The sequence below is a fragment of the Candidatus Chloroploca sp. Khr17 genome, assembly GCF_004138165.1.
Taxonomy (GTDB): Bacteria; Chloroflexota; Chloroflexia; order Chloroflexales; family Chloroflexaceae; genus Chloroploca.
In genome coordinates this window covers 288,358-346,028 of sequence record NZ_RYFF01000001.1, presented here as the reverse complement: position 1 = coordinate 346,028, position 57,671 = coordinate 288,358, and the positions used below count along the sequence as shown (strand labels likewise).

Genomic DNA, 57,671 nt, shown 5'->3' with positions numbered 1-57,671 from the left:
TTGTTCAAGCCCTGACTTGATCGATTCCCAGAAGGACAAGAAGTACATGCAACTTTATCTACGTCTATTGTTGTCCCCATGGTGGTAAGGAAAATCCAGAGCGCTCGTGTTTATCAAGGTTATACTAGAAGTGCTACGCTCAGTTTGCATGGGTATGCTGCCTCGACACGCCGCTGTCAAGGGCAGTCCTTTGGAGTGTGTCGAGCACCAATACTTTTCAAAGAAGGACGAGAAGCCACCTCACAGGTCTTGATGATGGCGTCCCAATGCCGACGAGCAAACCTGTGAGGTCTTATTTGAAAGGTATTGTGTCGAGCAACAGCAGATAAAGGTGAGCCAGTGTGAGTCGATTCTGCGTAATGGCCATAGACCAGGAGTGCAGCTGTGGATCGTTTTCGTAACCGCCATTTACTCCTAGCTGACCTGATTCTGATCCCTCTTGCGGTCTATACTGCATTTCTCTTACGTCTCGAACTCTTTGGGATCGGCGGGTATCGTCCGGGTTTTTTCTTTATGGTGGTGACCGCGATGGCGCTGGTACCATTGATGCTGGCTCAGGCCAGGATCTACCAGCAATACTGGCGTTATGTGTCGGTTGATGAGATCCTGGTTCTGATTCAGACGGTGACGCTGGCTGTGTTGTTCCTCGGGGCCATTGTGCTCACGATTGGAACCCTCGTTCCAGCCCTGCGTATTCCACGCTCGATTCCCCTGATCCTCTTGCCCTTACTCGTGGCGATGCTGGGTTCTCCGCGGCTTGCCCTGCGTGTCTGGTCAAATCAGCGCAAGCGACGCCAGATCCCCCATTGGGACGAAGAAGCCCGGACACCGGTGCTCGTGATGGGGGCCGGGGACGGTGGGGCGATGACGGTGCGTGAGTTGCAGAGCAAGCTCTTCTGGCGGATGCGGGTTGTCGGGTTTCTTGATGATGATCCGACGAAACGAGGGGTGAGCATCCACGGGGTGAGCGTGCTTGGCGATCGCTATGCTATCCCCGAACTCGTTAAGCAATATCGGGTGCGCCAGGTGATTATTGCGATGCCAACGGCCCCCGGTAAGGCGATCCGCGAGATTGTGCAGATCTGTCAGAGCGCTGGGGTGCAGACGTTGACGGTGCCTGGATTGTCAGAATTGCTTGACGGTAGCCTCAAGCTGAACCAGTTGCGTTCAGTCGAGATTACCGATCTTTTGCGGCGTGAGCCGGTGCAGACCGATATTGGTGCGGTGCGTGATTTGATTCGCGGTCGGCGTGTGCTGGTCACTGGTGGCGGTGGTTCGATTGGCAGTGAGTTGTGCCGTCAGATTATCCGCTTTGGCCCGGCAGAGTTGTTGATTCTCGGCCATGGCGAAAATAGTATCTTTGAGATCCATAGCGAGTTGCGGCGCACCATCGCTGCACAGAAAGATGTGTCACCGCCAATCCTCACGCCGTTGATCGCCGATATTCGTGATGCTGTCCGCCTCAACAACTTGCTACAACAACACCGACCACAAATTGTTTTCCACGCTGCGGCCCATAAGCACGTGCCCCTGATGGAAGCAAATCCGATCGAGGCGATTAGCAATAATGTCCTTGGAACCCGGAATTTGCTTGAAGCAGCCGAGGCCGCCGCCGTTGAACGCTTTGTGATGATTTCGTCTGATAAGGCCGTGAATCCAACGAGCGTGATGGGGGCTACCAAGCGTATGGCCGAGATGCTGGTGCATCAGATGGGGCAACGCAGTGGCCGCCCTTATGTTGCGGTGCGCTTTGGCAATGTGCTCGGCAGCCGGGGCAGTGTGGTCCTGACTTTCAAACAGCAGATCGCCGCAGGTGGCCCGGTGACGGTGACCCATCCCGAGATGCAACGCTACTTTATGACCATCCCTGAGGCTGTCCAGCTTGTGTTGCAGGCCTCGGTGCTCGGTACCCAGGGCGAAGTCTTTATGCTCGATATGGGTGAGCCGGTCAAAGTCGTTGATCTGGCCCGCGATATGATCCGCCTCTCGGGCCTTGAAGAGGGGCAGGATATTGATATTGTTTTCCAGGGGATGCGCCCCGGTGAGAAGCTCTTTGAGGAACTGTTTGCCGCCGGTGAAGAGTATCGTGCGACGACCCACGCGAAGATCTTTGTTGCAGGCACGGCGAGCAATTGGGTTCCCGTTGAACTTGCCGATTCACTCGCCGTGATCGAGGGCGCGATCCACGCCCACGACGAAGAGGTGTTGCTGCGGATGCTCCGTACCCTCGTGCCTGAATATCAGCCGCCCCACCATGTGCCTCCCTTGCCTGACTTTGCGCCAAGTGTGGCGAAGATCGGTGCCTCTCAGAATGGCTATCATCCTGGGCGTGAGCCCCTCGAGACGCTGACCCCTCGCTCGTAGAGGAAAGACCTATCGGGGCCAAGGCGATTGCATCATACGAAACCGGATACAACAAGACGCTCTATCAGGGCACCCGCAAGGAGTGCCCCTACAGGCCGGGGGCCGGGCCCGGTGTACGGGCACCCCTTGCGGGTGCCCTGGCGGGTGCATACACGCAAGATGCAATCGCCCTACCATCGGGGCCAGCAAAGCTGGCCCCGATAGGTCTTTCTACCTATTTCCGGGCTTCACGATAACGACGGATGAGGTTGTTGGTTGAACTGTCATGGTTGAGCACAGGTTCGCTGGAGGCGGTGAGTTCAGGTACGATCTGCCCCGCCAGGACTTTGCCGAGTTCAACGCCCCATTGGTCAAAGGCGTTGATGTCCCAGACAATGCTCTGGGTAAAGACGCTGTGTTCGTAGAGGGCAATGAGCGCCCCGAGCAGCGCCGGGGTGAGTCGATCAGCCAGAATGGTGCTGCTCGGGCGATTGCCCGGGAAGGTGCGGTGGGCGATAAGTCCGGGGGCAACACCTTCATCCGCCACGGCTTCGCTGGTCTTGCCAAAGGCTAACGCTTCGGCCTGCGCAAACATATTGGACATCAAGAGATCGTGATGGTTTTCAACGGGATTGAGACTATGGCAGAACCCGATGAAATCGCACGGTACCAATTTGGTGCCCTGGTGGATCAACTGGTAAAATGAGTGCTGTCCGTTGGTGCCTGGTTCACCCCAGTAGATGGCACCCGTCTGATAATCAACTGGTGTACCGTCGAAGCGTACCCGTTTGCCATTGCTCTCCATCGTCAATTGCTGCAGATACGCCGGAAACCGGCGCAGGTATTGATCGTAGGGGAGAACGGCCTGCGTTTCGGCCCCCAAGAAACTGGTGTACCAGAGACCAAGCATGCCCATGATCACCGGCATATTGCGTTCAAAAGGTACCGTGCGAAAGTGTTCGTCCATGGCCCGAAAGCCACCGAGCATTTCGTGGTACGCTTCGGGACCCAATGCGAGCATCGTTGAGAGCCCGATGGCCGAGGTCATCGAGTAGCGCCCACCAACCCAATCCCAGAACCCAAACATGTTGGCCGGATCAATGCCAAAGGCAGTCACTTCGCGGGCATTGGTCGAGACGGCCACGAAATGGCGGGCTACGGCAGCCTCGTCGCCGAGGTGTTCGACCAGCCAGGCCCGTGCGGTGCGCGCATTGCGCATGGTCTCAAGCGTCGTAAAGGTCTTGGAGGCGACAATGCAGAGCGTCTCGGCGGGATCGAGATCGCGGACGGTTTCGACAAAATCGGTGGCATCAACATTCGAGACAAAACGGCAGGCCAGTGAGCGCTGACTGTAATGACGCAACGCCTCATAGGCCATCAACGGGCCAAGATCCGAGCCGCCAATGCCAATATTGACAATGTTCTTGATCGGACGCCCCGTATAACCAAGCCACCCGCCACTGCGTACCTGGTTGGCAAAGGCTTCCATCCGATCGAGTACGGCATAGATGTCGGGGATCACATTCTGACCGTCAACATTGACAATCGCGCCACGAGGCATCCGTAGCGCAACATGCAAAACAGCACGCCCTTCGGTTGCATTGATCTTTTCACCGGCAAACATTGCATCAATGCGGCGAGGCAGACCAGCCGAACGCACGAGCGCCATCAGCAACGCGATAGTCTCTTCGCTGATGCGATGCTTGCTATAGTCAAGATAGAGACCGGCAGCTTCAGCGGTGAAACGGCGACCTCGTCCGGGATCTGCGGCAAACAATGCTCGCAAATGCACCTCTTGGAACGCCCGGGCGTGTGTCTGCAGAGCCTGCCACTCCGGGCGACTGGATGGATGGGTTGTCATTTCGCTCATTCATGCCTCCTGGCAATGGGCGGACTTTGATAGGGCTAGTATATTATAATAGAGAATACAAAGGTTAGAGGAGGAAGCAATGACTATTCGTTTTGGTACATTTGTACCGCAAGGATGGCGGCTGGACTTGATGGAGATCGCCGATCCCATCGAGAAGTACGAAGCAATGACGCAGGTCGCCCGTGTGGTTGATGGCATGCCCGCCTATGATTCAATCTGGATCTATGACCATTTTCACACGGTACCTCGGATTGAGCAAGAGGCGGTTTTTGAGGCATGGACAATCACCGCAGCACTGGCCCGTGATACGCAACGGGTCAAGGTCGGTCAGATGGTCACCTGTATTGGCTATCGCAACCCGGCCCTGGCCGCCAAAATCGCCTCGACCGTGGATGTCCTCAGCCACGGGCGGCTTTACTGTGGCATTGGCGCGGGTTGGTACGAGCACGAGTGGCGTGCGTATGGCTACGGTTTCCCCGAAACACGCGACCGCATGCGCGCCTTCCGTGAGGCCACGCAGATTATGGTCAAGATGTGGACGGAGGAGACACCAACCTTCGAGGGCGAGTATTTTCATATTCGCGGGGCGATCAACGAGCCTCGCGGGGTGCAGAAGCCCTATCCGTCCCTCTGGATCGGCGGTGGCGGCGAACAGGTGACGCTCAAACTGGTGGCGCAGTATGGCAATGCGTGCAATGTGATGGGCGACCCGGCCACGTTGCAACAGAAGTTTGCCATTTTGCGCGGCCATTGCGAGCAGGTTGGCCGCAACTATGACGACATTATTCGTTCATCGAACGCCAATATTGTCTTTGTACGCCCTGGTGATGATCTCGAACAGGCTACCGCCGCTGTGCGTGCGACCTATAACTGGAGCCTCGAAGATCTCATGCGCAATTCGATTGTCGGTACGCCCGCACAGGTTGCCGAGCGCCTGCAAGTGCTTGCCGATGCTGGCGTGAACTATTTCATCACCTACTTCCCCCGGATCGCGTATGATCACACGCCCCTACACATCTTTGCCGAAGAGGTGATTCCTCACTTGAGTTAAAGCTCGGCGTGGTGGGTGTGCAAAAAAGCCAGCATAGCTGGCTTTTTTGCACTAAGGCAAGGTTTCAGGTTACTTTACAGTTTGGTGGCCTCCATCGCGTCCTGATGCGCTCGACTCTTTCCTATTTTCTAACTCCTAAATCCTTGTCTAACGAGTTTCGCAACTTGACAAGACTCGGTGGGCTAGCTATAATCTAGTTAATCGGTTAAGTGACCGGTCAATGGTCAAGCGAAGGCGACGCACAGTGGCGACGATCAAGGATGTAGCTGAACGAGCAGGCGTTTCGACGGCAACGGTCTCGTATGTGCTCAATGGTACGGGATCGGTGACGGCGGCAACCCGGCAACGGGTGCTGCAGGTGGTCGCTGAACTTGAGTATCAGCCCAATCATGCTGCCCGTAGTATGCGTTCCCGCTCGCGCACCCTCGGCCTGATTTTACCCAACGGGGCTGCCGGGTTGAGTACACCAACCCTGGCAGAACTGGTCGCAGGCTTGACTGAGGCGGCCGCGAACCACGGCTATTACCTCTTGCTCGCCGGTGATCCTGTTCAGTCTGAACACCTTGTCGCCACCAGTTTAGCACGAACCGGGCGGGTCGATGGCTTTGTCTTGCTTGACCTGCAGGTTGATGACGAGCGCAGTGCTCACCTTACCGCTGCTGGCGTTCTGCATGTTGGCGTTGGTGCGCCTGCCTCGGGCAATGCCTGCCCAGGTCTGAGCTTCGATCTCACCGGGGGGGCGTTGATCGCAACGCGCTCGCTGCGTACCCTGGGGCACCGCCGCATTGCCTTGATCAATCTGCCTTCGGAGTTGACCGATAGCGACCTCTTGTACCAGGGCTTTGCCAAAGCTCTGACTGAAACTGGTGAGGAGGTGGCGCCTTCATTGATTGTCGAGGCGGGGACGAGTCAGGATGATGGCCTGGCTGCGATGCAAGAGCTCCTGGCGCAACCTGAAGGGCCAACCGCAGTGCTGGCCGCAAGCGATGAACTTGCGTTTGGGGCAATGCACGCGCTGCGTGATGCCGGGATCGAGGTGGGTCGCGACGTAGCCTTGATCGGGTGTGGTGATGTTCCGCTCGCCGCCCATACGCATCCACCCCTGACAACGCTCCGTGCCCCCCGCCGCGCCCTCGGTGCGGCGCTTGCCCATACGTTGATCGCGCTGGTAGAACAGCAACCCCTACCATCGTTTACGCCCCTGCCTCTCCAGTTGATTGTCCGTAAGACAACCTGTCCGTTGCCTGAGTGAGCGCTCGCTGATGCTCCTCACGATAGTCGCTGAGGAGCAGTTGTTTTCTTGCCTGAGGAGGATGTTACTATGGCCGGTATTAAGTTCGAGAAGGTCTGGAAGCGCTTTGGTGAAGTCTCGGTCCTCAAGGATCTCAATATTGATATTAATGACGGCGAGTTTCTGGTGCTCGTTGGGCCGTCAGGCTGTGGCAAATCAACCGCGTTGCGCTGCCTCGCCGGTCTCGAAGAGATTACCGATGGCAATATCTGGATTGGCGACCGCGTCGTCAATGATGTGCCCCCCAAAGATCGCGATATCGCGATGGTCTTCCAGAGCTATGCCCTCTATCCCCATATGAGCGTCTATGACAATATGGCCTTTGGCCTGAAGTTGCGCAAATTGCCCAAGACTGAAATTGATACGCGGGTCAAAGAGGCCGCCGAGATGCTCTCGATTGGGCACCTGCTCGACCGCAAGCCCAAGGCGCTCTCGGGTGGTCAGCGCCAGCGTGTCGCGCTCGGACGAGCAATTGTGCGTGACCCGTCGGTCTTCTTGATGGACGAGCCGCTCTCGAACCTCGACGCCAAGTTGCGGGTGCAGACCCGCGCCGAGATCAGCCGTCTCCATCAGCGCCTCAAGACAACCTTTATCTATGTGACCCACGATCAGACCGAGGCGTTGACGATGGGCACCCGCATTGCCGTGATGCGTGATGGCATTCTGCAGCAGCTCGATACCCCTCAGAAGCTCTATGATAGCCCGGCCAATATGTTTGTGGCAGGCTTCATTGGCAGCCCTTCGATGAACTTCTTTGAGGCTAAACTCGACCGGGTACAGGGTGGTCTTGCGGTCGTGGTCGGCAAGGAGTTTGTTGTCCCCGTGCCCTCGAGTTCAACCGAACAACTCGGGACACATGTTGGCAAGAATATCTATTTCGGCATTCGGCCCGAGGATATCCACGATGCGAACTATGTGCCGCGTGGCGTGGATGAGAGTGCGCGCCTGATGACGATGGTCAATGTCATTGAGCCGCTTGGTTCGGAAGTCTATGCCTATATCGAAAATAGCGGCAAAGAGTTTGTCGGTCGCCTCGATCCGCGTACCGGAGCCCGGACTGGTAAACCAGTCGAGATCGTCGTGGATATGAATAAGATGCACGTCTTTGACCGCGAAACCGAAAAGGCGCTGGTCTAAGGGCTTTCGCTTATCTGGGGACACCCACCTCGTGCCTCGTGGCAGCGGCATTGCCGCTGCCACGAGGCACGAGCGATTCATTTCAATCCGGCGGTCTCGTTAAACCCGAGCATCAAGTTCATGCATTGCACGGCCTGCCCAGACGCCCCTTTGAGCAGGTTGTCAAGCGCCGAGACGATAATCATCCGTCCCGCCTCGATCTCCACTGGCTGAAAGCCGATGACAAAATCCATTGTCTGTTGCACATGGCGCAATTCAGGGAAGCGTCCGGTGGGCAACACGGTGATGAATGGTTCGTCACGAAACACGCTGTAGGCTTCGTGAACCACTTCGGGCGTTGTGCCTGGCTTGAGATTGACGTAGATCGTCGAGAGAATGCCGCGATAGACTGGCAACAGGTGGGGCGAGAAGATAATGTGCAACCCGGTCTCTTGTTCCATCTCGCCGAGATGGCGATGCACCCGCCCAACGTTATAGGCACTGAAGGTCTCGTGCGTTTCACCAAAATGGGTCTTGAGTGACAACGACCGCCCCGCCCCCGAAATGCCCGATTTGCTGTCAACAATCACCACACGATCCGCAAAAAGATCCGCTTTGACTAGCGGCCACAGGGGCAAAATCGCCGTGAGTGGATAACAACCTGTGTTGGCGACGAGGCGTGCCTCGCGGATCGCCGTGCGGTGCAACTCGGGCAAGCCGTAGACGGCGGCACTAAGCAACTCGGGGGCCGGATGCGGCTTGCCACGGCGTCGCTCATAGTCATCGGCATCGTGGAGCCGAAAGGTATCAGAGAAATCAATCACCTGCTTGCCCGCCTCCAGTGCCTGTTGCACCAGAGGAATAAGATCGGGAGTATTATGCGGAAGACAGGTGAAGATCAGATCTACGTCCTGGAGATTGGCCTCTTCGACGGCAACCAACGGCGTTTCAATCAGGGTAGGGAAGATATCAGACAGACGTTTGCCCGCTGCCGAGCGTGCCGTAGCAAAGCCAATCTCAACCTGGGGATGGCGTACCAGCAGTTTGATCAATTCATACCCGGTGTACCCGGTTGCCCCGTAAATACCCACACGAGCCATAACTTTTTCCTCTGCTTTAGGGCTACCGCCCTCAAAACCCCGTGGCTGTGCCGCCCGTTTGCGCTAGCACCAGCCCGCTCTTACGCCACGCACGGGGCCATTATACCAAGAAGCCACCACTGATGTATCAATCTCAGGTATACTGAAAATGCGTCAAAGACCGGAAACCCCTAGCAAAAGTGTGGAGGAGCGTATGCCAACACGAGTGCTTATCCTTTCGGCAAGTGTTGGATCAGGTCATAAGGCAGCGGCGGCAGCGATTGAACAGGCTTTTCGGCGTTACCCTGAGTTTGAGGTGATCAATCAGGATGCGCTGCTCCATACCTCGCGCATCTATCAGGTGGCCGCGACTGATGCCTATTTTGCCCTGGTCAAAGAGAATCCCTGGTCGGTGGGGTGGCTCTATGATTATAATGACGAACCTTTCAAGAACGAACGCGGCCTCTCCCACGTGCTCAATATGCTCAATGGTCAGCCTCTGGTCAAACTGATCGAAGATTACCATCCCGAGATTATTATCTGCACCCACTTTATGCCCGCTGGCATTGCTGCCCAACTCTTGCTCGAAGAGCGGATCAATTCACGCCTCGGCATTGTCACGACCGATTATGATTTTCAGGGCATGTGGCTCAGTCGTAGCTTCAATCACTATTTTGTTGCCCTTGACGAGGCGCGGGCTTTGCTGGCATCGTTTGGCGTTGAGCACGAACGCATTACCGTCTCGGGGATTCCGGTGACGCCACTCTTATCAGAACCGTTTGATTGCGAGGGGGTCTATAAGCGCTACAATCTCCAGGTCGATCGTCCGACCTTGCTGGTTTCGGCAGGTGCCCTCGGTGGTGGGCCAGCCCTCGAAATTGTCGAGCAGATTATGGGTATGAAAACGCCTGTGCAGACGATTGTGGTGTGTGGGCGCAATCAGCCCTTGCGTCAGGCTGTGACGACGCTGACGGCAGCCAAGGCTGAACATTTTCGTGTGCTTGGCTTTACCAACGAAATGCCCGATCTGATGCGCGCCGCGACGCTCTTTGTGGGCAAGCCTGGCGGCTTGAGTACGGCAGAGTGTATGGCGGCAGGCTTGCCCATGGTTGTCATTGACCCGATCCCCGGGCAGGAAGAACGCAATAGCGATCATTTGCTCGAGAACGGGGCCGCCATCCGTTGTCGCGATCTACCAGTGTTAGGCTTTAAGATCGATCAGGTGCTGCAAGAGCCTGGTCGCCTCGAAGGTCTGCGGGCTGGAACCCAACGCCTGGCGCGTCCTGATGCCGCCCGAGTGGTGATTGAGACGCTGCTCAACGATACCACAAGCCCCTATGTCTTTGACCGTGAACAGCGCCGTCGCATTATTGCGGTGTCACGCGGCAAAACCGAGCCAGAACTGGTGGCGCCGCCGCCCCCTGATACCGTGATCCTTTATGATGACGAGACCGGGGTGCTGCTCGGCACGATTACGCCTACTCAGATGAAGTTTCTCGATACCTATCTCGTTGAAGAACATGCGGATGACGAGACCTACTATCTCGATGAGCCAACCCTCGATTATTTGATCGAGCAGCATCCCGATCCTGAACTGTTAACGGTCTTGCGCTCGATCCTGCGTACACGCACTCACGTTGAAATCCGCTTTGTCTTGCCATAACAAAGGAACTCTATGGAAACCTGGGTTGAGCAGCGCGAGGCCTTTCGTGGCCCGGTCTTTACCGTCGTGACCGGGGCGGCTATGCTCGATGATGGGCAACGGGCACGCCGTGATGTGGTGCGCCATCGGGGTGGGGTCGGCGTTGTGCCGGTGCTAGACGGTCAGGTGTTGCTCGTGCGTCAGTTTCGCATCGCCGTTGAGCGCGAAACTATCGAGATTCCCGCTGGTCTGCGCGAACCTGGTGAGACGTTGGCGGCGTGCGCTGCCCGCGAACTCGCCGAAGAGGTCGGGTACGCGGCCGAGCGGCTGATTCCACTCTTGAAGTACGCGACTTCCCCGGGCTTTACCGATGAAACCACGGCTATCTTTCTGGCGCTCGATCTGCATCCCGTCACGGCAACGCCCGATTGGGATGAACGCCTTCATCAGGTTGCGCTGCCCCTCGCAACGCTGCCCGAGGCGCTCACCAATGGTACCTTTGAGGATGGCAAGACCTTGATCGGGCTCTATGCTGCGCTGGCATGGCTTAGCGCTACGCCCGCTGAGGGGTGAATCCCCCCACTCCCAGGGTATGCTACAATGCCTGTCTATGTCAGTGCTAAGCAAAACTACCCCTATTCTCATTGTGACCTTCGTAGTGTTGGGTTTTGCGGCATGCACGCCTCAGTTGACGCCACTACGTCTGGCGAGTGAGCCAACCAGTGTGGTTGCCCCTTCGCCAACACTTGAAACGACGGCTCCTCCTGATGCGGTGGTGCCTCTGGCGACCGTCGCCCCGGTCTCCCCCGATCCTGACGTGCTCCTCAGCCTGTCTGCCCCGGTGTTGCAACGCTTGCATCAGTGGGGCAGTGGCGTGCCACTGGATCTGGCGCTGAGTCCCGATGGCACAACGCTCTTTGTGGCGACCGCGCTGCATCTGCAACAACACGACGCAGGTTTGCTCGGGAAGATAGGCTGGGAGTATGATCTCGCGGTACCGCCGAGTGGCCTTGTCGTTGCGCCTTCGGGGAAGCTGCTTGCCCTTGCCCTTGGCAGTGACGTTGAATTGCGCCGCCTGCACGATGGGACGGTGCTTGAGACCCTCGCGCACCGGGCCAGGGTGACTGATCTTGTGTTTGCCCCGGGTGGTGATCGCCTGGCCGTTGCACTTGCGACCGGCTCGCTTGTCATCTGGCAGGTAGAGCAATGGGTGCCCTTGTCCGAATTGCGCCCGTCAGAAGGCAATGATCTAGGTGCGCTAACGGCGAATTTCACCAGCGTGGCCTTCAATCACGACGGTACCTACGTAGCTGCCGGTGATGCCAATGGCACGGTGACGGTCTGGCAGTTGCCCGAATCTACGCCTGTCCAGCAGTTCTCCCTTGGCCTCCGCGAGGTCACCGATCTCGCCTTTACCCCCGATGGCACAACGCTGGCAGTGGCTTCAGCAGGGTCGCGCAGTGAACCAGGTTCAGTCCAGATCTGGGATGTGGTCAGTGGCTATGCCCGCGCCTATCTGACGATCATGAGCGAGACAGCACAGCTTGCACCGGTCACCCGGGTAGCCTTTGCTTCTGACGGTCGGTCAGTCTTCGCTGGCACAACCAGCGGCGAAGTCGTACGTTGGGCGTGGCCCTCTGGACAACGCGAACGGGTGATCCAGGCGCACCGTGGGGCGCTCAGTGCCCTGGTGATGGTTCACGGAGGCGGCTTCTTTACCGCAGGACGCGACGGTGCGCTCAAACGCTGGAATGCCGATGAGCTGCCTCTTGATACCCTGGAAGGGGTACCTGCCGTTACCGCCGTTGCGATGACAAGCAATCGTCAGGTCATGACTGGTGGCGAAGACGGTAGCCTTATGTTCTGGACCCAGGAAGGCCAGTTGCGTGAGACGATATGGGAACATCAAGGCAAAATCCACGCCCTGGCGGTCAGCCCTGACGAACGCATGCTGGCTTCAGCGGGTGCCGATGGGAGCGTCATCCTCTGGAGCCTGCCTGAAGGTACGCTGCTAACCCGCCTGACTGGACACGAAGGCCGCGTGCTTGGGCTTGCCTTTGCGCAGGATGGTACCTTGCTCGCCTCGGCGGGGTTGGATGGCACGGTTCGCCTCTGGCGCATCCCCGGGGGCGAAGCCGTACGTGAATTGACTGTCATCGAGGATGGCGGCTTGAATGCCACCGCCGTCCTCGGTGTTGCCTTTGCCCACCAGGGCGAAGTTGTCATTGGCACAGCCTACGATGGATCGGTACGCCTCTTCCAGACACATGATGGAGGCGCGCCAACTGTCTTGCGTACCGCCCATGGTGGCTGGTTGATCGCGCTTGCCAATGGGTCGCACGGCGAGCTTGCCGCCCTTGATGATACCGGACGCCTGTGGGTTTGGGATGAGGCTGGCACCTTGCTTGAACGGGGAGCACTCGCTGATGCAACGGCACTCGCCGCGACCGAAGCCGGCCACCTGTTGACCGTCGGCCCAACAGGAGGGCTCAGCTTGTGGCAGGTTGAGGCTGATGGGCCAACCGAGCTTGCGAGTAGCCCCTGCAATGGCGATAACCTTGCCGTCACTGCTGACGATACGCTCGTTGTTGTTGGCTCGCGCCGCGGATCTGTTGAGATCTGGGCCTTGCCGTAAGCGTAAACGCCTCTCGGTTTGGGCAAGAAAAGGTTGCTAGTGGCGAACGATGCTACCTTTGCTAGCATCGTTCGCCAGAAATAACCACCCCTATACGCTGCTGGGCTGTGCCGGGGTGATTGTCTGGCGTCGCCTGCTGGTGATGATGCCCTCGATCGAATAGATCGCTAGGGCAATCCAGACCAGCACAAAACCAAGCAAGCGCTGCGTGCTGAGATACTCACCATAGACAAAAACCCCGAGCAGAAATTGGAGCGTCGGGGCAATATACTGCAAGAGCCCGAGCGTGGTCAGGGTCACGAGGCGTGCCCCTGCGGCAAAGAGCAAGAGGGGCACCGCTGTCACCACACCCGATGAGATCAGCAGGGTTGTCGTAAAGAGATCCGCATGGCCGAGCGTACCACCCGTGGTGCGCTCAACAAAGCCCAGGAAAACCAGGGCTGGGAGCGCCATCACCAACGTTTCGAGGGTAAAGCCCTGGATCGAAGCGAGCGGAGCCGTTTTACGTAGCAGGCCGTAGAGTCCGAACGATCCAGCCAGACTAAGGGCAATCCAGGGTGGCGAACCATAGGTGAGCGTCAGATAGAGCACGCCGGCAAGCGCGAGCGCAATACCAAGGCCCTGCCCGATCCGCAAGCGCTCGCGTAGCACGACAACCCCGAGAAAGACATTGACCAGCGGATTGATAAAATAGCCCAGGCTGGTCTCAACGACATGATCGGCGTTGACCGCCCAGATATAGAGGCCCCAGTTAAAGGAGAGGAGGCTCGCTGACAGCACAAAAACAAGTAGCGTGCGTGGTTGGCGCAAAGCCTCGAAGAGCCATCCCCAGTTTGTGCGGAACGCAAAGAGCCCAACAATCAGCGCGGCCACCATCGCCCAGACAACCCGATTCGCCAGGATCTCAAGCGCTGGTACGTGATGCAAGGCTTTCCAGAAGATGGGCAGTAAGCCCCACGAAACATACGCCCCGATTGCGTAGAGTACACCTTTATTCACAAGTTGCCGCCTGTTGTGAGCACGGGAAACAGGCCTGTATCATACCACAAGATTGGTAACATTACTTGACTAGACAAATATCCCCACAGGTAGGGTCAGGGCGCCCCCCGAAAGATCCCGGCCCCTGGGAAGGCGAGCAACGCAATATGTGGAAACCAACCCGCCAGGAAGGACTCTGGTTTCACGGTGGCAACCTCCATCAGTCCCGTCACTACTCCCAATTTCTTGCTCTGCAACTCAAAGCACGCTTAGAAGGCCTTGCAACCCCTGTCTATGGCCTCGCCGACGTCTATCATACGGCGTGATCCAGGCCAAACTTGAAAAGCCTGCCACCCTAAACGGCATGGGCAGCGTTCTGGGGCTACGCTCCAGAACGCTGCCCATGCTCGATCAATCCCCCTAACGCTTGACGGTCAGCCAGCATCCACGTATAATCGCCTCGGTCTGATAGGAACCCCCTAGATGCATAGATGTCCTGGTTTGCGCCGCCCGACTGATCCCTTTCACCTCCAAGTTTCGCCTACCTGAATAGTCCTGGTCAGAACCACACACCGGTCTCCACTACTCTCAGCAACCAGTACCGATACAGACAGTGAAACCTAATTTTGCCATTCAGGACACCATCAGACAGATATCAGGCTTCTGTGCTACAATTGTTAGCAAAAGGTTCAGGCGCAAAGACCTTCGCTGACACAACATGAGGAGAAAATGCATGGCCAGACGGATCATCGTCGCCCTGGTGCTGGTCGCAATGATGGCTACCATGCTTGCATGGCCCCGCCCCAGCGTTGCCCAGCCAAGTGTTCCCAACACCTTCCCCCCCTTCCAGGCTCGCTATTTTAGCGAAACGGGCCAGGCCGCTGTCAATGGTTTCCTTGAGAAATGGAGGAATACGCCGAATGCCCTCTTCGTGCTTGGGTTCCCCATCTCGGCACCCTTTATCGAAGAGAGTTTCACCAACCCTGGCCAATATTATCGTGTGCAGTATTTCGAGCGCGCTGTGCTCGAAGAGCACCCCGAGAATTTTGGTCAGCAGGGCAACCGGTTTTATGTGCTTGGTCGCTTGATGGGCCAGCAGCTCGCTCGCGGTCGTGAGAATGAGGCCGCCTTCCAGCCTGTCGGCAACCCTGGTGATGGTACCTGGTTTGCCGAAACCAACCATACGCTGCGCAATAGCCCCGCCCCGTTTCGTGATTTCTGGCAGCGCAATGGTGGCCTAGAGGTCTTTGGCTATCCTCTCAGTGAGCAGTTCCAGGAGGTCAATCAGGCCGATGGACAAACCTACTGGGTGCAGTATTTTGAGCGTCAGCGGATGGAGTGGCACCCCAATCAGCCTGATCCTCGCTATCGTATTTTGCTCGGTCTGCTTGGCAACGAGTATCGTGACAAGTTCCATAGCAACAATCCTGCCTTTACGCCACGCAGCGCGGCCGATTCGCTGCCCCAGCCGTTTATCTACGGCTTCAATGCCCATCTCTATGGGCAGGGTACCGCATGGCAGGATCGCAACCGTGCGCTGACCCTTGCGAAGAATGCCAATATGCCCTGGATTCGCCAACAGGTCCGCTGGCGTGACTTGCATGATCGCTCCGGCGCGATCTACTGGGCCGAACTTGATGATATCGTGGCCGATGCGAGCAACCAGGGGGTCAAACTCTTGATCAGTGTGGTCTCAGCCCCTGATTGGGCAGGTGGCCCCGGGATGCCGCGGCGCGAGAATTTCGCCGATTTTGGCAGCTTTATGGGCCAGATGGCCGCTCGTTACCGCGGTCGCGTCCATGCCTATCAGATCTGGAATGAACAGAACCGCGCCTGTGAAAACGGTGGCGATTGTGCTAGTGCTGGTGGTACCGGCGGTCGCGTCGCAAGTGCGGACTATTATGTGGATATGCTCGCCGCTGTGTATGGCCCGATCAAGGCCGCTGACCCCAATGCGATTGTCGTCAGTGGTGCTCCAACCAGTACCGAGACCAATCGTGCCGATATCGCCATTAGCGATACCGAATTTGTTCGCCAGATGGCAATCAATCCGCGCTTCCGCGCAAACGTTGATGCCATTGGGCTCCATCCCGGTGGGCAGTACAACCCGCCTGATACGATGTGGCCTGACAATCCCGGCCCTGGCCCCAACTGGCGCAACAGCCGTGAGTTCTATTTCCGCCGTATTGAAGATACCCGCAATGTGCTCGTCGCCAACGGGATGGGCGATTACCAGATCTGGATCACCGAGTTCGGCTGGGCTACCACCAATAATACTCCTGGCTACGAGTATGGTAATCGAATCTCGTTCGAACAGCAGGCCGAATGGACCGTGCGCGCGCTCGAGATTGGTCGCTATAATTGGGCACCATGGGTCGGCGCAATGTTTGTTTGGAACCTGAACTTTGCGATCCCTTGGGCCTATCAGGGCAATCCGTTGCACGAACAGGCGGCCTTTGGGGTGCTTAATCCCGATTGGAGCCCACGCCCTGTCTATAATGCCCTCCAGTCGTTCCCGAAACGCTAACAGGGAGCCTGTGTCTCTGTCTGGTGGCTCAGGAAGCACTGTCTTCCTGAGCCATTTTCCAGTCTTAGACACAATACTTTTCAAATAAGGACGAGAAGAAACCTCACAGGTCTTGATGATGGCGTCCCAATGCGGACGAGCAGACCTGTGAGGTCTTATTTAAAAGGTATTGGACCTAGTTCCTGTTTTCTATCTCCTAAATCCTTGTCTTGGAAGGAGTTGTGTGATGTCTTATATGCAATCTAGGTTCAGCGCTCTGTTGATCCTGATGATGCTCGTGCCACTCATTGCGTCCTGTGGCAGCGCTCCAACAGCCGATCCAGGGCCGACCTCTGCCGTACCCGCGCCCACAACCGTTTCTGATCCCACTACACCTGCAGATACTCCGGCGGCACCGACGCCAACCGCCAATGACTCGTCGAATGCCCCAACCGCAGAACCGACCGCGATCTCGCTCAATCCCGACTATCTGCAATTCGGGGTTGTCGCCCACCTCTACTATACCGACCGCGAGCGCGTCCTCCAATTGACCCGCAATGCCGGGTTTGATTGGGTGCGCCAGCAGATCTACTGGCGCGATATCGAAGATCCGGTCAATGGGATCTGGGCCTGGGACGAGATTGATCCGATTGTCGCTACCGCTAATGCCTATGGGGTGCGCTTACTTGTCAATGTCGTGCGTTCACCTACCGCGTATAGCGCAACCAACGGTCTCCCTGATGACCCGGCCACCTTTGCCAATTTTATGGCTGTGCTCGCCGAACGCTATAAGGGCCGGATCCACGCCTACGAGATCTGGAATGAACCGAATCTTGCCCACGAGACTGGTGGCACGATTACGACGGCTGATGTTGGCCGCTATGTCGAAATGCTGAAACTGGCCTATGAACGCATCAAGGCCATTGATCCCGATGCCCTCGTGCTTGCCGCAGCCTCCTCGTCAAGTGCCGTCACCAATCCTTCGGTTGCACTCTCTGACCGAGAGTTCTATCAGGCCATGTACACCTACAACGGCGGCGAGGTGCGCAACTACTTCGATATTCAGGCCGTCCATCCCGGTGGCGCTGCCAACCCCCCTGATACGCTCTGGCCTGATAATCCTAGTTATATCGAGGGCTGCGAACCCGCCCCTGATCGCTGTTGGAACGATGATTCCACCCACTATTTCCGCCATATCGAAAAGGTGCGTGGCTGGATGGAAGAGTATGGCATGGCCGATAAGCGCGTCTGGATTACCGAGTATGGCTGGGCGACCCCCAATGTCACTCCGGGCTATGAATTCGGCAACTTTGTCTCCCTCGAACAACAGGCCGCATATATTACCGGGGCAATGCGCCGTACCTTCGAACTCTATCCCTTCGTCGGCAATATGTTTCTCTGGAATATGAATTTTGCCGTCACCAAAGCGGAAAATGGCCTCGATCCCAATCACGAACAAGGCTCGTTCGGTATCCTCAACCCCGATTGGAGCCCCCGGCCTTCATTCCTGGCCGTGCAAAGCACGATCGCCGAGCTCAAGGCCAACCAGGGACGCTAGCGTTGGGTTCAAAACATACTGGTGGTCTCACCGCTCTTGCCAGCGAAACTGGCAAGAGCGGTGAGACCACCAGTGGTTATCCCTCAACGTCAAGCTCAATCCCCAGCGTCCCCAGCAATACCTCGATCAAGCCCACGGCCTCAGGCCCAAAAGCGTAATCCTCGCCCATCTTGCCAATAATCAAGCGTCCAAGCATGGCACGATGGGCACTTGGCAACAAGAGATCTGGTATCTGGTACTGTCCATCCTGCCCTTGATAGGCAACCACGACCTGTGCCTGAATACGGGCTGCCATTACATACCCGTATCTCAGGGCCTCATCTTCATCAAGGGTAACCAGTTTACCCGTGCGTACATGGTAGTATTGACCGGGGCCGCGCCCTCTGCGCCGTCGGATAACCGACCCCTCAACCAGACGATATGCTCCCGGTGCATCGAGCGCCTCCGCAGCAGGTTGCCACCCGAGCACGCCGGCAAAATAACTCACCCGTTGCCCTTGTCCGGGTGTATAGAGAATTGGCTCACCCAATGCCGTCACGCGGGGCAAAAGAGGGAGCAGCCTAATCTGATCGGCGAGGGTCAGCACCACAAATGTTTTCCCGCGGACGCGTGCCAGAAAGCCCTCGCGTCGCCACGACGTCAAGACAAAACGATCACCCTCACGCTTGCCCTCGCCACGCAGGCTTGGACCAACCGCAGGGTTATGCACAATGAACCGATCGGGGTACACTTCTTCAAGATCCGCAGGTGCCCCCACACGTCGTTTTGACATTATTGCCAGTTTATGCCTCACCGAGGCGACGCAACATCGGATTACTATAGACATGACAAATAGCAATCGCAAGCGCATCAGCTGCATCATCGGGTTTGGGCACCAGGCTTAAACCAAGTGTCATCCGCACCATCTCTTGCATCTGCTTTTTATCTGCCCCGCCATACCCAGCTACAGCCTGCTTGACGACCGTAGGTTTGTACTCAAAGACAGGAATATGCGCCTGCACCAATGCGAGCAACGCAACCCCCCGGGCCTGCCCGACCGTCAGTGCAGTGTTGACATTTTTGCCAAAAAAGAGCTCTTCAATCGCAGCAGACTGTGGGCGATGTTCGGCGATTACCCTGCGCAGTTCATCGTACAGGGAGTGCAACCGTTCAGGAAGCGGCGTGCCCGCTGGTGTCGTCAGTGCGCCAACTGCTACTAGGCGTAACTGACCGCCTTGTTCCTCAACAATACCCCAACCCATTGTTGCTAGCCCGGGATCAATACCTAGCGTCCGCATGATACCAACTTACTCAAATTTGGCAGCCAGTTCCTCGGTAATGTCGAGATTCGAGTAGACCTTCTGTACATCGTCAAGATCTTCGAGTTTCTCGATCAAACGCATGGCGGCAAGCGCCTCTTTTTCATCGGGTTGCACCAGTGTCTTCGGGCGCATCGTCTTTTCTGCACCGGTCAGCGGGAGTTGGTGCTCAAGCAGCGTCTGGCGTACCGCATTGAGTTGTGTCCATTCACAATAGATCTCAAGTGCTTCACCATCAACCTCAACATCGTCAGCCCCGGCATCAATCACCATCAACTGCACTTCATCAATATCAAGGCTACTCCCAGTCAGATCGACCGTGAGCAAGCCCTTCTGCTCAAACATCCAGCTCACTGAACCTGGCTCACCAGGATTGCCCCCAGCCTTGTTGAGCGCTGACCGTACATCAGAATTCGTGCGGTTACGGTTATCGGTTGCCGTCTCAATTAGTATCGCGATTCCTCCAGGGGCATACCCTTCATAGAAAACCTCTTCGATTGCCGCCTCGTTGTTTTTTCCCAGGCCACGATCAATCGAACGCTGAATGCTGTCATTGGGCATATTATTCGCCTTCGCCTTGTCAATCGCAAGACGCAAGCGAAAATTCATATCAGGATCACCGCCCCCACCTTCACGTACGGCAAGCGTGACATCACGGGCGAGTTTGGTAAACAGTTGACCGCGACGCTGATCCGCAACGCCTTTGGATCGCCGAATTGTATGCCATTTCGAGTGGCCGGACATGCGCTCGTACCTCCGTCAATGCTTCTACGTGCTCATTTGCACGACTGCCTCTGCGCCCCAGATCACACGGACTCAACGCTCTGGTTGATCATCAACCGAAGGTGCAGCTATGGGCATATCTGAGGAACGATGTGCAATACGGGTGCCTTTCGGGATGTTCATAATCTCGGCGACCTCACCATCGTCACCATTATCATCGTGCTCATCATGGTGATGATGGCTAACCCCATATTCCGTTACCCGACTCGCCGCACGAATGCGGCGCTCGTATTCCCGATCAATTGCGGCTATTGCCCGCTGCCACCAGTGCTGTTGAGCCATCCTGACCTCGCTCTGGCACAGATGTGACGCTTTACACGAGCGCCACTGCTCTCAGCATTATAACGGATTCTTCGCGCACGGCAACAACGCAAGCTCAGGCTGCTTCGCGCACATATCCATTCCGCAACAGTTCGTAGACCAGTTCGTCTAGGGTGCTCTCGGCTTCATGATAGGTGCGGGCAAACCCAACGAGGTCTCCATCAAGGTACATCGCAAAGTCGCGGGTCTCGGGATCGTAGACTATCTCTTTCACGTACATGGGTGCCACCTTTCTAGCATCTACCTGAGTCAGGTCATAATACAATTATAGCATTTTTGTTCTACTTTGTCAAGAGCCGCATTATTAACGATTGAGGGCCATTGAATCTTAATCGATATGGCATTCCCTCGTACGATACGTTTGGCTGCGGGCTTGCCCGTAGTGACCCCGAGTAGTTCCCGCAGAGCTTTCTGCAGTGGATCCAGGCGATCCAAACGGCGCGTACCGATACCAAACCAATGTGTTGGCGCTCGCCACCATGCCGCTGCCCATCGGCCATCCCTCCGCCCGGAAGCGAAGGTCATCCGATCCACGCCCCGCGAGCAGGACGACCGGTTGCTCGTCTCGACCTCTGAACCATCGCGGGTCGGCTGTAGTGGCAGCACCTCGCCCACGGCCAGGGTGCGCACCTTGGCCCATTGGCCGTGGCCCAGCGGGATCATTGCCCCATCGACGCTCAACACGAGCGTGTCGGGCGCTGCGGGTGGGTCGGGATGCTCACGCAGGATGCGTGTCGCGCCTGCTCGTTGATCCGACGGCTTATGGTGGGAACTCCCCACTCGGCAGGGAGCGGTAGCTCCCCACATGCGACCACACGCTGCAAGACGTTACGTCACATCCTCGCCATCGACGCCATCGTCAGCCCCCCGGTGGCTTCAAGCCAGTCGGCGATCCGTTCCACCGCCGCTGGCACATCGTTATCAGAAATATCTACCGTCAAGGTCGGTAGCGTCGTCGCGGCAACCAGTTGCTGCATCAACTTCTGTTCGGTGACAAAGCCTTGCAGATCATCATACTGGGCCGGATTGCCCGATACTTTCAGCCGCTCGAGCCGTGCCGCCGCAAACGACTCGGGTGTACGCGTGCAGAAGACCAGACGAAACCCGAGGGGACGCATCCGGTCTTCCAGCCAACTGAAATCATAGTGTTTATCATGGCGTTGCAACTGGTACATTTGCGTAGAAAGATGAAAGCGATCAATGATCCACGAATAGTAACGCTGCAACTCAAAGAGGCGCACCCAGGTCTGGTAGGTCTCGATTGCCAGGGCTTCTTCTTGCGGCTCAAAATTGATCAAGCCCCGGCCCCACGGGAAATTAGTAAAAGCGCACCACTCAGCCGAAATGACCGGGGAATGGTAACGGTATTTGCGAGGGCCAACAATGCGCGGATGCTCATTCAGCGCAAAGGCCATCTCGGTCTTGAAGGTCAGACGCGTCCCTTCGAGGATGATCTTGGGGCAGAGTTTCGCCATAGGTACGCACCCCTATTTCGTAAAAACCTATTTGGAGAGCATTATATATGATGATTATGATCGGCTCTTGCAACTCTGTGATCCACTGGCCTTGCCCGAAGGTTTCTGCTTGCTGGAAAAGCGCTTCGTTGATGTCGCGTTACGTCACGGGGTGCATGAAACACTCCCGGATAGATGGCGTGCAACGATTCAGCTGCAAGCCCACTTTGAGGCACTGCTCGGTGGTGCGCTCTATACCTATTTACCTGGCGTCGTGCGCACAACATTTGGCGTAGAAGGGCTGCTATAAGGCACTCATGCACCCTTGAATGCAGATTCGAGGGTTTCAATGTCGATCTTGCTCATCTGCAACATTGCCTCCATTGCTCGATTGGCTGCTTGCCTGTCTGGCGAGCCCAAGAGCTTTGGCAAGATCTGCGGAACAATTTGCCAAGATACGCCAAAGCGGTCTTTCAGCCAGGCGCACTGGCCTTCTTCGCCGCCATCGGCTGTAAGTGCGCTCCAGAGATAATCGGTCTCTTGTTGATCTTTGGTGGTCACTGCGATAGAAGCAGCCTCGGTAGGTTTGAACTGCGGCCCACCGTTCAACGCTTGAAATGGCACTCCGTCAAGCGTGAACGTCACCATGACGGGCGAAACACTCAAGATCGCTGAATTTGGAAGCAACGACGTGTAGAACCGTGCCGCTTCTTCCGCGTTGCTATCGTACCAAAGGCACACTGCTACTGAGGATGACGTGGTCATAGAATGCTTGCCTTCAGGCGCGGAGACCCAGGCGCTTCAGCCCTGGGAGGAGCGCCCTGCTTCAGCCCGCTTCAGCGTGCGCTGGCACAGGCTGGGGCTGATACGTATAGCCATCGTTCCGCTGGATGGCGCGAACGAACCGATAGGAAAGACCCTGCACGGTGCGGTTCGCGGTGGTGATGTTGAAACTCCCGCTGGCCCGCACGGCGACGCGACCCGTGTAGGTACCGACCTTCTTCCCGGTCGTGACCACGGCCCTGACCATATCGCCGGTACGAAGCCCCTTGACGCGGCGGGCCTGTTTCGCGCCAGTACGCGGGAAGCCGAAGCGATCCATCCGGCACATCTGGCGTGACCCGTGGCCGGTGGCCCGGATCAGGAGCGGGCGTACCCCGCGCGTGTCGAGCGCCTCGGGGGTACTGGCTCCCACACATGCCGCATCCATCCAGTGGCCTTTGGGCAGTCCCAGGCGCGTGCGGTTGAACGTTGTGCGCCCGCCCGTCCCGGCTTCTACGGGTAGGCAGGTGGCGACGAGCCGCTGGGACAGCGCCCAACGGGTGCTGTTGACTGCGGCGGCATCCTTCAACGGGAGGCGAGCCTGGGCCTGAAGGTGCGGGTATCCGAACTCCGCCGCCGTCTGCGTCCCCTTGCGGGTGTTGCACGGTTCACACGCCAGGGTGAGGTTGCTGACCCGATCTGACCCGCCCCGTGAGCGCGGGGTCATGTGTTCGATCTGCAGCGGCACGTCCGTGGCATGACAGTATGCACAGCGGCGGTTCCACTTTTCCAAGAGGTACTGCCGGACTTCGTATCCGGCCAGCGTGCCCTGCTGGTAGGCTACGCCGCTGACTTCGGCGTTCTGCATCTGTTGGGTGTCGAACCTGACCAGTTCGACGCTTAGGGCCGCGATGGGAGCGTACCGGCGCAGCCGGTTCACCCAGGTCAGGGTCGTCTCGACGCGGTGCTGAAGGCTTGGAGCCAGCCAACCCTCGGGCCGACGCCGGTTCAGGAAGCGCGGTTGGCGATAGCGGGTCTTCCGCTGCCGCCGGGAACGGCGCACGGCCCGCCGCTGGGAGAGCCGGTCGCGGATCTGCTGACCGCGATGGGTCAGTTCCCCCGCCCACACCACGCGGCCCGTTCCCTCAGCCACCACAGCGATTCCCGTGGTCTTGGAGCCGGGATCGATCTTCACGCGATGCGGGTGGGTCACGCGCTCCGCTGCCGTGCGGTCGGTCAGGATGATCGTGAACGGGAATCTGCGGAAGATCGCCGCCTTCCCGCGCGTAAGCAACTGTCTGGCCCGCGCTGGATGGCACGGGTCAAGCGGCTGCCGGTCGCTACTCAGCACAAACACCAATGACATCGGATTACTCCTGCTCCCCTCGCGGGGGTAATGGGTGCCTCGACCATGCCCACCGGGCTTGTCCTGCCCGCCACCTGCGTCCCTTGCCCCAGGACGGCGTGATGACGAGCGACAGGGCTACGGACTGGCACACGCATCCGTAGGTGTCATGACCCGGCGGGCGTAGTCCCCCAAACGGGACTCGGTCTGGTCAGTACGGGCTTACGGATTGCTCCACAAGCCCACGCGCTTCAGCCGTGGGTTACTGACTTACCTTGATCTCCTACGGTTATGTTGCCGCTATAGCTTCGGTCACAATAACCAATTATAGGATATATGTTCTTAAAATACAAGCCCCAAAAGGCAACTACGGATTATCATAGACATAGAAAATATAGTCTTGTGACGTCGTCTTCACGCCTAGATCGTTGAGTAACCTGAGCATCTGGGCGCGATGATCCGTGCCATGATTGACTACATGGAGCAGCACTTGCCACACCAGAAGGTCTTTGTCTTCTTCCGGTTCGCTGATCGGTGTCTCAAACAACATCTCGTCCTGCAAGACGGTCAGATATGCGCGCATGCGCTGCTCAACCTGATCCCAATACGTGCGTATGATGGTTCGATCATCACCGTGCGCGGGTGGCAGCGGTTCGCAGGGTTCGATGTTGCATAGTTCGCTGAACCAGATATCATCTACGCTGATGAGATGCAGAATGTGCGCCCGCACAGATCCATGCGAGTAGTCTACCGCCTGGGTGAACTGCTCATAAGGAAGCGACGTGATGCAGTCATCCCATAGCTTGCGGTTTTCAGCGAAGTGATAGTTATAAAAATGACGAAAGGAGTTAGCATTCATGCGTCTGAGGCCCTATTTCAGCTTGCGCGGCAGACCTTCAACAAGCAACACGCGCATCATTCATCTCGAAGACAAGCGCTTCTAAGCGGGCTAAAACCGTGAAGATCGCCATGTGACTATTCCAAGCAATGGACTGCCTTCAGGATGCAGTCGGCAGTAGCATCAATGGACATGTCTGAGTTGTCGATATAGATCCAACCTTGCGTTCGTAGTGAGCCGATATTCTGGTTGAGGCTGCGATACACCATCTCAATTCCCCAGTCGATATAGCCAGTCACCGGGCTCACACCTGATCGTTGCCGATTTCGTGCCTTCGCGACATCCTGTCGCGGAAACAGAATCACCCTGTACACGTCTGGGTATGTTTCCAGACCATTGTATTCGCTCAACAAACTGTGCGGATCCCAGAAATCATCGACCAACACCGTATAACCGGCCTCGTAATACGCCAGCGCCATGTGTCGAGCTATCTTCCTCGCCAAGGTCAATTGCTCAACCAAGACCGGCCCCCAAGCAGCATCTGGTGCCACATAGCCCGAGACCACCATATCACGCAGGCTATCCACAGCAACGTGAATGCTCTTGCCAAACCGCTCCGCAAGCGCCTGTGCTACCGCTGTCTTGCCAACCGCAGGCGCCCCAACAATGAGGATGATTGGAACCATAGCATTAGTTTACCCTCGGGAGAGAAATCTATCTACCCTCCTAGCGTACCGTATGTTGTGTCGCACAGATTGTCCGGCATCCGCTTTTCGGGCCGAGAGCGGCCCAATGCTGGGCTTCGCTTGATCTGGCGCGGTGAACCAATGCCTTTGCCACTCAGCAAAACGCCAGCCGTCCGAGGCATCGCGCCAGTGTCAGGTGGAAGGCAAGTAGCGAATCAAGTTGCCACCCCGAAGAGCGCGCCAACCCCAGCCGTCAACGCCATTGCCAAGGCACCCCAAAAGGTAACGCGTAAGGCACCAACAATTACCGGAGCGCCACCTGCATAAGCAGACAGTGAACCCAACAGCGCAAGAAACAAGAGCGAACTGCCCGAGACAGCCCACACGAGCGCGGACGCCGGAAACAGTATTACGATGAGAAGCGGAAGAACGGCGCCCACCGAAAATGTGCCAGCGGAAGCAAACGCGGCCTGAATGGGACGTGCCGCTAAGACATCAGAGATACCCAGTTCATCACGCGCATGGGCACCAAGTGCATCGTGCTGCATTAGGCGGCTAGCCACGGTGGCCGCAAGTGCCGGATCTAGCCCGCGTTTGACATAGATCGCTGCAAGCTCCGCTTGCTCATCTTCGGGATAGGTGGCTAGTTCTTCACTTTCTCGGGCCAGATCGGCGCGCTCGGTATCGGCCTGTGAACTGACTGACACGTACTCGCCGGCAGCCATCGACATAGCTCCAGCGACGAGGCCAGCAACGCCCGCGACCAAGATGCCCTGAGTATCAGATCCCGCTGCAGCAACACCCAAGACAAGACTGGCAGTGGAGACAATTCCGTCATTTGCCCCAAGAACAGCGGCCCGAAGCCAGCCGATCCGTTGGGTTTTATGTTTTTCAGCATGCCTCATAGAGCATTCCTTTAACTGATAGGTGCCTTACCACGCCCAACGGTCGGCGCTTAACCACGCCACTGGCAGGCTTGGTAGATCGCGCCTCGGCGTTCGAGGAACACCGACACCAGCAAACTGCGCGCGCTTGCCCCTCAGGCAATGGAACGATAGAGAAGTGGCGCTTATGCATCCTGGTCGCCATACGAAGATCCAACGGTGGTTCTCCTTGAACGGTATCCTGTGTCTATTGTAGCACGCCGCACTACACGCAGCCGATAACCCGTGCCAGCCCAACTAGGGCTGTTGCAACGTCATCTTGATCGTCTGCAGATTACGCAGATGCGGAAGCTCTCATCAGGCGGCTTCGATAGGCGCACGGCTGGCGGTACGGGGCGACGTGTTGAAAAACGCACAAGGTTAGGGGCCGCGCCAGCGGCGTCGCCTGCGAGGCAGTGTTGGGCCGAGGCTTAGCTGGACGACCGGCGGTGGGGAGATTTACGAAGGCACAACAGATGTGGGTATACGATACTTCCGTTTCCCTTACACTCCATCTGTTGGGTTGTCAGCGTCCGTGGTGCGAGGCTCTTCTGCCTCTAGGGTACGCGCAAAGTCATCTAATGATCGACCGCCTTTGCGTGTTGCGCGTTCGGCTAAGAATAACATAAATGATTCGCTTTGCCCAAGTGTTGCGACTTCTTGCGCAAAGGCATCCTCAGGCTCCAAGACAAGTCGTTTTCCATCTCGCCGGATAAGAACGACATGCTACGCCGTCAATCCGCCGCTTAGCTCCAATGCCTTGCAAATAAGCTCACGCCAAACCGCCACGTCGCGAAGGGTTAGCGAACAGGGACGCATCTCATTGATTCCGCCTATCATACCTGCTATAGTATTTCCAGGACAAGATAGAGCAACCCTAACGGGTTTGTAAAAGCGGTTGTATGCTTGCTCGCGGCGTAGCCGCGAGCTACAACACCTTCACAAATAATTTTATGCAAACATATTCTACCTTTCCATCGACGCGAGCGTTGTGGCAACAAGCATAGCCTGATGACCTGTCTTTCGATGACGAAAGCGAGGTGCGTTGGTGCATCTGTCCATTCTGGCTTCCGATCTGGATGGCACCCTGGCTGAGCATGGTCACGTTGCCCCTGCAACCTGGCAGGCTCTCCGCAAGGCGAAGCAGGCTCAGAAGACGTTGATCCTTGTGACTGGGCGTTCGCTGGCGACGTTTGCCCCTGATGGCCCGTTTGCCGAGGTTTTTGACGCGATTGTGGCCGAAAATGGCGCGGTTATCTATTTGCCGCGCCAGGATAGTGTCATCTTGCCTTTTGGTCGTTTGCAACAGGGGTTGCTCGAACGCTTGCTCGGCTTGCCCATCCCCCTTGAGCACGGCATGGCCTTGGTTGCAACGCACGTTCCTCATGATCAGCCTATTATTGACGTGCTGCGTGAATATGGTGGCGGTGCCAGTATCGAGTATAACCTTGGATCGGTCATGGTTTTGCCCCAGGGGGCGACTAAAGGAACCGGGTTGGCGTTTGTCTTGCGCGAACTCGGCCTTTCCCTCCATAATGTGGTTGCATGTGGCGATGCGGAAAATGATCTGAGTCTGTTGCAGGCTAGTGAGTTGGCGGTTGCGGTTGCGAATGCCACCCCTGAATTAAAGGCTACCGCTGATCTGGTGCTCGATCAGCCCTCTGGTGCTGGGATGCGCCAGTTGCTTGGGCAGTTGATCGATGGCACGCTGCCTGCCCGCCCCATTCGTCCAGAGCGTCAGCTTGCCCTGGGGTATCAGCTTGGTCAGCAGCCATTTCACCTGGATCCCTGGCACCTGGTCGATCGGGTCTGGTCGATTGGTGGTGCAAGCGGCAGCGGCAAATCCTGGCTTGCTGGTCTACTTGCCGAGGAATTAATCGCTCAGGGCTATCAGGTTGTTGTCATTGATCCCGAGGGCGATTATCGCAGCCTCTCGGCGCTACCGCATACGATGCTGGTTGGTGGTCAGAATTCGCACCAGCAGCGCGTCGGCGATGCCATAACCCTCTGCGAGTATGGCAATGCCAACCTGATCGTTGACCTCTCTTCAATGGAGCAGGAAGCTCGTAATGATTACCTTGAACGGTTGCTCCGCGAATTGCTCGATCTCCGCATCCGTCGCAGTCGCCCACACTGGATCTTGCTCGACGAAATCCAGCAGAGCTATCCGGCCTGGAAGTCTCCCTATACGGGCACGGTTCAGGCGCTGATGGCAGGTGGCGGGGTGGCGATGGTGAGCTATCGGCCCAGTCTGATTGCCCGGCCACTCCTTGAGGCGGTGCAAGTCTGGGCGATCACGAATACCACTACTCCCGAAGATCTGGCGCTCTTCGATGAATTGCTTGGCACCACTCCCAACTGGGCACACACCCGTAGGCAGATTACCGCTTTGCCTCGGGGCCATGCGTACTTGACCGATCTGGGGCCGACGCCAATGCACGGTGCTGCCTCTGAGCATAATATTATCTTTCGCACGGGTCTGCGCCGCATGCCGCACATTCGACACCTGCATAAGTATGTCACCGTCCCCTTGCCACGCAATAAATGGTTCGTCTTTCGTGACGATACGGGCACTATGCACGGAACCGCCGCCAATCTCGCCGAGTTCCGCATGCTTATCGGGCGCGTGCCAATCGCAACCCTCGAATATCATCTCTACCGCAACGATTTTGCTTACTGGCTCACCGATAGCTTGCATGATGCCGAGCTCAGTCGGCAGATGCGCAAAATTGTTCACCGTAAGGTCAAAGGCCCGGCCCTCCGTGCTGAGCTTGAAGCGATCATCGCTGCCCGCTACGATGAATTAGCCACGATGCTGTAGTGAACTAAGCATGATCCTCTAACCAGCTTTGTACCCTGGCAAGATACCAACGTGGGGTGGCGCTGATGCGCCACCCCACGTTGGTACTTCTATCTATTCAGGCTTATGAGCGCATGCTCTCGGCCCAGGCTTCGTACAGCTCGTCCTTGTTCTTCAGGCCAATGCGCGGCAGGGCGTGGTTGACCACGTAGGTTGACCCGACGTGGCGGTTCTCCCACATCGCCTGATGCGCCTCCTTCAGTTCCTGCCAATCCACCACCAGCGGTTCGGTGATCGAGAGCAGACCAGCGCTGATCTCGTCGCTGAGCCGCAGGATCTCGTAGGCATTCGAGAGGTGCGTGCCCCAGAGGTTGACGGTTGGCATGTAGACCCGGCGCTGACGCATCCAGATCTGCGGGGCAAAGAAGGAGTAGCGCCGTCCGCCCATCTCTTCAAAGTAGACGATCCGTCCGATGAACGGCTTGACGAGCATTGCACTGACGTTGAGCGTATCGTGACCCGCCCGCTCAATGATCATGTCGGGATAGCCACGGGGGTTATCTGCACTTATCAGGAAGCCGCCAATCGCACTACCGAGCGGCTTGAAGGTCAGGTCGTTGAAGCGCCGGATCGCCTCCTTCAGGCCATCGGGATCTGACTTGGAGTCGGGCAGGTCGGGCATCGTGTCGGGCCAGTCAAAGTCCTCACCATAGCGGCGATGCAACTCTTCGATACTAACCACCCCACGCAGCGCTGCGCCAAAGCCAAGACTAAAGACAAACTCGCGTTGGGCATCAGTATAGGTCACGACCACAATGCGTGCCCCGAGCGCACGAGCCGCCTCAATTGCTTCGAGGCCCGGCTCGTCAACGAGTGACTTGCCGTCAACACCGTAGTAGATCATCACCGCCTGACCACCGCGCAGACCCGCACGGCGCATCATCTCCTCGGGGCTCGAATGGCCCGGCTTGCCAAGGAAGGTGAAGTGATAGCCCGAACTGGCCCCGTAGAAGGTTAGCACCGGAATATGCCCATCACGTGGCTCACCGAGCAACTGGAAGCTACGGGCAAACGCCTGCTCACCAGCGTGCGAGATAGCATAGTCGGCCAGATGATGGTTGTTCTGCTGGCGATAGAGATCGAGCAACGGCTCGCCAGCCTTCTCCCAGGCCTCCCACTGGGAAGGATCAGACGGGATGCGTGTGAAGATGCTGGCAATCGATGGATGCTTGCGGTTGATCGTACCCTTGCCACCTGCCTCCATCAACGTCCTGGCGCGCTCTTCGCTCGAGACCATACCAATTACCCGCAAGCCGTTGCGCGCCGATGAGCGGGCCGCGTCAAGACCAGTACCGGTGGCAGCACCCTCAATGAAGATGCTCTTGCCCGCCTTGATCTGCAGCGTCGTAAAGAGTGCGCGGTAGGCCGTACCCAGATTGAGCATAAAGCTTCCTGCCGCCTCAAGCGACATATCCGGGGCCAGCGGCAGACACTGGGGTGCCTGGGCGAGCATAAACTGCTGATGCGAGCCATCGGGCGTATTGTAGCCCTGGATGACAAAATCAGCCGCCATCGGGTCGAGGCCCATCATCGGCGAGAGCACATTGCTCTGGCCGGAATAGACGGCGACCAGATCGCCGACTTTGAGGCGGCCCTCGCGGCGCAGTTCTTCGCCAAGGGTCGCTACGATGGCAACACCGCCCGAGCCAGTAATGTGCCAATCGCGGTCATGCTCGTCAAAGAGCGAGACCGGAATGCCCGTAATCGCCCAGATATCATTGAAGTTGACTTCGCTCGCCAGGATATAGAGCAGCGCCTGATTTGGTCGAGGTTTCTCGACCGGAATGATCACCTCACGCTCGACATCAATCGGGTCACCGACCAGATCTTCGCCGGTTTCGGGGTCACGGATGACACCCTGGGCATACTGCCAGGTGGGCATTGGCGTCACCCCTGGGAAGAAGGGTGAGCCAATCGGCAGCAATTGCGCGGTCTCCAGGTAGAGTTTCTCTTGCTCGGCGGTGACCAGGGTGCGGCGGGTGGGCAGCGGTTCGCTGCGCTTATCCATAAAGTCCTGGATACCCTTCTTGCCGCCTTCAGGATCAACCACCGCCTCGGCAAAGAGTTGCGCTTCGTGGGCGAGACCCTGCTCGAAACCTTTTTCGAAGCCAACGGTAATCGCCTCAAGGGCCCGCTGAACGGCCTTGGTACGACCGGCACCTTCCGACTGCTTCAGAATGCGCTGCACCCGTGGGTTCTGGATGATTGCGTTCAGTTCATCCTGCACGAAGTGGGACTGCGGCTGTTCCCATTTCACCAGAGCCGCCTTGCGGCGCTCGAAGGCAGCTTTCAGCACGCCCGTGCCCGTGGCGTACTCACGCACGAGTGCGCCAGCGAAATTAACCGCATCCTCGGTTTGTGTGGCAAGGTGATCGATCAAGCCAATTTCCAGCGCCTCTTCCGAGGTAATGCTGCGCCCACCCAGGATCATCTCGAGCGCACGCAGGGTTCCGGTGCCATTCGAGCGCTTGTAGAGCAAGCGGGGAAGGCGCTGCGTACCACCGTAGCCTGGCAACATCCGCAGGTTAATCTCGGGCTGACCAAACTCGGCGTGCTCATCGGCAACACGATAGTGACACGCGAGGGCAAATTCGAGCCCACCACCGAGGGCCACACCATTGATGGCTGCGATACACGGCTTCTCCATCCGCTCGATCTTGCGGAAGGCGAGGTGCGCGTTATTCGGCAGCGCAATCGCATCCTCGAAGGTATGCATATCTTCGAGCAACTGACGGATATCCGCACCAGCCACAAAGCTCTTGGTGCCTTGACCGGTGAAGATCACGGCGGCAACATCCTCGCGGCGAGCCAGGTGGTCAACAATCGTATTCAACTCGTCAAGCGCACGCTCGTTGAGCGCATTGACCGGCGGGTTGGTGATCGTCACAATCGCCAGCCGTCGCAAGGCCGTGCTCTTCTGCGCGACTCCACTGCCCTTGAGGGCGTGGTACTCGATGCGGAAGTAGCGATAGCGCTCGAAAATCTGCTGCTGATCGGCAAGTTGCTGTTTGCGCTTCCAGGCATCGATCTTCTCGCTCAGTTCGTCGAGTATCTCAGGATTGCGCAGCGTACTCGTATCGCCAAGCGACTCATCGAGCATCAGGTTGCGCAAGAAACGACGCACATACTTGCCGCTCCGCGTTTCGGGGAAGGCTGTGACTTCGATATAGTCCTCGGGTACGGCCACGATACCCTTCTCGTTGCGCACCAGGTCATCGAGGCGGCGACGATCATTGCTCGAAAGGCGATGACCGGGGGCCGTGAGCACAAAGGCGAGTGGGGTCAGACCCTTTTCGCGGTGCGGTGCGCCGACCACAATACAGTTGCCAACCGGTGAATCGGGGGTCGTCTGCTTATCACGCAGGATTGCGCCCTCGATCTCTTCGGTGCCCATCCGGTGGCCCGACACATTGATCACATCGTCTGAGCGGCCATGTAGCGTAAAGCTGCCATCGGCATACTTCATCGCGAAGTCACCCTGGACATAGGCCCACTGACCATCAGGCCCGCGCCGCCAGTAGGTCTTGGCATAGCGGTCGCCATCGCCAACCCATGCGGTCAGCGGTTGCTCGCCCGCGATCACCTTCTCGAAGCCTTCTACATCACCCCAGATCGTCCGGGTGAGGTAAGGGTAGGGCAGCGTAATAACAATTTCGCCCTTCTCTTCGCTTTCGGCCTGGTGATAGGTTGCGGTTGTGCCATCGGGCTGTAGTTCGCTCAACCAGACATCGCCGAGTACCCATGGCAGCGGGTAGGTGTGTGCATCGGGGCGCAGCGGATAATCCTCGTTGCCATAGAAGTGGGTCCAGACGATGCCGCCGTGCTCAGTTGCCCAGTATGAATTGATATACTGGGGCGACATAATTTCCATCCCAAATTGCTGCACCGCCGGTGAAACAGGCTCGGCGCAGAAGGTACACACGCGCAGGGTGCCCATATCGTACTGTTGCACGTCGGCGACATTCTGCTGGTTGGTCATCACGCTCTTGAGGAAGGTCACGCCAGCCTTGAAGATCTGCACTTTGTGGCGCTCGATGATGCTCGAGTAACGCCCAGCACTGGGGAAGACCGGGGAGCCTTCGACGAGCACGCCGATACAACGCGAGCTCATCGTCGCACTGATCATATAGCTCTGACCGGTGATCCAGCCCGGATCAGCGATCACAAAGATCACATCACCTGGCTCGGCGTCAAAGCTCACCTTCATCGTATGCGCAAGGCCAGCGACATAGCCACCATGCACATGCACCACACCCTTGGGTTTGCCCGTCGAGCCGGAGGTATAGATGATAAACATCGGATACTCGGCATCAACCGGGGCACAGGGCACAGCGGCATAGAGTGCCTGCACGAACTGTTCGGTCGGCAGAGCGAGCAACTCTTGCTCGCTCTTGACGGTCACACCGGCAGCAGCGGCGAGTTCAAACAACGTCGCCGTTGCCTTCTCCATCAAATCGTGGCTCCATACATCGCGTTCGGGGCGCCAGAGGATATCCTGGCCCGTATGGCGCACCACGACGACGGCCTTGACCCGAGCCGGCGAAGCCACCAGCGCCATCGCGACCGCGGTACGGATCTGCGACTGCTCGGCGACATCAAGATCGCTCATCTCTTGCAGCGCCTTGCCGACGCCACGCATCACATCCGAGCGCTCGACCGTAATATCCTCGGCAATTGTCTCCTTGACGATCTTGAGCATCATCTCGGCCTTTGCCGCAGCAAGGCTAAGTTGCGTCAAGGTCTGCTCAACGATGCTGATTGCCATCTCGACCGGGATAAACTTATCGAGCGCCTGGTCGGTATAGACCTCTTTATAGGGCACGATCTGCGCATTGCGGTAGGCACCATCCGAGGTGATGACCACCTCGGCACCCGCATTATGGATGCGATCCGAGAGGGTCTTATCAGAAAAACCACCGAAAACGGGCGTATAGACAATGCCCAGGCGCTTGGCGGCCTCGGTGTAGTAGATCTGATCAAGAATATTGGGCATATTGAGGGCAATGCGATCACCCTGCTTCAACCCCAACCCCTGAAGCACCAGCGAGGCCTTGACGACCTCAAGCATCAATTGTTTGCGGGTGATGCTGGTATGCACCACCGGGCCGCCGCGCCCACCATTGAGTGAACTGTCCCAGCGGTCGCCCTCAAAATAGTAAGCGATTTCATCCCCAAAACCGTTGAGGACGTGGCGGTCAACCTCATTGAAGCAGGCATTGGTCAGACCACCTTCGAACCAGCGGTAGTGTGGGGGATTATCATCATTGAAGGTACGCGCCCAGGGCTGATGATCAGCCCCATAGGGCACCTCAACAACTGCGCCGTTACCTGCATCGAGGCCTGTCCAGCGGGATGCGGCCTCGTCCCAGGTGATCCAGGCGTTCAGTTCAGCATCGTACCAGTGAATAGCACTGCGGGCGATGGCAGCATGAAAGGCACCCGGATCATCGAGAACGGCATTACGTTGAGCCTCCCAGTCAACACGGCTAAGGATCGGATTGCTGCGCGGAGTGCGCGGTGGGGCGAGGGACGGAGCCTCGAACATTACTTATCCTCCGGGGATATGCAAGGCACGTGTAACAGATTGTGATATGACGTACAAAGGGACTATACACTAGGGTACCGAGGATGCCCTCATTCGTCAAGGGTGAGTTGGGCGGTATCCTACCTACCCGATCTAATAGGGGGGTGAAAGCCGTAGTCTCCATACGTATCAACGTTAAGGCGGGCGCTCTAAAAAATCGTGCGTATGCTGACGAAAACAGCCAGCGAAGCTGGCTGTTTTCGTCAGCATACGCACGATTTTTGGGGGCCATGGGTCCCCAAAACCTCAGCGGGTTGTAAGGCGGTAGCCCTACAACAACACACTCTGCCCTACCAGCATGCCCGCCAGCGCAAAAAACATCACGCTCGATACACTCGTAAAAACCGCCTGTCCGCGTGGGCCGATCATATGACCCGACCGCGAAATAGCCAGCGCAATCAGTGCCTCGAGCCCTGAAGCAACCACAAACCAGATCACCGTAAAGAGGATCAACCCCATCGCTCCACCGAGTTCGTAGGTGCGGAGCATGGTCGGCGTTCCTGTCGCCAGCCAGAAGGTCCAGGTCAACGGGTTGGCCAGGTTGCCCACAACCCCCTTCCAGAACGACCAACTGAGCGGTGCCGCCGCTGCCATCTCAGCATGCCAGAGCCGCCGCGCATCGCGCAGCGCTTCGATGGCAAAATAGGAGAGGCATAGGGCACCAAAGAGTCCAACCCACAGGGAGGCAGCCGCTACCTGGGCAATGATCCAGCTAAAGGCCAGGGCGGGTAACAGCAGAAACAGGTCAGCCGTGGCCGAACCCAGAATAACGCGGAAGCTCGCCTGAAACCCCCGTGTTGCCGCTTCCTGGACAATCGTGACAAAGATTGGCCCTACCGACAGGGCTGCCCCGACCCCTAGCAAAACGCCTAGCCAGATGATTTCGCCCACAACTCCCTGCCTTTAGCGCAATCCTTCTGCGCACAACAAAGCGCGGCCCACGGTGGCCACGCTGCACACCGCGAGTCTACTCCTCGTTGCGGGCATGATGCTATGGATACTGTGTCTAGTATTTATGGTGTGGTATTTGGGCAAACTGACTAGACGCTACTGTAAGGGGTGAAACCATGCCAGGGGATGTCCAGGGGCAAGGGTGACTTGCACCCTGGTGTCGGGGGCAAATTCGTGGACATGGTTGCAGACACAGCGCAGCGTGCGTTGCGAGGCAAGGGCGACATCGTACAGAAAGTCGCCCCCCCGAAAAGTGCAGCGAAGAATCCGTGCGTTACCCTGAGGGTCAGCGCTTAGCTCGAGGTCGTCGGGGCGTACCAGCATGTCAACCGAGGTTCCCACTGGTGCGTCAATTGCCTGGGCCACGGTTCCGAGTTCGGTCGCAAGCCCCGCTGCGGTGACGGTGGCAGGAATGAAGGCTGCAAGGCCAATGAATTCGGCAATGAACCGTGTCGCTGGCGCAAGAAAGAGCTCCTGCGGCCTGGCGAGTTGCTCGAGCCGCCCGGCTTGCATGACGGCAATGCGATCACCCATAAAGAGGGCCTCTTCCTGGTCGTGTGTGACAAAGAGTGCCGTGGTGCCCAGTTGTTTGAGGATCGTCCGTACCTGCACCCGCAAGGTCGTACGCAAATCAGCGTCGAGGTTGCTAAATGGCTCGTCAAGGAGCAAGACCGCTGGATTCGGGGCCAGCGCCCGTGCCAGCGCTACCCGTTGTTGTTGCCCCCCCGAAAGTTGGTGGGGCATCCGTCGTTCGTAGCCATCGAGCTCGACCAGTTTAAGCATGGCCTGCACCTGGGCCTGACGTTCACGTGCCTTGCCACGCAGTCCGAAGCCGACATTCAGCCCGACATTCAGATGGGGAAAGAGCGCATGCTGCTGAAAGACCATGCCGACGTGACGCTCTTCGGGTGGCACATGAAGACCCGGCCCGGCGACAAGGCGCTGATCCAACGCAATCGTGCCTTGATCGGGCGCTTCAAAACCTGCCAGCATGCGCAATACGGTTGTCTTGCCACAGCCACTTGGCCCCAGCAACGCCAGAATCTCGCCAGGCTGGATCGTCATGCTTACCTGGTCAACGGCACAGGTCGGGCCGAATGCTTTGCTCAATCCTTCGCACGAAACCAGACTCATGACATACCTCGACGCTCGCGCAGCGACAGCAGGGCCATTGGCACTGACGATAGCAGCACAATCAACAGAGCCGGCGCGGCGGCACGGGCAAAGAAGGCTTCAGACACTGCCGACCAGATCTCGGTGGCGAGGCTGCGAAAACCAAGCGGCGCAAGCAAGAGGGTTGCGGGCAATTCCTTCATCGCAGTCAGAAAAACAAGGCTCGCCCCGGCAAGCAGGCCAGGGCGCATCAGCGGCGCGGTCACCCGCAGAAAGACCTGCGGCGGGCGGTACCCTAGACTCCGCGCACTCTCTTCGAGACCAGGATGGATCTGCAAGAGCGATGTACGCAGCGCTCCAAACGCCTGCGGGAGAAAGAGAATGGCATACGCAAACAGCAGCATCGCAAAGGTCTGGTAGAGACCACGGGCATAACTGATGCCAAAGAAGACCAGGGCGAGCGCAACGGCGATGCCAGGCAGGGCAAAAGCTGAATAGGCCATTTGTTCGATCAGGGCCGTGAAGCGACCGGGCCGACGCACCACCAACACCGCCAGAGGCAATGCAGCTAGCACCGTCACAAGCGCTCCCCCACCAGAGGCAAGCAATGAATTCCAGACAGCTGACCCCAGATTTCCCATCTGTTCACCTGCCAGCAAGCCGCGCACCAGCCAGTAGATCAGGATGGTCAGTGGCAATACGAGGCTCAGGCTCACAATGAGCGCACAGAAAACAAAGGCAGGCCAGCGCCAGCGGCCTAGCGCAATGATCGTCGGTGGGCGAGCCACGGCGCCGCTCGCATGAGCATAGCGTGCCGCCCCACGCGTTTGAGCCTCGAATGTAACGAGCACAAGCGTCAAACCAATCAACAGGAGCGCAAAAAATGCCGCTTGCGAGCGATCAAACGAACTGTATTGCAGGTAGATCACCCGGGTGAAGGTATCAAAGCGCATAATTGCCACGGCACCAAAATCGCGCAAGGTATAGAGGGCTACGAGCAGCCCACCTGCCCCTAGCGCGGGGCGTAGGGCAGGCAAGACAACCCGCCAGAAGGTTGTTGTTGCGTTATGTCCCAGACTGCGTGACGCCTCTTCGAGCGACGGATCCATCCGCATCAGCGCTGCACGGACACTGAGCAGCATATACGGATAACACATCAACGTCAAGGCAAAGAGTGCCCCGGTAAAACCGTAGATTGATGGCAGTCGTGTAATGCCAAATAGCCCCTCGAGCAACTGCTGCAACGCACCGCGTGGCCCCAGTGCTGAAATATAGAGATAGGCCCCGACATAACTGGGGATCACCAGGGGCAAGGGTGTCACCACGGCCCAGAAGCGGCGCCACGGCAGATCACTGCGTACCGTCAGCCATGCGATTGGCACGGCAATCAGCGCTGAAACGGCTGTTACGGCAAGCGCAAGGCCGGTGGTGTTGCCGATGATGACCCACGTACGCGGGCGCATGAAGATTTGAAGCGCCGCTTCGCTTGTCTCAAAGGCACGGATGAGCAGATAGACCGTAGGTAACAACAAACCTGCCATGACCAGCAATGCCCCTGCCCAGAGTAGGAGGGTTGACCAGTGCGGCAGGCGCTGGCGCAGCGTGAAAGAACGCTGGCGCTGCTGTCTAATTGGAGAAAGCTTTGCTTGATTCAACCTGAAAGCTCCACAGACTGTCTAAAAAGTCGCCGGGTTGCTCTGGAGTGCCGGCTTTAGCCGGCTAATGGTTTTCCAGAAATGAATCCGCTATGCGCCCGATGCCGTCGGGCTTCAAGCCCTCGGCTAGGAAATGCGAAGCCCACCTTCGTGGGCTGGAGCGGATTCATTGCTGAAAGACCATTACTAGTCTGTAACTTAAGTTTTCCGACCTTCCTGGGTACGCGGGCGTCCCGCCCGCTTCGGGAGCACCAGCGGGCGGGACGCCCGCGTACTCAGGGTGCCGAAACATCAGAAATTTTAGGTTCCAGACTAATTACGCTTGGGAGCCGTCACGGGAGTACCCCTACATCCTGCATCAACTGGATCGTCCCTTGAAGATCATCCAGCTCAGCCATGTCAATGTCCAGCGCGGCTGATTCGAGTTCTTCGAGCGGGGGCAAGCCCGGCGGGCCAATCACCCCTTCGACAACGGGATATTCAGCCGTTTGACTGGCAAAGTACTGCTGGGCAACGGGCGAGAGCATAAACTGGATAAACCGCAGCGCATTCGCTTCGTTGGGGCTACTAGCAAGACGGCCCGCTCCAGCGACCATAATCAGTGACCCGGGGCCACTGCCCGTCAAGAAATGGTTGCGTGCCTTGAAGCCCTCGCCCTGCTCGGCCAGAAAACGGTAGAGATAGTAATGGTTTGTGAAGCCTATGTCAACTTCGCCTGCGGCCACGCCGGTCACAATCGTGGTGTTGCGGTCATACACAACAGGATTGTTAGCCTGAATGCCCTCGAGCCACGCTCGGGTCTTTTCGTCGCCCCAGACCTGGCGCATTGCGGTGACCATCGCATGCAACGAGCCATTGGTCGGTGCCCAGCCGATCCGTCCTGACCAGACCGGGTCGGTAAAATCAAAGATGTCGGCTGGCAACTCTTCCGGGTTGATCGCATCGGTATTGTACGTCACTACCCGTGCCCGACCCGAAATGCCAATCCACAGATCCTCGGGTGAGCGGAAGCGTGTCGGCACCTGACTCACCAGTTCGGCGGGGAGTGGCGCAAACAGGCCAGCCTGTGCTACCGCTCCGAGACCGCCGGGATCCTGGGCAAAGAAGATGTCGGCAGGCGAATTGCCTCCCTCTTCGAGCAGGGTTGCCGCCATTTCAGAGGTTGACCCATAGCGTACCTGCACATCCACCCCACTCGCCGCAGCAAACTGGTTGATCAATGGGCCGACAAGGGCCTCACTGCGCCCTGAATAGATCACCAGGTTCCCCGGGGTGGCAGGCTGCGTGATGGCCGTCTCGACCACCTGCGGTTCGGCTGTCACCTCAACCACAACGGTCTCGCGGACAATTTCAGCAGTTGGGGCGGGCGGGGTTGCTGCCTGGGTGCAAGCGGTGAGCAACAGCGCAACCATGGTGAACAGGGTCAACATGAACCGACGCTTGAGCAAACTGGGCATAGACTTCACTCCTTCAATGCCTTTGGTAAGTATAGTGTAAATTTAGAAGTTAGATTATACTAATCTTTTTTATTTGTCAAGGCGCACAGGTTGCAACGTGTCACTACGGACACGAAAAAAGCCAGCATTGCTGGCTTTTTTCGTGTCCGTACGCATCTTCAGCGCTGGTGCAGCAGGCGTAATCCTTCGAGGCGTAACAGGTCGGGGTAGAGGGCTTGGTAGATGTTGCAATCGGGGGATTGGATATCGGTGCGTCCGGTTGCCCGTAGGGTCGCGAGCGGGCATCCTCCACCACACCAGTAGCGCCACACACAGGTGCGACAGCCCTCTTTGGTGTCGACGTGGCGACCTAGCGGCAAACGCTCGTCATGGCGAATTGCCCCAAGGGGATCTTCGTGGTAGATATCAGCAACGGGCATATGTTGCGCCATCTGGCATGCGGCGATACGACCGTGATGATCAATGACCAGATAGTGTGATCCAGCGGCACAGGCATGCCCATGTGCATGCGAGAGATCGGTACGATCCAACAAGGCACCAAGCAGACTCCACGAAGGTGGGTTGGCCGCAACCGTGGCATAGATTGTCCGCATACCTTCGATCAGGGCCGCTTCATCGGCCAGCAGGTCACGATGACTGCGGCCGCAGGTGTGATCACGGGCAAAGCTCAGCGTAAAAGGCAGGTCACGTTCGAGCAGCCACGCCACGAGTTCGGGCACGCCTGCCAGACTGGTGCTGGTGATCGTCAAGGCAACAGCGGGTTTGAGCCCTCCCACCTGTGCGCGTTCAAGCCCAGCCATAATGGCCTTCGTTGAGCCAGTGCCGTTGCACATTGGACGCTGCTGGTCATTGCTGATAGCGGCACCATCAAGTGAAACAGTCACGTCCAGGCCCAATTCGCGCAAACGCGCCACGCGCGGCGCTGTCAAACCAGTGCCATTCGTCAGCACGGTTGCCGCAAGGCCAAGGCCCGCGGCGGCACACTGCTCCTGTGCATACTGGTGGGTTGCAACCAGGGTATCAAACGCCAGCAATGGCTCACCACCTGCATACTTCAGGGCAAGCTCGCGATAGCCGTGGCGTTGGGCTGCGGCAATGCTTGCCTCAACCGCCTGATATGCCGTTGCAAGGCTCATTGCCTCATGGTTCTTTTCGATATAGCAATAGGTACAACGCAGGTTACATGCATTGGTGAGATGCAGCCATGCCACCAGCGTCGTTGGCTCGGCAGGACGTGGCAACGTCGGGCTGTCGGTCGTAACCAGCAATCCCATCTCGACGAGCCGCACCAGCGCACCAGACACCTCGGCGGCCTCGGCGGCCTCGGTGAGCGGCAAGCGCTGGATCAGCGCCAGGGCTGCTTGATTCAACACAGCTACCTGGCTCAAGGATGGGACAAATGCGACGACATGTTCCCCATCATCCAGATCCAGCGTTGTGAGCAAAGGATGTGGACGCAGGCGGTGGATTGCCAGGTCATCCTTGGTCCCCGTGGGTGCTTGTACATAGACTGGCAACGGCAAGCGGCAGTCATTAAGCGCTACCGAGGTTTGTTCTGGCACCAAAATGTGTGCTATGGAATGCATGCATACTCACACAACTGAAGATTTTCCTTGTTCTACCTCAATTAAACGTGAGAAATTGCAATTCCATCACGCTCCAAAGAGGTCAATATCTTCAATTGCCTGAGTGAGCAAGCGATCAACGAGCGAAAGGGCCGAAATCGAGGCGCTACTCTGAGCGGCGGCCTGGTGCATCGGTTCGCGCAGTGCTTCGATCAGCGCCGGATCACCCGGTGCGGTGAGCGCACGGCGTGCCAGATGGCGGAATCGTTCGATGGGGGCGGCATCTGGCGAGAAGGCCAGCAGGCCGGTAAAGGTATGCACGAGATGCAGACACGCATCGTGATAATGCGCCTGACCAAAGGCGACTGCCGCATACTGCCATTGGATCTGGGCAAAACGCAGCCAATAGAGCCGCAATTCTACGGTTTCCGAAGACTCACCGTAGCGCATGGGATCCTGCAAACTTGCTGGCAAGAGCGAGCAGGCTTCTTCAAGCAGGGTGATCGCTTCATCATAGCGCTTTTCGTCCACACAGATCGCGGCCATTGCCTCAAGGATGCTACAGCGAATCAGCCGCGACGTGGTCTCATTCGTTAGGGTATTGGCTTCGGTCAGCAATGCAAAGGCCTCATTGCGCCTGGTTGTCACCGCTGGCCCGGGGGGCATGTTGGTCGCCCAATTGCGCAACGCTTTGGCCAGGGCACTGCGTACCTCGATTTGGCGCACAAGCTCGCCCTCTTGATCAAAACCTTTGATGGCTTGACGATAGGCCGCCACTGCACGGGCATACTCGGCATTGCGTTGCCCAGGATCGGCCATTGTCTCGGCAATGCGACTGCGGATACGGCCTTCGGCATTCGCATTGAGGGCGGTGGCCCGGACGCTCTCAAAGCGGGCAAAGAGCCGTCGAGCCTCCTGGACGCAACGAAGTGCCTGATCCATCCGGCCAAGATCGGCATAGAGATGGGCCTGGGTATTGCGCGTTGTCGCGATGCGGTAGGCGACCCCGGCGTGTTCAACCAGGGCGAGCGACTGATCAAGGCAGCGCAGGCCACGTTCCGAATCACCCTGGCGGCCCATCGCATAGCCTAGATTATTGAGCGTTACTGCGTGTAGGCTATTGACCTCGGGGCCGAGTTGCCGATACAGACGGAGCGCTTCTTTGTATTTCGTAATCGCACTTTGCAAGTGCTCTTGCACGCGTTCAAAATAGCCCCAGTAGTTATACGCATTCGCCAGGATAAATTGCGCATAGGCGGCATCTGGATCAGCCGGATCGAGTTGACCAATGATTGTCTCAAGCTCAGCGACGAGCACCTGATAGTTGTGGGTAATCTGTGCCCCACGCGAGGTGCGCCCGGCGATATAGACCTCGGCCTGCAACTGGGCGGCATCAAGATCGCAGCGTGCTAGTGGCGAGCGATCATAGATCGCACGATAGCGTTCCCGTACATCTTCCGCCAGCGCCACAGCGGCACTATATGCATTGCCGCCGGGCATTGGGGTGAGCATGCGCCGATAGACCCAGCGAATGGCTTCATCATAGATGATGCGTTCCCAGGTCAGGCCACTCGTCAACAAGCGTTGGCGATAGAGGCGCCCCCATGCCATGTCACGATCAAAGAAACGTGCTAATTCTTCTTGTAATTGCGCGTCAAAATCATCATCGCGGGCCTCAATCGCATTGGTGCTCAACTCGCGATAGATTTGATAGCCCTGGCGCAAATTGATTGACATATGATAAAACATACGTTCAATTTGCAGGTTCTGGAGTTGCTGCTGCAGGCTGGCAAAGCTTGAGGGTGCCGACAGGGCTGCAGCTGTTGATTGCAGTTGTGTATAGACCGCCGCAATCTGCTGATCAAGAAACTGCACGGCCAGGCGCCACCACGACAGCGCCTGCTGATCGGCCAGTTTCCCCAGCAGCAACTCGTACATCTCGTCATGCAGGATCAGCTCATCCTCATCAACCCGCTTGACAAACACAAAAGCGGTCAATTCATCGAGTTGCTGATCGAGTTCAAATGGTTCAACGACCTCACCTTCTTCAGCAAAGAGGAAGGCGAGCATCTCGCGACGCACACCTTTGCGCAAATAGACAGCACGGGCAAGCAACTGGGCCAGATCTGGTCGTTGCCGATAGAGATCGCCGACAATCAGCTGCACCAACGCATCACTGAGATGGGCTTGATTCGCCGGGTAGACAAACTCGGGCGGCAACGCCGTAATATCAATAATGCCTTGCTGGGCACAGGCCAGCGCAACGGCAAGCACAACCGGTCGCCCTGCGCTAATCGCATGGAGTAACTGAATCTGTTTAGGGTCAAGGGGTGTGAGGTTGGCAAATTCAGTGGCGATATACTCAGTCGTTTCGGTGAGCGTAAAAGGCTCAATCGTCAATGGGGTCAGGATCGAGCCAAGAATCTCGGTAAGCATCCTGCGTTGACCGGCCCGCGGGCGTCCAGCGAGGATCACGATCGTATTGGGCAGGCGTTTCAGCAGATGCGCCAGCCACTGTTCGAGCCTCCCAAGCTCGCGAAAATCAAACTCCTGGGCATCCACTAGCGCCGGGTGTAATTTCTCAAAGGTGTCAATCAACACCACCAGGCGATGCGCAGCGGCCAGTTTGGCATAGCATTCAAGAAAGATCTGTTCGAGTTGGGTACGTTGCGCTTCAGCGTCATGGCCAAGCGTCGCATAGAATTGCTCGTGCGCTTCATAAAAGCGGGTGAAAGCGGGTTGCGACCGCCCCCAACGCACGGCATCAGCTTCGAGTTGCGTTGCAAGCGCATACAGCATGCGGGCAGGCTGAAGATAGCGCCCCAGATAGAGATCAATCACCTCGGTGCAGAGCACCTCACTCATCTCGCGACAGCGTTGCCGAATCTCGGCCAGCAGCCGTGTTTTGCCGATCCCCCCTTGTCCTTCGATCAAGAACACCGAACTCTCGGCCTTAACGTGTGTCAAGGCCCGATCAACGAGATCAAGCTCGCGCTTCCGGCCTACCAGGTGACGGGCACTGCGAAAATATGCTTCGAGGGTAGTGATCATAGCGTTCTTGCTTCATTCATGCAGCAACGTCGTTGGAAAGCTGGGCCTCTAGCATGGCAACCAATTCCTGGCTGTGGGTTCCGTAGCGCCGCAGCACTGCGGGCAGATCGGGATCAGTCACCAGGTACATCTGTAATTGACTCATCTCCTCGTCATCAATCTGCCGTCCATCGGGGCTGACTAGATAGCGTGTCACCAGACCACGCAGCAAATGCGCCGGACGGTGCTCGCTGGGTATGGGTGTGTCAAGGAGATGCCACAAAAATTCGACAAGATGGATGTGACGGGAAACCAGAACTTCGTCCAACATTTGACGATAGTAGTCGGTGACAAGTTGGCGGATGGCCTCGTACCGTTCCGGATCAGTATAGCGCACATAGGTACCGATAATGCGCCGTAACGTCGGGGCCACGCGATACGAAAGACTCGCCTGATCCCAGATCACCAGATCAAGCTCTTGCAGTTGTTTGACCATCAGCAAGAGGAAGGTCTGGCGCGCTGTTTCACTTGTCGTACCGCATGTATGCTGGATCAGACGCTGCATCAAGGGCACCGAGAACTCGCGTACGACTGACAGAACTTCAAGCGCACACTGGAGCACGGGGGAGAGATCCGGCCCAACTAGTTGATAGAGTGCATCAAGAATCTGATCCATCAGATCCGCTTTATGGCCCGTTTCCCACTCTGATGGCACAGGCAAATAAGCCTGCATCTGAAGCGCAAGTTCGTTCGCCAGAGGCAAACCACTGGTCAGGCCATAGATGATCTCGGCCTCAGGGATGCTCAGTTGGAGATGCAGGGCCGTCTCTTCAAGGCTCAGCGGGGCAAGCACCATGATCTCGGCCCGCCGTCGTGTGTCAAATTCACGCCAGCGGAGGGGCGAGCGACTGATGATCGTTGCAATCACGTGATCAGTGCGTACCAGAGGCAGCAGCAATCCGCGTTCGAGCCAGTTGAAGGCGATTGGCGTCCCTCGTACGGTTGCATCCAACAAAAAGAGGCAGCAGGTGCTCTGCTCAATTAACTGCCCAGCCAGACCGGTCAGGGCCGCATCGGCATTCAGATCATTGATGGGCGCAGGCGAGATCGTGAGGGCGGGATGACAAGCTGCAATCTGATCGAGCAGCGCCTGCTTGAGCGCAAGAGGCACGAAACGCGCTGAAGGTGGCAAGATCGGTAATGCCAGACGCAACTTGACAATGTCATCAGGTAACAACGTACGCTGATCAAGATGCGTAAGCAGCGTTCGTTTGCCAATGCCATAGACCCCACAGAGATTGACCAGGCATCTGAGCGGCACAGCACCACGCTGTAGATTATCCAGACGCTCATGGAGTTGATCCAACTCAGCAGTATGGGCAACGAGACGCGCTGGCTTGTTGCTAACCATCCTACCTCCCAGAGGGGCATGGGGTATTACGTGCCTATGCAGTACGTAGCACGGTAAAACCCGCCGTGCTTATCTCTACTATATCAATTATAACGATTCATCGCAACTACTAATCCTTCGCGAACGACCAGATCAACCGCATCGGCGGCGGTCGCGATCAGGTCGGGCACCTGTTCAGCCTCTTCTTTGCTAAAACGACTCAAGACATACGCGGCCACATCCATTTTTCCTGGCGGCTGGCCAATCCCGATACGAAGGCGGGCGAAGTCACTAGTGCCAAGTTGTTGGACAATTGAGCGCATGCCGTTGTGTGTTCCGGCGCTACCGCGTTCACGAAACCGGAGGCGTGCAAAGGGCAGATCAAGATCATCATAGATAATCAAGATCTCACGGGCAGCATCAACCTTGTACCACGTACGCAGGGCTGCGACTGCCTGACCGCTCAGGTTCATAAAGGTCTGCGGCTTGACAAGCGCTACGCGCTGCCCTGCGACCTTGCCTTCGGCGAGCAAACTGTTGGCCCGCTTGCCACCAAATTCCAGCCCATGCCGGGCGGCCAGGGTCTCCACCACGTCAAAGCCGATATTGTGACGGGTGCGTGCATACTGAGCGCCCGGATTGCCCAGGCCAACGAGAAGCCACATGGTCGTTACCTATAAATGATACAGTACGTAGTCGGTACCACACGGTGGCCCATCGGTTGCATACAGCGTACCGGCCTGCAGATCCATTACCAACGAGGTCACACTTTCATAAAACTCTTCTGGCGGCTCGTTCGGGTCAATATGAAAGCAGACCGAATAGGGATAGCCCTCGTGATCGCGCAGTGCGGCCTGCACATCCGCGAGACTCACGGGACGATGGGCTTGCAAGAGGCGTTCCAGGCGGGCATGGCGTCGCTGCGAGTGCGGATTCGTCTCGACATTGCGTTCCACAATGCCGAGGGCGGTCGGGTTGACAAAGTGATTCGAATGCACAAGGCACCCAGCCTGACAGTGCAACGTTCCGGCTCGGTCGGGCGATGTTTCAAGATCAAGCACCTGATCAGGTGTTTGCGCAAGGACAAAATTGGCCGAGCATGAGCGATCTTCTTCAAGGACAACCCGGATCGCTTCTTCCAGTGTCCGCGAGCGCAGGATCTCGTAGCAGCGGGCGTGAAAGGGGCGACGCAACCGCGACCAATCATCATCGCGACTGGTCAACCCGTTGATCAGCAGGCCCAGGCCCGCGCTATTCATGCCAATTTTGCCGCCGAAAATGCCTGCTTCGGTAAATGCTAGCGTCCGCAGACCATCAGTCTCTTCGGTATGAATGATCGCCCCGCGCACCCCGGCGATCCAATCCCAATTTTCGCCGATCAACAGGTGACCGGTTGTTGTTGCTTCGGGTAAAAGGGCAAAGGCCGTACACCCATCAGGGATTGGCTTTTCGGCAAACTCATCATAAAAGAGTTCGTAACGCACATTCAGGGCGGCAATGGCCGCGAGACTCACCCCCGAACCATCAGCAATGCCCCGCATCCCTTCGTGGTAGGCGGGGCACTGTTCGGCGATTTCCTCGGCATACCGATCGGCACGCCGTAGCGTTTCAACCCGGGTAAGTTTCAGTTCACGCTCGAAACGGGCAAAATAGACGCCGAGATTATTTTCGATCTGCTCATAGAGCGTCTCGCCATGTACAAAGCCCTGCTCATAGGGTGTTCCTGCCAGCCGCACCAGGGGCAGCGTCATTACTCTTCTCCTCAACGCACCTTACGCGCTTTGCATCTGCTTACATAGTGTAACCCATGCTGGCTGTTTCACAAAACCCATGGCTTCGTTGATGCTCAGCATCGGACGATTGCTTGATTCATTATCAGTACGGATGACTGGTGTGCCGACCTGTTTTGCATAGGCCACCGCCCGCAACTTGAGCGCGAGGGCAATGCCGCGACGCCGGTAGGCCCGCAAGACACCCGTAAAGCCGGTTTCGAGGTCAGCACTCTGGTCACGGCGCCAGAGGGCGCTCGATCCTGTATAGATATCGCCGTCCACCGCGACAAAATAGGCTTCAGGGATGAAACTCGGATTATCCTCAAAATGCCTGACCCAGACCTCGAAAGGGGGCGCGGTATATGGCTCGGGCATGGGCACATCAACCGACGCCTCACAATCAAACGCATAGAGTTTCTGCCAGAACTGGGGGTCGCGGGCGAGCAGATCTTCGGCTGTTGTGATGGTCAAACCCTGGTTGAGGACGCGCTCTTCTGCCCCGGCAAAGCGGGTAGGATCAAAGCTCGCCACATCAAGCCGCGATTCCCAGGCGCGCATCTCTTCCACAAACCCATAGCGCTGGGCAAACCGCATCCCCTCGGCTTGATCTTCGCGCAGCGTATGCCGCAACATCACCGGCTCATACGGTGCAAGCTCGTTCAGCAAATGATGGTAGAGCTGTGTCCCCACCGTCTGCCCACGGTGCATTGGATGGACAAAGAGATTGACAAAGAATTTCTGCGGATGGTACATCCACGGGACGTGTTCGAAGAATGCGCTTGCGACCGGTTGCCCATCAGCCTCGGCAATGAACCGGCGAAAGTTCATCCGCTCCTCCCGTTTGTCGTCCCAGCGACGCCACTCGGCCACTGAATGTGGATAGTCGAGATAGACGGCATTGCGAATCGTGACAAACGCTTCGTAATCTGCTTCATCATAGCGAAAAGGGCGGATGGTTATCTTCATATGTCCTTCAGCGTTTTGACAAAACTTACCCAGGCCGGCTGCTTCACAAAGCCAAGCGCTTCGTTGATGCTCAGCATGGGCCGATTATTCGACTCGTTCCAGGTCTTGATGACCGCGACATCACGAAGACGGGCAAACTCAATCGCCCGTAACTTGAGGGCCAGGGCAATGCCACGGCGTCGATACTCACGACGGACACCGGTGAGACCGGTATACAATTCACGTGCGTCGGCCTGGCTCTTCCAGAGCGCACTGAGGCCGGCGTAGCGATCGCCATCGAGGGCCACAAAAACACCTTCGGGCATGAGATTTGGCCCCTTGAAATAGAAATGCTCGAAGGTCTCGTAACTAAACCCCGTTGCTGGTTCGGGATGGGGCACATCGTGCATAAGATCGCCATCAAGCGCATAAAGGTTTTGGCGATGATCGGGATCGGTCGCTATCAACTCGGCAAGCGTCGCAATGCGTATGCCACTGGTGAGAACTTTGTCCTCGTGATCCTGATAGGGTGTCGGGTCAAACGTCGCGACATCGAGCCGTGACTCCCACTCACGCAGATCCTCAACAAACCCCCGTTGCTGAAGAAAGCGCAGGGAAGCCTGATAATCTTCGCGGGCACGCGCACGGAGGCGCAGCGGGTCAAACTCGTTCACCGCATCAACGATCACCTGATAGAAAGCAGTACCAATGCCGCGCCGCTGCCAGGCGGGATGCACCCCAACCGAGATATGGAAGAGGCGCGGATTGTACATCGCTTCAAATTGATCATAGTTGCCATAGGCGACAACGGTACCATCAACTTCTGCCAGCCAGCGCCGATACTTGAGATGGGCCGGGCGATGCGCATCTTCATGCTTCCACTCATCAATGGTGCCAGGATATTCAGGATAACAGGCATTGCTAACTTCAACCAGAGCGACATAATCAGCGTCGCTATAGTCCATATCCCGGATGATCAGGTGGGCAGGTGCGACCGGTTCCTGTTGCGCCACTGTTTTTACCGCAAGCATATATGCCTTTCTTTATCCTTCTACCCTGCCTCCCAACCCACGTGCGAGGCTTCAAACTTCGCTCATTGTACGTGTTCTTGTCGCAAGCGCCATCAGTCTGAAGGCGTAGCATAATGTGGTCGCAAGGCGTAGGTTGTTATGATTCCGTTGTTTGTTCGCGTTGCAACAAGGCGCGCTTGCGCTCGATACCCCAACGATAGCCACTGAGTGCACCATCGCTGCGCACCACCCGATGACACGGAATGACCACGGCGAGTCGATTGGCGGCACAGGCGCTGGCAACGGCACGGACAGCCTTTGGGTTGTCGATACGCTCGGCAAGCTCGCTGTAGCTAATGGTTGACCCGACGGGAACGGTGCGCAACACCTGCCACACGCGCTCCTGAAAGGCTGTCCCCTGAATATCGAGCGGCAAATCCAGGGTGCGTTCAGGCTGCTCGACGAGCGCAAGCACTTGTTGCAAGATTGCCTCAGCATCGGGGCCAGCAGCTTGAAGTTCAGCATGAGGGAAACTGGCGCGCAACTGCGCCAGCAGCATCGCCTCATCGTCCCCAAACTCTACCGCACACAAACCACGTTCGGTTGTCGCCACAAGCACCAGGCCCAGTGACGACTCAGCAATGCTATACGCTATGATCATACCGACTGCTCCATCTTTATAACGTGACAGGCTCATACCAAAACGCAGCGCAGCATCTTCGTACGCCCGACTACTTGACGCAAACCCAGCGTCATAGATTGCCTCGGTGACCGACTGGTCATGTTTGAGCCGTTCGCGCAAACGGCGCGAGCGCTGTAGCATCGCATACTGTTTTGGGGTCACGCCAACATGCCGCTTGAAAACCCGCTGAAAATGCCAGGGACTCAAACCTGCTTCAGCAGCCAGTGTTGCAAGCGACGGTGCCTGTTCGTCGTGATCGATGCGTCGACAAGCCTGAACAATCATCGCCGTCAGTTCCAAATCGGGCGCCTTATCGGGCTGGCAGCGCTTGCACGGGCGAAAACCCGCCAACAGAGCCTCTGCACACGTAGCAAAAAAGAGCACATGCTCACGTCGAGGCAACCGCGAGGCGCAACCGGGACGACAAAAGATCCCTGTCGTTCGTACCGCATAATAAAACACTTCGTCGTTCATTGGCGCACGGCTCACCAGCACATGCCAGTAACGTGATTCAGTCTCGCCATCATCCATCGCATAGACCTCATTTGCTGAACAGATTGCCTACCACCAGTGTATGGCAACAAGTGACACCACGCACTCAGATTCTTGCGCTGTTATGCCAATCACACTGAAGAGTTTTCTGACTTTCCTGGGTGCCCGGGCCTCTCGCCCGCTTCGGGCGCACCAGCGGGCGGGATGCCCGCGTACCCAGGGCGCGAAGGATCAGAAAACTTAGTTCACGGGCCACTCAGTTTACGGCAATGTTATGACAACGAACGTCACACCCTGGTGATCATTGTTGCCGCCGCGAGCTCGGCGACTTGCGCCGGGTCAATGCGGCCGCCGCCAACGGTGAGGGCGTCGGCGGTACCGCAGGCGACCGCGAGGCGCAATGCGTTGGGCAGCGCCATGCCGCGCAGCAGGCCCGTTGCCAACCCGGCGAGCAGTGAGTCGCCGCTGCCAATGCTGCTCACCAGCGTGATGCGTGGCGGTTGGGCATGCCAGGTGCCAGTGTCGTCGGTTGCGACACAGCCCAGTGCGCCAAGGGAAACCGCCGCCAGCGTGATCCCCTGATCGCGTAGCTCACGCAGGGCCGACACAGCTTCGGTGATGGTCGCAATGGATCGTCCCAGAACCTCGCCGAGCTCGGCCCCATTCACCTTCACGCCCCATGGTTGGGCCGTCAGGGCCGCAACGAGCGCCGCACCACTGGTGTCAATGATCAGTGGCAAGCCCTGGCCCTGGAGTCGGGTAATCAGGGTACCGAGCGATGCAGGCGCAATGCCGCCGGGCAGACTCCCTGAGACGATGCCAAGTGTGGCTTCCACGGCAGCCTCGCTTGCCCTGGCGGCAAAGCCAGCCCAGTCATCGTCGCCAAGGATCGGCCCCGCCTCATTGAGCGCCGTGGCATCATCGGCTTCGGGGTCAACCAGCAAGACACACGTACGTGTCTCACCTGCATGGTGATAGTACCAAGAGCCAGCAAGTCCCTCGGCCTCGGCCAGGGCTGCCACATACCTGCCCGTATGTCCACCAAGGGGCGCACAGACCAGCGCTTGCTGCCCGAGCGTGTGCGCTGCACGGGCGACATTCAACCCCTTGCCACCTGCGGCGACAACCACCTGATCGGTGCGCTGAACCATCCCGAGGCGCAAGTTGGCAAAGGTCATTGTACGGTCAAGCGCAGGATTAGGGGTAAGAATCAGCACCGTCATCACGTTCCTCGGAAGCTAGTGGGTCACTTGTTGTGTCAGCAGCAATTTACCTTTTGGCCGTCCGCTCTAGGCGCTCGTTGGGCAGCCGCTCAGTTGATGGCCGCAAAGCGCTGCCGCTTCACCGCCCGAGTGCAATCGAACCCTCTACCAGGACGGCGGCGGTGCCTCCGAGCCAGATTGCGCCGGCGGGATCGAACTCCACTTCGATCCTGCCGGCGCGGCCCAAGACTCGCCCTTGCGCAGCGATGTAGCGCGATGCGGGGAGTACGCCGTTGCGCCGAATCACGGCGGCGACGCAGCCGTTGCCGCTACCGCACACCGGATCCTCTGGCACGCCGTCGCCGGGCGCGAAGGATCGCACCTCCACCGACGTTGGGCCGCCCGGGGCGTACAGACCAAAGACCGTCAAACCCGTACAGCGTTCCGTCGCCCGTGCGAGACGGTTCATATCAGGCACTAGATCGATGACGTCTTGCGCTGAACCAAGCTGCAAGGTGAGCCAGACCGCTCCGACGTCGACGATCGAGAGATTGCGTACGGCCTCGCGCGAGACCCCAAGGGCCCCCAGGGCGTCCGCCAGTTCACGCTCGCTTGGCAGAGTGAACTCCGGCTCAGGGAGTTCGAAGAAGATCCTGTCGCGGTCAAGCCGTAGCGGCACGAGACCTCGCGCGCATTCTTGGACTAGTCTGCCGGGTGTTTTGGGTTGCAGCCCATGCTTGAGCACCGCTGCGGCGCTGCCGATGGTGGGGTGACCAGCGAATGGGAGCTCACTGTGCGTCGTGAAAATCCGCAGTCGGTAGTCAGCGTCACTGGTGGTCGGGTCGCAGACAAAGGTCGTTTCCGACAAGTTAGTCCAGTTCGCTATCTCCTGCATCTGCGCATCAGTGAGTTCATCCGCATGGAGAACCACCGCAACCGGATTGCCCTTGAAGGGAGCGTTCCCAAAGACGTCAATTTGAAAGAATGGCATTGCCCGACCGTGCAAGTGTTTCACGTCTCGCCTCCCTTTCTGCATCGTCTCGCACTCGTGAGCGAGCCATGCGCTGCCCAACGTAGCGCGTCCTCTGGCCCGCTCACGCCTCGGAACTGGTCCGTCCTGGGGATGCCATTGGCTCTAAGGAATCGTAAATACTTTTTGCTTCATTCTATGATTGATGAGGCAAAGCGACACCGCCCTTGGGAGGCGTCCACTAGCAAGCCGAGCGTTAGGCAGCCGACGTGGTGCGCTGTGACGGACGATGTCTGAAGACGTATATCGCCCAGCCCAAGGTGTCTCGCCCCCAGCGAAGATACTCAGCCTTGCCCTTGGCTACGCGCTCCAAGAGTTCGGGCAGATCGGGATCGTCTGGGTGACAGCGGGCGTATTCAGCCGCCGCATACCATTGCAGACCTTCGTACTTGTCCCAGTCATCCTTGCTGCTCACAAACGTGTGAACCAGCTCGAGCCCCCGTAGTTCACCGGCCTCTGCGTTGCCAACATGTGTCCCGAAGCCGTCTCTGCTGGCCCCCGATGCTGCAAGATACTCCTCCGAGGGCTGCTGAAGCCAGTAGGGCTCCCCGACAATCACCCAACCACCGGGTGCGATCATGCCCGAGAGCGCGTCCAGAGTCGCTGCGTGACCACCGAACACCCAGCTGGCGCCGATGCAGGAGGCCAGCGTCAAGCTGCGTGGCTCTTCGGGCCTGAAATCGGAGCCGTTCATCTGACTGAAGACGACCTTTGCCCCCTGCACTCGCATCTGCAGCTGCCTCTGTGCGTCGGCGATGCAGAATGGTGAAATATCAATGCCGATTCCACGGATGCCATACGCTTCAGCCAAGCGAATCAGGAACTCACCTTTGCCACAGGCGATGTCGACCACGTGCGCTTCCGCTGGAAGCCGCAAGAGATCGACAAGACGCGTCAGTTTGTCGTTGCTCGTGGGATTACACACCACGTGTTCGCGGTGTGTAATGTCGTAGAATTTCCACGTGTCCATGTTTCTCAATCCTTCGACGGATCCAAGGCACAATTGTGCGGCTCGGTTCCGCCCGTCATGGCAAAAATATCACCCTGATAATATTCGTGCTTGCGGGGGCTTGCCACCTCAAACTCGGTATACTCTTCTTCCGTCATATATCGTTTTGGCCGTGCCGTCATCGCTGCCTCCATGCGGTCTACGTACCAGAGATACCTCAATCATAGCGCGTATGTTCTGTGAATTCAAGTCCCGAACATACGCGCATGATTGTGGCCTGAGCCGCCCAGCGCTCGGTTTTGCTGCTCGGCATGGGCGTTTTGGGTTGCGGGTCGCCCAATGTCTTAAGAAGGCCAGAGTTGCGCCTGATTGTATTCAGGCCCAAAGATGCCGATTTGACCAGAGACGAGCAACCGCAGGGCCATTCCGCCGACCCCAAAGAACTGGACATTGGCCTGTTCGGGTTGTTCACGGAACATTGCATAGCCCAGGTATTCGCGTTCACCAGCAGCCCAGACCTTGCCAAAGCCACGTTGCGGGATGCTTGGCTTGATTGGCGAGCGTGGCGGCACTTCAGGCGGTTGCTCATCAATCGGCGGATCGCCTTCTTGATAGGTATCATCATACACTGCATAGGTGTAGCTATCCATGCCCTCGCGTGGGTACCGCAGCACATAGATCTTACGGCCAGCTTCACCCAGGTCGAGCCAGATCATCACGCCGCCACTGAATTGCTGAAAGGCTGCTGGGATATTGGCATAACTGCTGCTGGGGCATTGCAGGGCTGAACGGAATTCGCCATAGCCGATGCGATCCTCAAGACCAAACTGGACATCGCGAGGCGGCCCTTGGCAGACCGGCAGATTCTGCACGGCGAGCACCTCACGACCCAAGAGACCATAGAGATATTCGTAGGGCGTACCGGCATACTCTGGATGATGTTCGATCCGGCGGCGCTCGAAATATTGTACCGTATACGGCTTGCCTTCGATCAGTTCGAGACGTAAGCTCGAAATCGGGTAACCGAAACGCTCCAAGCCTCCGTTATTGACCCAGTAGCCAAGCCATGGCTCGCAGAGCACCTGACCTGTCGCCGCAAAATAGTGGCATCCCCCAGTATCAGGTGGCAAGGGATCTTGACGGGGTTGGTTTTCCCAGCGCCGACCCTGGAGCTCAAGCGCACGCGCGCCGAGTCGCCCAGCCGTGATCGTACCGTCGGCCTGGATCTCGAGGCGATCACGCTCAAACCATTGCACCTGAATCGTCCGATCTTCCACCGTTTCGAGGCGCTGTTCGGTAATAGGATACCCAAAAACTGACAAGCCACCACGCTTTTCCCAATAGTTCAGAATTGGCCCGGTGATGCAATAACCGGTTTCGGGAAAACAACGTGTCCTCGCGGTACTTGCTGCCCCGGCTGGTTTTGCCGCTCCAAGCGTTAAAAAGGCTACCAAGAACAAGAGTACGAGCAAACTAAGTGTCCGTACAGAATAGATACGACGTCGTAAGCCATACGTATACGTGTGAATGCTTAAACTGGATTGGGTCTGCATGATGAGCCCCCTTTCGGATCGCTTTCCATCTGAATCTAGCATACATCTGTGTGCTCTCCAGAGCGATAATAGCTAGCTTGCCAGAGCGTTACGCTTTGCTGAGAGTTTGCTGAGAAACCTGTTGTTGCTGCGCTGGCAAAAATCGGCGCAGCAAAGGGGGCCACGTCTACGCATCGCCGCATTGCAGCAAGCAAGGCTAGAATGGGGTATACTGAGATATACACGCTAACGGCGTGTGCAACACAAGTGGTAAGAGCATCACGCTAGATCGAAAGAGAAAAGGAAAACTTATGTCTCAAGGACCTTCCAGAGTACCAATGCCCGGCCCTTCTTCACCCCGGGCACTTGTTCCACTTCTCACCGGAGTGGTGATTCTATTGGCCGTTGGCGCGATCTTGCTCACCAATTCGGTAACCCAGGTGCAGGCGGGTACCCGTGGTGTCGTCAAGACGTTTGGTGAAATTACGACTGTTTATGATGAAGGCTTGCACTTCCGTATGCCCTTTGTCACATCGGTAACCGTGGTTGAAGTGCGCACGCAACGCTATGAGTCGCAGTCAACTGCAGCCTCGCGTGACCTTCAGACCGTGACGACACAGCTCGTGATCAACTATCGGCCTGATGCAAGTAACGTTGATCGTCTGGTGCGTGAGATCGGTGTCGATTACGAGCGCCGTGTGGTTGACCCAGCCATTCAAGAGGCTCTCAAGGCGGTGACGGCACGCTTTACTGCCGAAGAATTGATTACCCGCCGCCCCGAGGTTTCATCGCAGATGCGCGATGTCCTTGTTGAACAACTCACGCCACGTGGAGTGATTGTCGAAAGCGTGTCGATTACCGATTTCAATTTCAGCCCCGAGTTTGCACGCGCTATCGAGGCCAAGCAGGTCGCTGAGCAGGATGCCCTCCGCGCTACGCGTGAGCTTGAGCGTGCTCGGATCGAGGCCCAGCAGCAGGTTGCCCGCGCCGAGGCCGAGGCCAAGGCCAGGCTTGAAGTTGCCCGCGCTGAAGCCGAGGCCCTGCGCCTCCAGCGCGAAGTCATCTCACCCGAGTTGCTGCAGTTGCGTATGATCGAGCGCTGGGATGGCATTTTGCCCCGCTTTATGGGCAGTGGCGAAAATGGGTTTATGCCCCTGATTAGCATTCCTGTCGATGACATTGTGTCGAATCCGGTGCAACAACAGCCTGCCGCTCCGGCTGAGCAGGTCGGTGAGCCGGTGACCGAGACGACGCCGTAGATGAAGGTGCCTACGGATAAGGGTGCCGTAGGCATCCTCATCCGTAGGCTTTCAAAAATGACCAGCATACCTGGGGTTTGAGGCCGCAGGCCCCCAAAACGCTGCCAAAGCATGCAACTTACCGAGCAACAACAACAGATCGTTACCCATAACCATGGCCCGGCCATGGTTTTTGCTGTGGCAGGCGCTGGCAAGACGACCGCTATGGTTCATCGCGTCGAGCGCCTGGTGCGTGAGCGAATTTTCGCCCCTGACCGTATTCTGGTCAGTTCGTTTAGCAAGGCCGCTGTTGATGACCTCGGCGAAGCGCTAGCCGCATGGCCGCACTGTCGCCGCGTGATCCGTCGCACACTCCACGGGCTTGGTCTCAAAATCGTCAATGACGCGGCTGAAGCTGGGGTCTTACCTCCGCTTGCGCAAAATGCGCTCAAAATGAATGGCGAGGAGCGCCAGATCCTCTGGACAGCCCGTGATCGTGCGCGTACGACCCAGATTATTCCCGCTGATGCGCTCGATGCGCTTGATGAGCAGGATTTTCTTGATTACCTCGGTGCCTGCAAGGGCAATCTCTGTTACCCTGAGCTTGCGACCAGTGGTTTGCCCGAAGAGGCTATGTCGGTAGCGAGTCAGGCCATCGCCCCACCTGGCATGCCCTGGTACCGTGAACTCTATCGGTTGCACGAAGAGGTGCGTCGTGAACGCGGTTGGCTGACC

At 57.5% G+C, this 57,671-nt stretch carries 45 protein-coding genes and 1 pseudogene (1 of these 46 running past the window's edge); 14 read left to right on the top strand and 32 right to left on the bottom strand.

Annotated elements, in window-relative coordinates; translation table 11 throughout:
* Positions 1 to 384 precede the first annotated feature (384 nt).
* Positions 385 to 2,364 carry a nucleoside-diphosphate sugar epimerase/dehydratase gene (locus tag EKD05_RS01365; RefSeq protein ID WP_129670492.1) on the top strand — a complete coding sequence of 660 codons (1,980 nt, stop codon included), beginning with the start codon at positions 385 to 387 and terminating at the stop codon, positions 2,362 to 2,364.
* A 214-nt stretch (positions 2,365 to 2,578) separates the two neighbouring features.
* On the opposite strand, the gene pgi is transcribed toward EKD05_RS01365, so the two are convergent.
* Positions 2,579 to 4,213, bottom strand: coding sequence for a glucose-6-phosphate isomerase (gene pgi / locus EKD05_RS01360; protein WP_240695572.1), 1,635 nt, complete (start codon positions 4,211 to 4,213; stop codon positions 2,579 to 2,581).
* Between the two features lie 79 nt (positions 4,214 to 4,292).
* Between pgi and EKD05_RS01355 the strand changes: the two genes are divergently transcribed.
* The 3 genes from EKD05_RS01355 (at position 4,293) to EKD05_RS01345 (ending at position 7,692) form a co-directional block, all read left to right on the top strand.
* Entirely contained in the window at positions 4,293 to 5,264 is a 972-nt protein-coding gene (locus tag EKD05_RS01355; RefSeq protein WP_129670491.1) for an LLM class F420-dependent oxidoreductase, read from the top strand.
* 244 nt (positions 5,265 to 5,508) lie between these two features.
* Positions 5,509 to 6,516 (top strand): LacI family DNA-binding transcriptional regulator, encoded by a 1,008-nt coding sequence (locus EKD05_RS01350; RefSeq protein WP_129670490.1) that lies wholly within the window; start codon positions 5,509 to 5,511, stop codon positions 6,514 to 6,516.
* Positions 6,517 to 6,585: 69 nt separating this feature from the next.
* On the top strand, positions 6,586 to 7,692 hold the full coding sequence (locus EKD05_RS01345) for an ABC transporter ATP-binding protein (RefSeq protein WP_129670489.1): 1,107 nt from the start codon (positions 6,586 to 6,588) through the stop codon (positions 7,690 to 7,692).
* A gap of 77 nt (positions 7,693 to 7,769) precedes the next feature.
* Here the strand turns inward: EKD05_RS01345 and argC are convergent, their stop codons facing one another.
* A complete protein-coding gene (gene argC, locus EKD05_RS01340; protein ID WP_129670488.1) occupies positions 7,770 to 8,771 on the bottom strand; it encodes an N-acetyl-gamma-glutamyl-phosphate reductase in 1,002 nt (333 codons plus the stop codon).
* 193 nt (positions 8,772 to 8,964) lie between these two features.
* Between argC and EKD05_RS01335 the strand changes: the two genes are divergently transcribed.
* Genes EKD05_RS01335 through EKD05_RS01325 form a run of 3 tightly spaced genes read left to right on the top strand, consistent with a single transcriptional unit; the run spans position 8,965 to position 13,027 of the window.
* Entirely contained in the window at positions 8,965 to 10,413 is a 1,449-nt protein-coding gene (locus EKD05_RS01335) for a glycosyltransferase (RefSeq protein ID WP_165360532.1), read from the top strand.
* Between the two features lie 12 nt (positions 10,414 to 10,425).
* Positions 10,426 to 10,965, top strand: a complete 540-nt coding sequence (locus EKD05_RS01330) for an NUDIX hydrolase (RefSeq protein WP_129670486.1) — start codon at positions 10,426 to 10,428, stop codon at positions 10,963 to 10,965.
* Between the two features lie 37 nt (positions 10,966 to 11,002).
* Positions 11,003 to 13,027: a WD40 repeat domain-containing protein gene (locus EKD05_RS01325; RefSeq protein WP_165360531.1), complete on the top strand. Its 2,025-nt coding sequence runs from the start codon at positions 11,003 to 11,005 to the stop codon at positions 13,025 to 13,027.
* Positions 13,028 to 13,117: 90 nt separating this feature from the next.
* Here the strand turns inward: EKD05_RS01325 and rarD are convergent, their stop codons facing one another.
* A complete protein-coding gene (rarD, locus tag EKD05_RS01320) occupies positions 13,118 to 14,026 on the bottom strand; it encodes an EamA family transporter RarD (protein ID WP_129670484.1) in 909 nt (302 codons plus the stop codon).
* Positions 14,027 to 14,133: 107 nt separating this feature from the next.
* On the opposite strand from rarD, the pseudogene EKD05_RS01315 reads away from it, so the two are divergent.
* The 3 genes and pseudogenes from EKD05_RS01315 to EKD05_RS01305 form a co-directional block, all read left to right on the top strand.
* A pseudogene (locus EKD05_RS01315) lies at positions 14,134 to 14,331 on the top strand (NAD(P)/FAD-dependent oxidoreductase); the annotation flags it as partial.
* A 407-nt stretch (positions 14,332 to 14,738) separates the two neighbouring features.
* A complete protein-coding gene (locus EKD05_RS01310) occupies positions 14,739 to 16,532 on the top strand; it encodes a hypothetical protein (RefSeq protein ID WP_129670483.1) in 1,794 nt (597 codons plus the stop codon).
* Between the two features lie 226 nt (positions 16,533 to 16,758).
* Positions 16,759 to 18,069: a cellulase family glycosylhydrolase gene (locus tag EKD05_RS01305; RefSeq protein WP_129670482.1), complete on the top strand. Its 1,311-nt coding sequence runs from the start codon at positions 16,759 to 16,761 to the stop codon at positions 18,067 to 18,069.
* A gap of 76 nt (positions 18,070 to 18,145) precedes the next feature.
* Here EKD05_RS01305 and EKD05_RS01300 read toward each other — a convergent pair whose 3' ends face one another.
* From EKD05_RS01300 to EKD05_RS01280, 6 genes are all read right to left on the bottom strand, one after another.
* Complete coding sequence (locus EKD05_RS01300) at positions 18,146 to 18,841, bottom strand: hypothetical protein (RefSeq protein ID WP_129670481.1); 696 nt, start codon at positions 18,839 to 18,841, stop codon at positions 18,146 to 18,148.
* A 10-nt stretch (positions 18,842 to 18,851) separates the two neighbouring features.
* Positions 18,852 to 19,346, bottom strand: a complete 495-nt coding sequence (gene ruvC, locus EKD05_RS01295) for a crossover junction endodeoxyribonuclease RuvC (RefSeq protein ID WP_129670480.1) — start codon at positions 19,344 to 19,346, stop codon at positions 18,852 to 18,854.
* A 9-nt stretch (positions 19,347 to 19,355) separates the two neighbouring features.
* Entirely contained in the window at positions 19,356 to 20,111 is a 756-nt protein-coding gene (locus EKD05_RS01290) for a YebC/PmpR family DNA-binding transcriptional regulator (protein ID WP_129670479.1), read from the bottom strand.
* Positions 20,112 to 20,183: 72 nt separating this feature from the next.
* Positions 20,184 to 20,432: a hypothetical protein gene (locus tag EKD05_RS01285; RefSeq protein ID WP_205703835.1), complete on the bottom strand. Its 249-nt coding sequence runs from the start codon at positions 20,430 to 20,432 to the stop codon at positions 20,184 to 20,186.
* Between the two features lie 94 nt (positions 20,433 to 20,526).
* Positions 20,527 to 20,691 carry a hypothetical protein gene (locus tag EKD05_RS25615; protein ID WP_165360530.1) on the bottom strand — a complete coding sequence of 55 codons (165 nt, stop codon included), beginning with the start codon at positions 20,689 to 20,691 and terminating at the stop codon, positions 20,527 to 20,529.
* 613 nt (positions 20,692 to 21,304) lie between these two features.
* The gene (locus EKD05_RS01280; protein WP_129670478.1) at positions 21,305 to 21,946 is read right to left on the bottom strand and encodes a hypothetical protein; all 642 of its coding nucleotides are present in this window, start codon (positions 21,944 to 21,946) and stop codon (positions 21,305 to 21,307) included.
* Positions 21,947 to 21,977: 31 nt separating this feature from the next.
* Here EKD05_RS01280 and EKD05_RS01275 point away from each other — a divergent pair, with 31 nt between their 5' ends.
* The gene (locus tag EKD05_RS01275; RefSeq protein WP_129670477.1) at positions 21,978 to 22,235 is read left to right on the top strand and encodes a hypothetical protein; all 258 of its coding nucleotides are present in this window, start codon (positions 21,978 to 21,980) and stop codon (positions 22,233 to 22,235) included.
* A gap of 5 nt (positions 22,236 to 22,240) precedes the next feature.
* On the opposite strand, the gene EKD05_RS01270 is transcribed toward EKD05_RS01275, so the two are convergent.
* The 5 genes from EKD05_RS01270 to EKD05_RS01250 all read right to left on the bottom strand — a co-directional run bounded on the left by EKD05_RS01270 (position 22,241) and on the right by EKD05_RS01250 (position 26,461).
* A complete protein-coding gene (locus EKD05_RS01270; protein WP_129670476.1) occupies positions 22,241 to 22,690 on the bottom strand; it encodes a VOC family protein in 450 nt (149 codons plus the stop codon).
* A 61-nt stretch (positions 22,691 to 22,751) separates the two neighbouring features.
* Positions 22,752 to 24,053 (bottom strand): RNA-guided endonuclease IscB, encoded by a 1,302-nt coding sequence (iscB, locus tag EKD05_RS01265; protein ID WP_129670475.1) that lies wholly within the window; start codon positions 24,051 to 24,053, stop codon positions 22,752 to 22,754.
* Positions 24,054 to 24,399: 346 nt separating this feature from the next.
* A complete protein-coding gene (locus EKD05_RS01260; RefSeq protein WP_129670474.1) occupies positions 24,400 to 24,891 on the bottom strand; it encodes a DinB family protein in 492 nt (163 codons plus the stop codon).
* Between the two features lie 116 nt (positions 24,892 to 25,007).
* Complete coding sequence (locus tag EKD05_RS01255; protein WP_129670473.1) at positions 25,008 to 25,556, bottom strand: AAA family ATPase; 549 nt, start codon at positions 25,554 to 25,556, stop codon at positions 25,008 to 25,010.
* Between the two features lie 215 nt (positions 25,557 to 25,771).
* Entirely contained in the window at positions 25,772 to 26,461 is a 690-nt protein-coding gene (locus tag EKD05_RS01250; protein WP_129670472.1) for a VIT family protein, read from the bottom strand.
* A gap of 1,066 nt (positions 26,462 to 27,527) precedes the next feature.
* Between EKD05_RS01250 and EKD05_RS01245 the strand changes: the two genes are divergently transcribed.
* Entirely contained in the window at positions 27,528 to 29,300 is a 1,773-nt protein-coding gene (locus EKD05_RS01245; protein WP_165360529.1) for a DUF5752 family protein, read from the top strand.
* Positions 29,301 to 29,403: 103 nt separating this feature from the next.
* Here the strand turns inward: EKD05_RS01245 and EKD05_RS01240 are convergent, their stop codons facing one another.
* The 18 genes from EKD05_RS01240 to EKD05_RS01160 all read right to left on the bottom strand — a co-directional run bounded on the left by EKD05_RS01240 (position 29,404) and on the right by EKD05_RS01160 (position 55,719).
* Positions 29,404 to 34,884 carry an AMP-binding protein gene (locus tag EKD05_RS01240; protein ID WP_129670470.1) on the bottom strand — a complete coding sequence of 1,827 codons (5,481 nt, stop codon included), beginning with the start codon at positions 34,882 to 34,884 and terminating at the stop codon, positions 29,404 to 29,406.
* A 309-nt stretch (positions 34,885 to 35,193) separates the two neighbouring features.
* A complete protein-coding gene (locus EKD05_RS01235; protein ID WP_129670469.1) occupies positions 35,194 to 35,814 on the bottom strand; it encodes a LysE family translocator in 621 nt (206 codons plus the stop codon).
* 156 nt (positions 35,815 to 35,970) lie between these two features.
* Positions 35,971 to 37,008, bottom strand: a complete 1,038-nt coding sequence (locus EKD05_RS01230; RefSeq protein ID WP_129670468.1) for an ABC transporter ATP-binding protein — start codon at positions 37,006 to 37,008, stop codon at positions 35,971 to 35,973.
* On the bottom strand, positions 37,005 to 38,642 hold the full coding sequence (locus EKD05_RS01225; protein ID WP_205703834.1) for an iron ABC transporter permease: 1,638 nt from the start codon (positions 38,640 to 38,642) through the stop codon (positions 37,005 to 37,007). Before EKD05_RS01225 ends, EKD05_RS01230 begins: the two co-directional genes overlap by 4 nt.
* 332 nt (positions 38,643 to 38,974) lie before the next feature.
* Positions 38,975 to 40,099, bottom strand: coding sequence for an iron ABC transporter substrate-binding protein (locus EKD05_RS01220; RefSeq protein ID WP_240695571.1), 1,125 nt, complete (start codon positions 40,097 to 40,099; stop codon positions 38,975 to 38,977).
* Between the two features lie 158 nt (positions 40,100 to 40,257).
* Positions 40,258 to 41,661 carry a radical SAM/SPASM domain-containing protein gene (locus tag EKD05_RS01215; protein WP_165360528.1) on the bottom strand — a complete coding sequence of 468 codons (1,404 nt, stop codon included), beginning with the start codon at positions 41,659 to 41,661 and terminating at the stop codon, positions 40,258 to 40,260.
* Positions 41,662 to 41,751: 90 nt separating this feature from the next.
* The gene (locus EKD05_RS01210; RefSeq protein ID WP_129670466.1) at positions 41,752 to 44,715 is read right to left on the bottom strand and encodes a tetratricopeptide repeat protein; all 2,964 of its coding nucleotides are present in this window, start codon (positions 44,713 to 44,715) and stop codon (positions 41,752 to 41,754) included.
* A 16-nt stretch (positions 44,716 to 44,731) separates the two neighbouring features.
* On the bottom strand, positions 44,732 to 46,105 hold the full coding sequence (locus tag EKD05_RS25610) for a hypothetical protein (RefSeq protein WP_165360527.1): 1,374 nt from the start codon (positions 46,103 to 46,105) through the stop codon (positions 44,732 to 44,734).
* Between the two features lie 83 nt (positions 46,106 to 46,188).
* Complete coding sequence (gene pth / locus EKD05_RS01200; protein WP_129670465.1) at positions 46,189 to 46,749, bottom strand: aminoacyl-tRNA hydrolase; 561 nt, start codon at positions 46,747 to 46,749, stop codon at positions 46,189 to 46,191.
* A 9-nt stretch (positions 46,750 to 46,758) separates the two neighbouring features.
* Positions 46,759 to 47,835 carry a C45 family peptidase gene (locus EKD05_RS01195; protein WP_129670464.1) on the bottom strand — a complete coding sequence of 359 codons (1,077 nt, stop codon included), beginning with the start codon at positions 47,833 to 47,835 and terminating at the stop codon, positions 46,759 to 46,761.
* Between the two features lie 21 nt (positions 47,836 to 47,856).
* Positions 47,857 to 48,822, bottom strand: a complete 966-nt coding sequence (locus EKD05_RS01190) for a GNAT family N-acetyltransferase (RefSeq protein ID WP_129670463.1) — start codon at positions 48,820 to 48,822, stop codon at positions 47,857 to 47,859.
* Positions 48,819 to 49,832, bottom strand: a complete 1,014-nt coding sequence (locus tag EKD05_RS01185) for a GNAT family N-acetyltransferase (protein WP_240695570.1) — start codon at positions 49,830 to 49,832, stop codon at positions 48,819 to 48,821. Before EKD05_RS01185 ends, EKD05_RS01190 begins: the two co-directional genes overlap by 4 nt.
* 136 nt (positions 49,833 to 49,968) lie before the next feature.
* Positions 49,969 to 51,024 (bottom strand): bifunctional DNA-binding transcriptional regulator/O6-methylguanine-DNA methyltransferase Ada, encoded by a 1,056-nt coding sequence (gene ada, locus EKD05_RS01180; RefSeq protein WP_129670462.1) that lies wholly within the window; start codon positions 51,022 to 51,024, stop codon positions 49,969 to 49,971.
* Positions 51,025 to 51,272: 248 nt separating this feature from the next.
* On the bottom strand, positions 51,273 to 52,208 hold the full coding sequence (locus EKD05_RS01175) for a 1-phosphofructokinase family hexose kinase (RefSeq protein ID WP_129670461.1): 936 nt from the start codon (positions 52,206 to 52,208) through the stop codon (positions 51,273 to 51,275).
* Positions 52,209 to 52,326: 118 nt separating this feature from the next.
* Positions 52,327 to 53,202, bottom strand: a complete 876-nt coding sequence (locus EKD05_RS01170; protein WP_205703833.1) for a PhzF family phenazine biosynthesis protein — start codon at positions 53,200 to 53,202, stop codon at positions 52,327 to 52,329.
* A gap of 211 nt (positions 53,203 to 53,413) precedes the next feature.
* On the bottom strand, positions 53,414 to 54,187 hold the full coding sequence (locus tag EKD05_RS01165; protein ID WP_129670460.1) for a cyclopropane-fatty-acyl-phospholipid synthase family protein: 774 nt from the start codon (positions 54,185 to 54,187) through the stop codon (positions 53,414 to 53,416).
* 5 nt (positions 54,188 to 54,192) lie between these two features.
* A complete protein-coding gene (locus EKD05_RS25605; protein WP_165360526.1) occupies positions 54,193 to 54,348 on the bottom strand; it encodes a hypothetical protein in 156 nt (51 codons plus the stop codon).
* 162 nt (positions 54,349 to 54,510) lie between these two features.
* Positions 54,511 to 55,719, bottom strand: a complete 1,209-nt coding sequence (locus EKD05_RS01160; RefSeq protein ID WP_129670459.1) for a hypothetical protein — start codon at positions 55,717 to 55,719, stop codon at positions 54,511 to 54,513.
* A 290-nt stretch (positions 55,720 to 56,009) separates the two neighbouring features.
* Here EKD05_RS01160 and EKD05_RS01155 point away from each other — a divergent pair, with 290 nt between their 5' ends.
* Both EKD05_RS01155 and EKD05_RS01150 read left to right on the top strand, forming a co-directional pair.
* Positions 56,010 to 56,957: a prohibitin family protein gene (locus tag EKD05_RS01155; RefSeq protein ID WP_205703832.1), complete on the top strand. Its 948-nt coding sequence runs from the start codon at positions 56,010 to 56,012 to the stop codon at positions 56,955 to 56,957.
* Between the two features lie 111 nt (positions 56,958 to 57,068).
* Positions 57,069 to 57,671 carry the 5' portion of an ATP-dependent helicase gene (locus EKD05_RS01150; RefSeq protein WP_129670458.1) on the top strand. Its footprint extends 1,896 nt past the window's final position, so the window shows 603 of its 2,499 coding nt (coding positions 1-603); its start codon is at positions 57,069 to 57,071; the stop codon falls past the right edge of the window.

Coding starts and splice junctions, on each gene's coding strand:
- EKD05_RS01280 (WP_129670478.1), bottom strand. CDS start 21,946: ATGGCGAAACTCTGCCCCAAGATCATCCTCGAAGGGACGCGTCTGACC.
- EKD05_RS01310 (WP_129670483.1), top strand. CDS start 14,739: ATGGCCAGACGGATCATCGTCGCCCTGGTGCTGGTCGCAATGATGGCT.
- EKD05_RS25615 (WP_165360530.1), bottom strand. CDS start 20,691: ATGTACGTGAAAGAGATAGTCTACGATCCCGAGACCCGCGACTTTGCG.
- EKD05_RS01325 (WP_165360531.1), top strand. CDS start 11,003: ATGTCAGTGCTAAGCAAAACTACCCCTATTCTCATTGTGACCTTCGTA.
- EKD05_RS01230 (WP_129670468.1), bottom strand. CDS start 37,008: ATGAGTCTGGTTTCGTGCGAAGGATTGAGCAAAGCATTCGGCCCGACC.
- EKD05_RS01305 (WP_129670482.1), top strand. CDS start 16,759: ATGTCTTATATGCAATCTAGGTTCAGCGCTCTGTTGATCCTGATGATG.
- EKD05_RS01290 (WP_129670479.1), bottom strand. CDS start 20,111: ATGTCCGGCCACTCGAAATGGCATACAATTCGGCGATCCAAAGGCGTT.
- EKD05_RS01255 (WP_129670473.1), bottom strand. CDS start 25,556: ATGGTTCCAATCATCCTCATTGTTGGGGCGCCTGCGGTTGGCAAGACA.
- EKD05_RS01210 (WP_129670466.1), bottom strand. CDS start 44,715: ATGATCACTACCCTCGAAGCATATTTTCGCAGTGCCCGTCACCTGGTA.
- EKD05_RS01220 (WP_240695571.1), bottom strand. CDS start 40,099: ATGCCCAGTTTGCTCAAGCGTCGGTTCATGTTGACCCTGTTCACCATG.
- EKD05_RS25610 (WP_165360527.1), bottom strand. CDS start 46,105: ATGGTTAGCAACAAGCCAGCGCGTCTCGTTGCCCATACTGCTGAGTTG.
- pgi (WP_240695572.1), bottom strand. CDS start 4,213: ATGAGCGAAATGACAACCCATCCATCCAGTCGCCCGGAGTGGCAGGCT.
- EKD05_RS01175 (WP_129670461.1), bottom strand. CDS start 52,208: ATGACGGTGCTGATTCTTACCCCTAATCCTGCGCTTGACCGTACAATG.
- EKD05_RS25605 (WP_165360526.1), bottom strand. CDS start 54,348: ATGACGGCACGGCCAAAACGATATATGACGGAAGAAGAGTATACCGAG.
- EKD05_RS01260 (WP_129670474.1), bottom strand. CDS start 24,891: ATGAATGCTAACTCCTTTCGTCATTTTTATAACTATCACTTCGCTGAA.
- EKD05_RS01285 (WP_205703835.1), bottom strand. CDS start 20,432: ATGGCTCAACAGCACTGGTGGCAGCGGGCAATAGCCGCAATTGATCGG.
- EKD05_RS01190 (WP_129670463.1), bottom strand. CDS start 48,822: ATGAAGATAACCATCCGCCCTTTTCGCTATGATGAAGCAGATTACGAA.
- EKD05_RS01355 (WP_129670491.1), top strand. CDS start 4,293: ATGACTATTCGTTTTGGTACATTTGTACCGCAAGGATGGCGGCTGGAC.
- argC (WP_129670488.1), bottom strand. CDS start 8,771: ATGGCTCGTGTGGGTATTTACGGGGCAACCGGGTACACCGGGTATGAA.
- EKD05_RS01345 (WP_129670489.1), top strand. CDS start 6,586: ATGGCCGGTATTAAGTTCGAGAAGGTCTGGAAGCGCTTTGGTGAAGTC.
- EKD05_RS01270 (WP_129670476.1), bottom strand. CDS start 22,690: ATGACCACGTCATCCTCAGTAGCAGTGTGCCTTTGGTACGATAGCAAC.
- EKD05_RS01335 (WP_165360532.1), top strand. CDS start 8,965: ATGCCAACACGAGTGCTTATCCTTTCGGCAAGTGTTGGATCAGGTCAT.
- EKD05_RS01160 (WP_129670459.1), bottom strand. CDS start 55,719: ATGCAGACCCAATCCAGTTTAAGCATTCACACGTATACGTATGGCTTA.
- EKD05_RS01195 (WP_129670464.1), bottom strand. CDS start 47,835: ATGACGCTGCCCCTGGTGCGGCTGGCAGGAACACCCTATGAGCAGGGC.
- EKD05_RS01250 (WP_129670472.1), bottom strand. CDS start 26,461: ATGAGGCATGCTGAAAAACATAAAACCCAACGGATCGGCTGGCTTCGG.
- EKD05_RS01300 (WP_129670481.1), bottom strand. CDS start 18,841: ATGTCAAAACGACGTGTGGGGGCACCTGCGGATCTTGAAGAAGTGTAC.
- ruvC (WP_129670480.1), bottom strand. CDS start 19,346: ATGCGGACGCTAGGTATTGATCCCGGGCTAGCAACAATGGGTTGGGGT.
- pth (WP_129670465.1), bottom strand. CDS start 46,749: ATGTGGCTTCTCGTTGGCCTGGGCAATCCGGGCGCTCAGTATGCACGC.
- iscB (WP_129670475.1), bottom strand. CDS start 24,053: ATGTCATTGGTGTTTGTGCTGAGTAGCGACCGGCAGCCGCTTGACCCG.
- ada (WP_129670462.1), bottom strand. CDS start 51,024: ATGGATGATGGCGAGACTGAATCACGTTACTGGCATGTGCTGGTGAGC.
- EKD05_RS01185 (WP_240695570.1), bottom strand. CDS start 49,832: ATGCTTGCGGTAAAAACAGTGGCGCAACAGGAACCGGTCGCACCTGCC.
- EKD05_RS01330 (WP_129670486.1), top strand. CDS start 10,426: ATGGAAACCTGGGTTGAGCAGCGCGAGGCCTTTCGTGGCCCGGTCTTT.
- EKD05_RS01165 (WP_129670460.1), bottom strand. CDS start 54,187: ATGGACACGTGGAAATTCTACGACATTACACACCGCGAACACGTGGTG.
- EKD05_RS01155 (WP_205703832.1), top strand. CDS start 56,010: ATGTCTCAAGGACCTTCCAGAGTACCAATGCCCGGCCCTTCTTCACCC.
- EKD05_RS01240 (WP_129670470.1), bottom strand. CDS start 34,884: ATGTTCGAGGCTCCGTCCCTCGCCCCACCGCGCACTCCGCGCAGCAAT.